Genomic DNA, 57,671 nt, shown 5'->3' with positions numbered 1-57,671 from the left:
AAAGGGGAAAACACTGTAATGTGGCTGCGTACTAGTTGCGAAATTGCGTTCGAAATTAGCGTCCCAACCCCGTTTATTCTGATGCTGCGACCACGAAACGGCACGAATCAATGGGTAGCGCGGGAATCGTATATGCTGAAACCAACCGTTCCGGTCACTGAATATACCGACGATTATGGAAATCTTTGCCAGCGTTTAATTGCGTCACCCGGGCAATTTTGGATAAATACCAGTGCCGATATTCATACGACCGATCGAGCGGAAACCTGTCCGGGTGCTCCTTTTCACGAAGTCCAAAACTTGCCGAATGAAGTGCTGACTTATTTACTACCAACCCGATATTGTGAATCAGACCGATTCATAACGCTTGCACAGGAAATTGTTGACGGCGTCAGGCCAGGTTATGATCAGGTTGCCAAAGTAAGCCAATGGGTTCGAGATAATATCCGCTTCAACCCGGATTCGCCCTACTTTCAAATGTCCGCGGTAGAGGTCAATCAAGCCCGTGAAGGTGTTTGCCGTGAACTGGCTCACCTCAGCATTGCCTTGTGCCGAGCTTTATGTATTCCGGCCCGTATGGCGGTAGGTTATCTTCACGGCCTGCACCCCATGGATTTTCATGCATGGTTTGAAGCGTATATCGGCGGACGTTGGTATACATTTGACCCCACTCAACCCTCTCTTCAGGGCGGCAGAATAATTGTCGCGTACGGACACGATGCCGCCGACGTCGCTATCTTCACGCAATTTGGCATCACCCTCATACCCATGCATATGTCAGTGGGCGTAGAACGACTCGACTGCCCGCCGGAGTAAGCCTATGCATCGATTGCGCATACGACACGTCACTGAATATATCTTTTCTAGTGTCGTCACCCTTAAACAACATCAATTATTGCTGCGGCCACGTGAAGGCCATGACGTACGCATCGAATCTTCACGCCTGGACATCAGCCCTGCTTACAACATTAAATGGTACCGCGACGTATTCGATAACTCACTCGCCATTGTCAAGTTTCTAGAAGCCACCAATCGACTGAGAATCGCTAGCGACGTAGTCATACAACATTACGAAGATTCACCCGTAAATTTTTCCGTCGAAGAATACGCGCTGAATTACCCATTCATTTATAAGGAAAGCGAACGCATCGATCTGGCAGCGTTTCAGAAGCCTTTGTTCATGCAGGATCAGGCGGCGGTAATGAGTTGGTTAGGGAGGATTGGACTGCGGACCAGAAGCATGGAAACCTTAAGTCTACAATCGAAACTCAACCAGGCCATTCACACCCAGTTTCGTTACCAAATGCGCGAAGAAGCCGGCGTACAAAGTCCGGAACAAACGCTGCAGCTTGGTAGCGGATCGTGTCGCGACTATGCGACGTTGTTTATTGAAGCCTGCCGCCACCTTGGGCTGGCTAGTCGTTTCGTCAGCGGCTATCTACATGCGCCTGCGACGGAAGTCGGCAATGCCTCCACTCACGCATGGGCGGAAGTGTATCTTCCCGGTATGGGCTGGCAAGGTTTTGACCCGACGATCGGCGAAATCACTGGGAATCGACATATCGCCGTAGCGGTTGCTCGTAATCCCGAAACCATCCCTCCGGTGTCCGGTCATTTCGTAGGCCCCGAAGCGACCATGCCATCCATGCTGGTTAATGTACAAGTTAACCTACTGGATTGATTTCACAGGTAAAGGCGGCAGCCATGCGCAATGATTATTTCGTATTGATCCGGCTGAGCTTGTCAAAACGCATGTAATCGATTGTTATTCGTTCTCACTGCACGATATGGTCTCACCTCGCGAAGAAAAACTGTAACCTTTGGTTCCGACGCTCCCCACCATCACGGCCTCCATTATGGGTGGATGAGTTTGTTTCGCCCCGGTCCAGCGCACGATAAAATTTGCCCCCACGCCGCCGCGCATATCATGCTGATCAATGACATACGAAACTGTGGACATGGCTTCCAATGCAAACAATTCACCAGCAAGAACATCCGTCAGCGCACCGTTAGTATCGTAATACTCGACCCGGGTAACATGGATTTTACTGCGACTGTCGACGTTTCGAATACTAAGTGTGATACCAAGCGATGCCGTTTGATTTTTCGTCAAATAGATATGCGAATATGCAGGAACGTAAACCGAACATGAGCGTTCTTGCTTATTTGTACTCGGACTGACGCTAACAAACGAGTTTCCGGGGGCCGGCCCTTGATTGCGCACAGGTTCTTCGTCGGCTTGCGATTGGCAAGCAGCCATAGTAAAGACGCCGGCAAGAAGGTCTCGGAAATATCTCGATTTTCGGTATTTGCACATATTACCCTTTTAGATGATTTTTTATATCGGCTAAAGTTATCATAAAAATAGAAACAAATAGTTTTATACGAAGCAGACAGCTATGCGTCGCAATAATGATAGGCATCTACCTCCATCCGGCGCAATCCACCGAGGCTGTCAAATCCGACTTATAAATGGGCGTTTGGCCAAATATCGTGATTTTCCGATATTCAACGGTTATTCTTGCCTCGGTTTAACGATTGGATGACGTAAATTTATGATCGAATTGATATGGATAGGCACTGCTTACTTAATGGGGATGGTCGTCAGCAAATTATTGCTCCCCCCATTGGTGGGTTATCTGATGGCGGGATACGCGTTGCATACACTAGGCGTCACGCCATTAACCGCCCTGCCCGACTTCGCGGATATCGGCATCGAATTTTTGTTGTTTAGCGTAGGTCTCAAAATAAAACCCAGCACCCTGATCCGGAGCGAAGTTTTGAGCGTTGGCGGCGGCCACTTGTTGGTGGTTACCGGCGTTTCCGCATTGGTGTTTTTTTGGCTGGATGAACAAATAACCGGCGGGCTGGTTCTAGGCATCAGTTTGGCTTTCTCGAGCACGGTGTTGGCCATTAAGGTATTGGAAGACAACGGCGAATTGTCGTCTTTTCATGGACGAGACGTGATTAGCATTTTGATCCTGCAAGATCTGATTGCGATCGCGTTGTTGGCATTCACTGACGGACATCAGCCTACTCCCTGGGCGTTCGGCTTGCTGTTGATCCCACTGTTGCGCCCCCTCGCCCATCGATTGCTGAAAACGACCCGTAGCGCCGAGCTGCAAATGTTGCTGGGTGTCACAATGGCCCTAGCCGGCGGCGAATTGGCCGAACATATGGATATTTCCGCCGACATCGGCGCCTTATTAACCGGTATTATGCTGGGCGGCCACGACAAGTCGGAGGAGATCGGCTACCGGCTTTGGAGCTTAAAAGAATTGTTCCTGGTGGCGTTTTTCCTGGAAATCGGATTAACCGGTTTGCCTGGGCGCGAGCAAGTAGTAACCGCCTTAACATTGTTAACATCACTCCCCTTGCAGGGCGGCGTGTTTTTTGTTCTTTTTATCCTGGCCGGTTTGCGCGCCCGCACCGCCTTTGTATCTTCGCTCGCATTAACGACTTACAGTGAATTTGCCTTGATTACCACCGATGCCGTGGTCGATTCCGGTCTTTTGAGCCGAGAATGGAAATCGGTGATCAGTTTGGCGGTCGCCGGTTCGCTGGCGATCGCCGCACCATTGAACCGCTATTCGCATACCCTGTTCGCTTGGCTGGAGCCGATATTAACCCGCTTCGAGAATAAGAACCGCTTAATTCACCTCGACCGGCTGCCTATTTCGTTCGGCGCGGCCGAATGGCTAATCGTTGGCATGGGGCGCACCGGTGCTTCCGCCTATGCCGCCCTTCATAGTGAGAATGAACTAGTGCTTGGACTGGATGCGGATCCTATCGTAGTAGAATCGCAATTAGCGCTGAATCGCCGCGTTATCTATGGCGACTCCGAGGATTCCGAACTGTGGAACGGATTGCAGCTTGATAAGGTTAACGGGATCATTCTTACCATGCCGGATTTCGGATCGAGATGTTCGGCAATTACACAACTTAGGAATCTTGGCTTCGAAGGAAGTATCGGCACATTATGTTACGACAACGACGAATATGATGAACTAATGCGTTTGGGCGCCAATTCCGTGATTCATCCTTTGGTTGAAACGGGGAATCTGATTGCACGGCAAATGCTGAAAAATCCCGCTTAAGAATGGATTTCCTTATTTTTTCGAAACCAATCGTGTTGAAGCTGTCTTCGTTCGGGAAATATCGTCTGTCAACCTTTTTCTCAGGTCTTTGCGTGCCTTCAACACCAGGCAAATCGAAACACTCGGTAAAGTTGACAAACATGAACATCCTCGTATAATAGCACGGATTACCGCGATGCAAGCGGAATAGCCGAGGTGGTGAAATTGGTAGACGCGCTAGCTTCAGGTGCTAGTGGGGGTAACCCCGTGGAGGTTCAAGTCCTCTCCTCGGCACCATCATACATGTTTCTTTATTTTCAATAAGTTAGAAGCAAATTTGATGATCAATGTAGTACACTTTTTCTTCCCTAATCCAAATAAAACTCCTTCGACCGACAGCAAACTTCAGGCTGCTCAGTAATTCTTTTTATTCGATACCATTACTAATGGTGGTGTTGTACACGCATGGTGCACAATACACGTTAATCACTTAAGTTTTGTCTCCAAACAGTTCTTTTGGTGGATATACCGCATCAACCCTATCCTTAACAATTCGTTGGGAGTTGCGCTTGTAAAACTTACAACAAATGCAACTAATGAACTCCACTCCGCAGAGTGGCTTCGATGATCAATGCCTGGTGAAAGGATTACATTTACTAAAACGATACCAAAGACAGCTCCACATAAAAAGTCCGTACATTGGTAAGTTTTTTCCCTTCCTGCCTCCAGAGCTGCCCTTCGTATTCGAAACGCTCTCGTCGTTTTTTCTGTAATTCTTCAGTGTGCATTTCTGGCTCAATCTGTTAAAGAATTTTCAGTTTATCATTATCTTCCATCTTGTTAAAAAACCGATGATGAAAAGATGTTTTCAGACGCCAAGTTTCTCACCCCCTGTGAACCACCTGTAGAAAAGTCAGGTGGAGCCGATGTTCCGATCCCCTTGCTGGAGCGGAACGAGGTGACGCGGACGAATCGGGGGCGCTGAAGGCATTAGTTGCCAGCTAATTTTTCGCGCTGAAATCGGATGGGACCCCATTTCAGATTTACCGAAAAATGTTGACGCTCCTGAATGATCGCCGGAGCCGAAGGTATATGGCCAAGTTTCAACAGCCTGTTAGCGCACTATTTTTTCCCAATCCTGTTGTTACTGCTATGAAGGTATAATCCGGCATTTTATCTTTCCAGGTCAAATCGGCCTTCCGATCCCATATGATGCAAACCGCCAAAATATTGTTTTGTGTTCTCTGCGTCGTTGTCGCTCATGGCACTATCGCATGGTTAAGTAATCGACCGCAGAATGTAGGCCCTGACGTACCCGCCGGAAAACTGCGCAGTTTATCGTTTGCGCCATATTACGAAGGTTTTAGTCCGATCACGCAAACCTTTCCATTACCGGAACACATCGATGCCGATCTCGCTTTGTTGGCGGATAAGACTTACAACGTCCGCACCTATTCGGCACGCGGCGGCATGGGACCGACTCCTGACTACGCCCGTAAACACGGTGTCGATGTCATGCTGGGGGCTTGGCTGGGTGACGGCGCGTCCGAAAATCAGCTAGAAATCGATGCATTGATCAAAACGGCGAACGATCATCCGGATCAGGTAACAAGAATCATCGTTGGAAACGAAGTAATGCTGCGCAAAGATATGGATATCGACAGTTTGCTGGGATATATCCGCAAGGTCAAACGGACCGTCAAACAACCGGTATCGTATGCAGACGTCTGGTCCAGCTATATGCAATATCCCCAGTTGTTCAATGAAGTCGATTTCATCACCATCCACATTCTGCCCTACTGGGAAGACGAACCGGTGTCTATCGACGACGCGGCGGAACATGTGGAAAAAATCGTTCAGCGGATCGAAGCAAAAGCGCGAGAAATGGGCGTGGTTAAACCTATCGTTATCGGCGAATCCGGCTGGCCCGCGATTGGACGGCAACGCGGACGAGCGGTTCCAAGCGTCGTCAACGAAGCCCGCTTCATCCGCAGTCTGATTCAAGTTGCAAACCGGCACGGCTTCGACTACAACATCGTGGAAGCCTTTAATCAATCCTGGAAAAGTCATCATGAAGGCGTAGTCGGCGCCAACTGGGGTTTGTTCGACATCAACCGCGACCCCGTCTTTCCGTTGACCGGTCCCGTTAGCGAAAACCCAAACTGGACCCTACACTTCGGCTACGCGACGGCCTTATGGCTGTTGGTCATAACGGCTTATTTCAAGTCATTACGCCCGATATCGCTGCCGGGTTTATTAGTGTTTTTGACGGTTGCTCAACTATTCTGTGTCAGCTTGGTCTATCTGGCGCAGTTCCTTTGGCAGACAAGTTACAGCGACTGGCAAAGGACATACGCAATATTGTTAATACTCATGAATAGCCTATTAGCCGCTTTGCTCATCCATCGTCTTCATGCGATTTCGGCCGACGAAGAGACGCCGCCTTGGGTCATGAGCGGACTTAGATACGGCTATCTATTTTTTGCGGTTTTAGCAATATACAAAACTTATTGCTTGGCGTTCGATGGGCGCTATTTAAGTTTCCCGACCGAACAATTCACGATACCGGTCATCGGGATTTTGGGTTTGAGCGCTTGCGTTTGGATCAACCGACGCAGAATTTCGCCTCGACATCGGTATCTCGAATGCTTGATCGGCCAAAGCCGATTTACCGGTTTCGATCGCCCGATCGCCTATCTGATGAGTTTTGGAATCATCGCGTTAATAGCCGGCGAAACCTATGGCTTCCTATCCGCCTATGATTTCATTCAGGCTCATCCTAAGCTGAGCGAAGGATTGCCGATTGCTTTGGGATACACCTTACAAAACTTTCAATTGGTCACGTGGTTGCTTTGCGTTCTGATTTTGTCCTTTCCGTTCTGGCCCAAGCATGGTCGTGAACCGAGATAGCGGCGATTGACGTGTTCAATGAGCGCTTGACCGTCAAATAGGCAAGGCCTGAAGCATCAATATGATTTCGCACGGTGGCCGAAGCAGGTTAAGCTCGCCTAATCTCGGCGTCGATGGCTTGATCGGCCGCTGTCCATGCTGCACAATTGACTATCGCAACTCGCGCAGTTCGGTAAACTACAATAACAAGCGATATAAACTCGGAGGCCCCGATGACCGCGAATGTCGAAATAAACGAATCAGTGCGCCATTACTACAGTCAAGTTTTGCAATCCAGCAATGACTTGAAAACCAGCGCCTGCTGCAGCGTAGATGCCATGCCCGGCTATTTAAAGCCTCTGCTGGCGGAACTGCATCCGGAAGTACTGGAGCGTTTTTATGGCTGCGGTTCACCGCTACCACCGGCTTTGGCCGGCAGAACCGTGCTGGATTTAGGCTGCGGCACCGGCCGGGATTGTTATCTGCTGTCGAGGTTGGTTGGCCCCCGAGGCCGCGTAATCGGTATAGACATGACGCCCGAGCAACTGGAAATCGCCGTGCGTCATCGTGAATGGCACGCCGGACGGTTTGGTTATGCCAATATCGATTTTTTGCACGGCCATATCGAAAATCTAGCGGCAGTGGGCATCGCCGACGACAGCATCGATGTGGTGGTGTCCAACTGCGTGATCAATTTGTCGCCGGAAAAACCACGCGTGTTGGCGGAAATTTTTCGGGTGTTGAAACCGGGCGGCGAGCTGTACTTTTCCGACGTGTTTGCCGACCGCCGTATACCGCCGGAACTGCGCCAAGACCCGGTATTACTGGGCGAGTGCCTAGGCGGCGCCCTGTATTGGGAGGACTTTAGGCGGATTCTGCAGAATCTCGGTTGTCCTGACGTGCGCGCAGTAAAACAGAATGCGATTAGTCTGGATGACCCCGAAGTATTCGGCAAAATCGGCATGGTCAAGTTTAATTCGGTCACCGTCAGGGCTTTCAAAATGCCGCTGGAAGATCGCTGCGAAGATTACGGTCAGGTAGCGGTATATCTGGGCAGCATCGAACATCACCCTCATAGCTTCGAATTAGACGATCACCATCATTTTGAGACAGGCAGACCGCTGAGAGTATGCGGCAATACCGCCGACATGTTGACCGAAAGTCGTTACAGCGATCATTTCCAGGTATTGGGCGATAAATCCAGACATTTCGGCTTGTTCAATTGCGCAAGCACGCCTAATAGCGAAACCGACAAAACCGACGGCGCGTGCTGCTGAATGCCAAGGTCGGAATTGCAATTATTCGACGCGAGGCGAATTGCGGGAACTACTAGAGCTGGAAGCTGCCGAAATTAAGCTTTAAACCGTACGCGGTCTATTCGTTCTAATTGCCAATCGCAAACCTCATGTTGGAATTTATCAAGCAACGTCGAATATACAAAGGCTGGCCGAAACCAAACCGTTTCGACAACAATCTTGTGGTGATCGGGGCCGGTGCCGGCGGCTTGGTATCGGCCTACGTCGCAGCAAGCGTAAAGGCTAAAGTTACTCTGATCGAAAAACATCGCATGGGCGGCGATTGTCTGTACAGCGGTTGCGTGCCATCCAAAGCACTCATCCGTTCGGCCAAGTTTCTGTCACACATAAAACGCGCGCCGGAATTCGGCTTCGATAAGGCTGAAGCCGAGTTCGACTTCGCCGCGATCATGCAGCGAGTGCAGCAAATCATTAGGTCGGTCGAACCGCATGATTCGGTCGAGCGTTACCGCGAATTGGGCGTCGAAGTGATTCTAGGCACGGCGAAAATCGTATCGCCATGGGCCGTGGAAGTAAGCACCCCTACCGGCCTAAAGACCATCACAACGCGCGCTATTGTGATTGCCGCCGGTGCGCGGCCGTTCGTACCGCCGATACCCGGTCTGGATCTCATCGAATACCTGACTTCCGATACGGTTTGGAATCTGCGCCGGTTGCCAAACCGTCTATTGGTATTGGGCGGCGGTCCGATCGGATGCGAATTGGCCCAAGCCTTCGCTAGGCTTGGCAGTCGGGTTACCTTAGTGGAAATGGCACCGCGTATCCTGTTGCGTGAAGATCCGGAGATATCGGAATTGGTGCATGCCCGTTTCACCCTAGAAGGCATCGACGTGCGTGTCGATCACATGGCAAAGCAATTCGTCGTGGAAGAAACCGAAAACGTCCTTCTAGCCGAATCAGGGGGCGAAACCGTCAAGATCGCCTTCGACCAAGTCCTGGTCGCCATCGGCCGCGTCGCAAATGTGCAAGGTTACGGCATTGAAGACCTCAACATTCGCTTATCTCCGCGTAATACCATTGATACCAACGCTTTTCAACAAACCAATTATCCCAATATCTTTGCAGTCGGCGACGTGGCGGGCCCGTACCAATTTACTCACACGGCGGCCCACCAAGCTTGGTATGCCGCGGTAAACGCATTGTTCGGCCAGTTCAAGCAATTTCGGACCGATTATTCGGTGATTCCCTGGGCGACGTTTACCGATCCAGAGGTCGCTCGGGTCGGACTAAACGAGCAAGACGCCCAAGCTCAAGGCATCGCCTACGAGGTTTCGACATACGGGATAGACGACTTGGATCGAGCAATCGCCGACGGCGAAGCGCACGGATTCGTCAAAGTGCTGACTCGGCCGGGTAAAGACAAGATACTCGGCGTGACGATCGCCGGAGAACGTGCCGGCGACCTAATCGCAGAGTTCGTTCTGGCAATGAAGCACGGCATCGGTCTGAATAAGATTTTGCAAACCATTCATATTTATCCGACTTTCGCCGAAGCGAATAAATACGCTGCCGGCGTTTGGAAACGCAATCACGCCCCCCAAAACCTACTAACATGGCTAAAGCGTTACCACGATTGGCGTAGAGGCTAGTCTAGCGAACGCCGCTTTTGTTCAGTTTAAAAGCCCGTTTCTAAGCGATTATCCGAGTTAGGCTGATTAGGTTTTATTCGACGAAATCGTAAACCTTATATTTTTCTACCAAAGGCCGCAGCACATTGATTGCGACCTGCTGATATTCAGGATTTTTTAGAAAGGCGGTGAAGTATTCCGGGCTCTCAAATACGGCTGCAACGGCTATATCGTAAGACTCGTCCAAAGCCGAGCTGGCACGGCCGCGTTTGATGAGGGCCGGAGTGCCGATATCGTAAGCCAAGACGCCGGGTAAATGCGCAAGCGGCCTACTCGCTTCGATATATTGCCGTCTGATGGTCTCATCCCCTGCTTGTTTCAACCAAACCACGACCAGATGATGCAAGCGATGCGTTTCGATCTCCCTATGCGGTGTTCCGGCCGAAGTGCAGGCAAATAGGCTTGCGATCGATAAAACCACCGGCAACCGCTTCATCAGCTTACCGATCAATTACACATCCTCGGCTTTCCATTTGATATTACAGCCGATACTTGGAATTTGCTCGGGATTGATTGCTTGTTTGGCGAGCAAACAGTCCAATGCATTACGCAGATCTTCTCCGGTTACCGGGATATCGTTCTTTGGCGTGGCGCCATCTAAACGTCCGCGATAGACACAGGCCAAATCGGCATCGAACAGGTAGATATCGGGCGTGCAGGCCGCTCGGTAAGCCCTGGCCACAGCCTGAGATTCGTCATACAGATAAGCCGCAAAGGGGGTTCCCCACTCCGCCATCATCGCCTTCATCTTGTCGGGCGCATCCTGTGGATAATTTTCGATGTCGTTCGAGCTGATTGCGATCGTGGAAATCCCCAAGGTCGCGTATTGTTGGGCAATCGCAATCAGCTGCTGTTTTACATGCATTACGTAGGGACAATGATTGCAAATAAACATCACGATAGTGCCCTGTGCGCCTTTCAAATCCTGCAGCGTGTATTGTTCACCGGTCACGGTGTCGGGCAATTTGAAATCAGGGGCGATTGTGCCTAAAGGCAGCATATTGGACGGGGTGGCAGCCATGGCATCTCCTTAAAAATTCGGTCAAAACACAATTATAAAACAGTGCTGCTGCTGGTTTTAGCTAAAAAATCGCTTTACTATGCTTTCATTTTCAACTTTCAAAGTTGGTTAATCAAATGCTTGGGCTTGTTACGACAAATCGGCCGGTAGATAAATTTCCCCATTTGGAACATTACGTCTTATCCGAAAAATTAGGGGAAAGCATGCAGGCCCATGTTTATAAAGGCTTTCACAAACATGTGCCTGAATACCCCTTAGTCATTAAATGCCTCAAGTTATTATCAAGCTGGGAAAACCAATCTCGACATTTAAGACATAAAATAGAACGCTTGAAAGTTCTGCACGATCCAAGAGTTTGCACACCACTGGCACTGGAAAGCAGTGAAGAAATTCATTTTATCGTCCAACCTTGGTTTAGCGGAATTCCCCTCAATCAATGGCTAGGACAGCAGGACAGCGTAGAACTGAGCGACTTTCTGACGATAGCATGCGCACTGGCCGATACCTTACAAACCATACATGATTCCGGTATTACACACGGCGGAATCAAACCCCATAATATTTTGGTTCAATCGGGTACATTAACGATACGCTTGACCGATTTCATCACGCCCCTGGATATTCGCGACGTCAGTCATTTTATTTATGATCCGGAATTCGTTCGCCACACGCTCGCATACACTTCGCCGGAACAGACAGGACGTATCAATTACCGGGTCGATTTTTCTACGGATTTGTATTCGCTAGGCATCATTTTTTACGAGCTGTTGACCGGACGGCTGCCTTACTTTTCTATCGACCCTTTGGAGCTGATCCATTCTCATCTGGCCGAAGAGAGTCCACCGGCAAGCGATCTTAATCCCGGCATTCCGCTCACGCTAGCCAAGATAGTCGCGAAGCTGATAATGAAGCAACCGGAAAAACGTTACCAAAGTGCTTCCGGTCTATTAGCGGACTTAATGCGATGCCGGGAAGAGTACGGCAAATCCGCCACCATCTCAGCGTTTAAAATTTGTCAGCACGATCGAAGCCGCAGAGTCGTCTTTATCTCCAAGCTGGTCGACCGCAAGCATGAAAGCGCGTTGATACAGTCGCAATACCGAGAAGTGATGCTCGGACAGTTTCGCGCCTTGTTTATTTCCGGCTTGTCGGGGATAGGCAAAACGCGACTCATTCAGGAATTACAAAAACCCTTGGTGAAAGATCGAGGCTATTTTAGCTCCGGTAAATTCGACCAATATCAAAAAAATATCCCTTATAGCTCGTTGATTCAAGCGCTACGCAATCTGATACGAACTTTTCTTACCGAAAGCGACGAGCAGGTCGCTGGTTGGCGCGGCAAAATTCTCGATGCAGTGGGCGACAACGGCGGCGTAATCGTAGAGGTCGTGCCGGAATTGGAATTCGTCATAGGCAAACAACCGGAACCCGCATCATTGCCTCCGGTGGAAGCGCGCAATCGCTTCAATAACCTGTTCGATCGTTTTATAGCTTGTCTAGCCGGCGAAACCAACCCTTTGGTCATTTTCATTGACGACTTGCAATGGTGCGACATTGCAACTTTCGAATTCTTGCAGAATCTATTCGCCAATCACCGTGAACACCCTTACCTATTCTTCATAGGCGCATACCGACATAACGAAGTCGATACATCTCACCCTTTGACCAAATTGATCCGTAAGCTTCAAGAAGACGATGGTCCGTTAGTCGAGGCTCGTTTGGACGCGCTGAGCGATGCCGACTGTCATGAAATGGTCGCATATATTTTGGATTCACCGTTGCATACCACTACAAATCTGGCCAAGTTCATCGCCCGCTTAGCGGAGGGTAATCCCTTATATGTCAGCGAAAGCTTGGCATGGCTGTATAACGAAGGCTTACTGAATACCGATGCCGAACATCATTGGCTATGGGATATGAATCGTATCCGCGATGCCAAAATGCCGCCGAACGTGGTCGATCTATTCAGTGCCAAAGTCAGAAAGCTTCCGGCGAAAATCTCGCATATTCTTAATCACTGCGCCTGCATGGGCAACCGCTTTACGGCCGATGAACTCGCTCTGGTCCTAGACCTGCGCATCGAACAGCTGTTCGAAGACTTAAAACCCGTGCTTAGTCTAAGTTTGCTGTTAGAAAATAAATCCGATCTTCAATTCGTCCACGACAGAGTACAGGAAGCGGTACTACGCCAGGTCGATGCCCAAAGCAGGCCCTCCATACACTGGCGTATCGGCAACCGGCTTTTGGCGGCTATTCCCGCAGACGCCAAGCTGGAAAATTTGAATAACTTATTTACCATTGCCGCCCATCTGAATGAAGGCCGCCCCGACCATCCGGATACCGAAACCGCTTACTGGTTGGCCGATATTAATTTCCATGCCGGCAACAAAGCTTTGGAAGCGCTAGCCGGCGAAGCTGCAAACGATTTTTTTCTGAAGGCGCACAAGTATTTACCGGATGACTGTTGGGAAACGCATTATCAACTAAGCTACCGTATTTATCAGCGCTTGGCGAAGACTAGCCTGATGTGCGGCCGCTACGAATATTCGGAACGCTTGATAAACGGTTTGATCGAACATGCGGTAAGCGATCTGGATAAAGCCGAAGCGCTCGCCGAACAAACCACTTCCTTATCGTCGTTTGGCAATTTTAACAAGGCGATCGAAACCGCGAATCGCGGCCTCGCCTACTTCGGCAAATCCATTCCGGACGACCCCGAACAAGCCCGGTTGCGCACGGAAAACCTGATGGAGAAAATCGGGCAGCTAGGCGATGTTTGGAGCGCCATTTTACATATGCCGTTTACCCGGGAGCGCAAAAGTAAAACCGAACTGGCGTTTTACAGCGAATTGATCCCCGACTTGTACATGTGCGGCCTGGTGCCGCAATTGTATCTATCGGCCGCCCAGTCTACCTTGCATTGTTTGGAAGGCGGCATGGACGAATCGGTCATTTATTCATTTTCGATTATGGGTCTTAATTTAGGCGAACAAGGCCAATTTGAATCGGCATTTCGTTATCAGGATCTGGCGCACGATTTATGTGCCAAGTACCCCAACACCTTCGGTGCGACGCGCGGCATGAACGGCATCGTTTGGTGCAATATGCACAGCCGCAGTCATCCGGCGGATATCGTCGAATACGCGCATAAAGCCATACAATGCGGAAAAAACTGCGGCGATCTCTATAATGCCGGACTGTCTTACGGTCCGATGATGTGGAATTTAGTGATTCAAGGCAAGAATCTGCGTTGGATCGAAGAGACTGCTGAAGAATGCTTGCAATTTTCGCGTAAAAATCAGTTGTCATTTTCCGTTGGCCTGGCCGAAGCGGTTTTATTCGGCTGGGTCCAACTGATGAAACCTAACCAAACAAGCAAAGAGCCGGGTCCAACCCTTGAAGAATGGACGAAAAATAATTACGTTGCGGCACTTGGCAGTTATTTCACTCTGCAAGGTTTTGCTCAATATTACCTTGGCAAACACGATGATGCGGCTCAATCGTTGCGACGGGTTGAAGCCTACCTGCACGGCATGACAGATAACGTGCTTAAACGCATGTGGTATGTGTTTCGGATACTCAATCAGTTGCGCGTGTCAAAAACACAAGTTTGGTCTGAGATAGAAAGAGAAATCGTTCCGTTACTGGATAAATTGAAAACGTGGGCCGCGTTAGGTCCTCTATTGACGCCTTATTTGGCATTTATCGAGGCCGAGATTGCTTTATTCCAGCAAAACTACCGAGAAGCGCGCAATCTTTATCTGGATGCGGTTGCGTTAGCGCACAGTCAAAACTATGGCTTACTAACCGGACATTTATACCAGTCGTTGGCGGAATTGATGGCGGCGCACCGCCTAGGCGATGCGGAACCATATTTTGCCGAAGCGCGGCGCCATTACCGTCTGTCTCGGGCCGATATTAAAAACAATCTGCTTCAGTCCAAACATCCCTATATCGCCCAAGAAACGCCAGTCCGAACCAAACGAGAAGACGATACACACAAGACTTTACCCAGCTTAGACATCAATTATCTGATGAAATCCGCTTTAGCGCTCTCCGCGGAAATTGATCTGCCTAATCTGATGCAAAAAATCATGGCCGTTGTCTTGGAAAGCTCCGGTGCGCAGCATGGTTATTTGTTGATCAAAGACGGCGACGGCATGCTGATCGCCGCCGAAAATCATGTCGGTAAAAAGCACAGGTTAGCTTCGCGGCCGCGCGCTTTAACGCAAGAACCGGGCATTTGCCGGGCGATAATCAATTACGTTCAACACACTCAGGAAAAAGTCGTACTGAACGACGCAATTAACGAAGGCGACTTTCAAAACGCGCCGGAAGTACAGGCCTTGAATATTCGTTCCGTCCTGTGTCTTCCTATCATTAAACAAACGGAGCTAATCGGATTGCTTTATCTGGAAAATCGGTTGTCGGAAGGCGTATTCACTTCCGAAAAAATCAATATGACGGAGCTATTAACGGCTCAGGCCGCGATTTCCTTGGAAAACGCCAAGCTTTTAGAAAAAACCCGAGTGGCTTATCTGCAATTACAGCAGAACCAAGAACACATGTTGCAAATGGAAAAGTTATCCGCATTGGGGACCTTGGTCGGCGGAGTCGCTCACGAAATCAACAATCCGTTAATGGGGGTGATGAATTTCGTGGAATTTATTGCCGATCGTACCGACGATGCCAAGGCCAAAGATATTTTGTATCAGGCTATGCAACAGTTACAACGCATAAAGAAAATCGTTTCAAACATGTTGATTTTCATGCGTAGCAAATCGGTTCAAGTTGGTGCATGTTCGGTGACGGAAGTGTTATCTCAGACCTTGCTGTTATTGGAAGGAGAACTACGCAAATCCGATATCCGCGTCCATAGGGAGTTGCCCGACGATTTGCCAAGTATTGCTTGCACAACGGAAAGCTTTCAACAGATTCTGGTTAACCTGCTAATCAATGCACGCGACGCGTTGAGCGAGACGGAAAATCCCCAGATACACATCAAGGCTTCGGTTTCAACCGAATCGGTCGAGCTCGTAATAGCAGATAACGGACCCGGAATGAGCAACGAAATCCAAAATCGAATATTTGACCCTTTTTTCACCACTAAAGCGCCCGGCAAGGGTACGGGCCTCGGTTTGTCAGTGACTCAACGCCTCATTCAAGACTGTGGCGGCGCGATTGCTTTGAAAAGCCAACCAGGTGACGGCTGTCGGATCTATTTAACATTTCCACGGAACCAGTAGCCAATCAATCGAATTCTCCGCATAATGAAAGGTTGCGAGCGTTTATCAAATAATAAAGAAGACAAATAGTCATGCTGAATAATATTCTGGTGATCGATGATGATCCCGCGGTTAGAGGGGCGTTTAAGTTAATCCTTGAAGACGAAGGATATATCGTCAACGAGGCCGAAAGTGGCGCCCAAGGTATCGAGATGGCCAAGAAGGAACGGCCCGACTTGATCTTTTTGGATCTTAGGATGCCGGGAATCGACGGGGTAGAAACCTTAAGACAGCTAAAAGAAATCGACGAAACCTTAAATGTTTATATTGTTACAGCCTTCGCCACCGAATTCATGGATCAACTAAAGGCCGCCCATGATGAAGGATTACAGTTCGAGTTGGCGAGTAAGCCATTGTCCGCATCTCAAATCCGCAACATTGCCCAAATCGTACATGTATCGAAAATGCAGGAGGCGCACCGAACTTCCCATCATAAGCTGGTATTGACTCTATATGTGGTATCGTTGAATCAAGAAACACAGCGTTTGGTCGAACAACTTAGCGCGGTTTTAACCGGAATTTACGAACCGGGGCGTTGGGTGTTCGATGTCGTCGAAGTATTGGGTATGCCGGAAAAAGCCTTGGAAAGAGAAATATTTGCCACGCCGATGCTGGTTAGAGACATTCCGAAACCCGTATTGAAACTACTCGGCGATTTGTCGCGTATGTCGTCGGTCATGGCGGCGATAACGACCCAATCACAAGGTGCCGGTGTCCAAACTATCATCATTTAAGGGACCCTGGTTACAGCATGTTGGAAACTCTGAATAGACTAAAGCTGATACTCAACGCGATCACTGACGGAATATTGGTCGTAGACCAAGAAGGTATCGTTTTATACGCAAATCCGGCTGCTGAACAACTATTGGAACTCCAACCTATCGTAGGCCAATCATTGGCAATCCCGATTGCTACCGGCACAAGCCAACCGCAGGACATTAACATACTTCGGCGCAATAGCGGTATTGGATGGGCCGAAATGCGCACGGTCTCCATAGTTTGGGAAGATGTACCGGCTTACGTCATCGGATTGCACGATATCACGGATCGAAAACAGACCGAGCTTGCCTTGCAACAAAGCGAGGCGATGTTTCAGACCTTAGCCCGATTGGCGCCCGTGGGTATATTCAAGTCCGCTCCGAACGGCGATTACGAATACGTCAATCAGCGCTGGCGAGATATCAGCGGTGTGCATACCGGTAAGATTGCGGGTGACAATTGGCAGCAGACCGTTTTCATTGACGACAAAGAGCGGGTTTTACACGAATGGCATCACACGATTAAAACCCAGACCCCCTTTAGCTGTCAGTTTCGCTTCCAACATCAAAACGGACCGATACGCTGGGTCATAGGCCGAGCAATGCCTGAATATAATCACGACCGTCAACTATTGGGCTATGTAGGCACCATCACAGACATTACCGGAATAAAACGCCACGAAGAACATTTGCGTCAAGCCGCCGCCGTTTTCGAAACGACCCGCGAGGGCGTGATCATTACCGATGCTGAATGCAAGATTCAACGAGTAAACAGGGCTTTCTGCGAAATTACCGGCTACGGTTCATTCGAGATACTAGGGCAAACCCCTTCCCTGCTTAGATCGGGACGTCATCCGACTGAATTCTATAGCACCATGTGGAGCGATATCGCTCAATCCGGTCATTGGCAAGGGGAGATTTGGAACCGGCGTAAAAACGGTGAAATCTATCCCGAGTTACTAAGCATCAGCAGCGTAAAGAACCAACGTGGCGAGCTCACTAATTATGTCGGGGTATTTGCCGATATCACCAAGCTAAAGGCATCAGAAAAAGAACTCGAATTTCTGGCTCATCATGACCCTTTGACCAAATTACCCAACCGGATGATGTTCATGTCCCGGCTGCAACACGCGATTGATAGCGCAATCCGAAAACAAGCTACCTCGACTTCCCTTGCAGTATTGATGCTGGATTTAGACCGTTTCAAAGATGTCAACGACAGTTTCGGTCATGTTGCGGGCGACGAATTGCTGCAATTAGTCTCGGAACGCCTACGTTCGCGTTTGAGGGCATCCGATACCATTTGCCGACAGGGCGGCGACGAATTCGTCATTCTGCTCGAAGAGCTGAATCATGCTGAAGATGCCGCTCGAATCGGCGAAAGCATCATAAAAGCGCTGAACGGTGCCTGGCAGCTTTCCAGCGGTCATGAGGTACGAATTGGTGTCAGTATAGGTATTGCGCTATTCCCCGAGCACGGACGCGCAGGCGCGGAACTGGTACAACATGCCGACACCGCATTGTATCTAGCCAAAGGTGAAGGTCGAAATTGCTTCAAATACTTTTCCGACGAACTCACCTTGGCCGCGCGCGAACGCATTAAAACCGAATTCCGCCTCCGACAAGCGATTGACAAAGGCGAATTAAAAGTGTTTTTTCAACCCCAATTTCACGTAAATGATGACAAACTAGTCGGTGCTGAAGCTTTGATTCGCTGGCAGACCGGTGACGGAGAGCTCATACCGCCGATGCGATTTATTCCAATCGCGGAAGAAACCGGCTTAATCGCGTTAATCGGTCAATGGGTACTCGAAGAAACCTGCCGCCAAGGCAAATATTGGCAGGACCAAGGTTATCCGCCTTTACGGCTTGCGGTCAATCTGTCGCCCAAACAGTTTCTGCATCACGATATATCCGATATGGTGGCTAAAACATTGGAAAAAACCGGATTTCCTGCCAACTGTCTGGAGTTAGAACTGACAGAAAGTACCTTAATGAAAAGGGAAAAGGAAGGTATCGATATATTGAGCCGACTGCACAGTTTAGGCGTTAAATTGGCTATCGATGATTTCGGCACCGGTTATTCATCCCTCGCCTATTTAAAAGCGTTTCCGTTGGACGTATTAAAAATTGATAAAAGTTTTATTGATGAAATTCCTATACATCGTGACGATAGGGAAATAACCGCAACGATTATCGCAATTGCCAAGCATTTACGCATGCGGGTTATTGCCGAAGGCGTCGAAACGTTCGAACAAATGGAATTTTTAAAAGCGCACGAATGCGATTTCTATCAAGGCTATTACCGCAGTAAACCAATACCTGCCAAAGAATTTGAGCATTTCTTGAGTCAACAATTGGATCAGACTCGACATTGATTATTAAAGAACTAAGCAATAGTCAAACAGCATTCCTTTGGCCCACTGCCGAGAAAAACGTATAATGCACCAATTTCAATCAACGAGGACTAAAAAATGGCTGACTTAATTGCGCCTTCCATTCTCTCCGCTGATTTCGCGCGTCTGGGCGAAGAAGTAGACAATGTTTTAAAAGCCGGTGCAGACATCGTGCATTTTGATGTAATGGACAACCATTTTGTACCTAATCTTACCATTGGTCCTCTGGTTTGCGAGGCTTTGCGTAAGCATGGCGTTACCGCTCCGATCGATGTGCATTTGATGATAGAACCGGTAGACCGTATTATCCCCGACTTTGCCAAAGCCGGCGCCACATATATTACTTTCCACCCGGAAGCGTCCAGGCATATTGATCGCTCCTTGCAAATGATTCGCGATCATGGCTGTAAATCGGGTCTGGTATTCAATCCGGCTACACCTTTGCACCATCTGGATCATGTGATGGATAAAATCGACATGATCTTGTTGATGTCGGTTAACCCCGGATTCGGCGGTCAATCCTTCATTCCGTCCGCGTTGGATAAATTGCGTCTAGTCAGAAAACGTATCGATGAAAGCGGTTATGACATTCGTTTGGAAATCGACGGCGGCGTGAAAGTGGACAACATCCGCGAAATCAAGGCGGCCGGTGCCGACACTTTCGTAGCCGGTTCTGCGATTTTCGGTAAACCTGACTACAAAGCAGTTATCGACGAAATGCGCGCCGAGATGGCCAAGGCCTAACATCCCCGCATCTTTCACCGCTTCGGCCATTCAACCGGAGCGGCTGTTCTTTTCCACTATGCTTTCCAAGCCGCCTAAGGACCGCAAAGGCTTGTTAGGACGCTGTTTCAGTTTAGCCTCGCAACCGAATCAAAACGGCAATATTTTCGCAATCGCCGCAAAATTTAAATGCTGATGTTTTCAATGCAAGGTTTCATTTTTGATCCAATACTCCTATATGGGAGGAATGCCTTTTTCAATCCCGATCTCGTGTCGGCATCTTTTGCCGATGACACGCCCCTAGCTAAGCTAATTCGCGAGTTTGTTGAGCGCTGGTAGCGTTCAAGCAAATATTAACGGATAATATCCATGCGACATTCCAATCGCCTCGGCCACCGCAATTGGTTTCATTAGTATAATCACCGACAACGCCATTCTAGTTTGAATCAACAAACAACGCCCCATCGGAGTTTGATGCCACCGCGTACACCGGCAGAGTTATCAACAGCACTTGTTTCGTTCTAATTAAATGATCGTAATTCAATACTTTGAACTACCCATAACGAACGGCTAAACTTTTCCTATGTGGGTCAACATAAAAAATCTATTATCATTAAAATCCCTAATCGTATTGGGTTTTGCTATTGCGGTTCTGCCGTTATTCGGCGGCGTAATTTATGCCACAAATGGACTACGCGAAACAACTGAACTGGGTAGGACCATTAACTCTCAAGTTTTTGAGCAGACCAAGACAGTACGGCTGGTATTGCAGAAAGCTTCAGACATTGAACGCAAAGCCAGATTGTTCGTTTTATTGTCTGACCCCGCCGTGCGCCAACCCTACGAACGCGAATCCTACGAGGCGGCAAGAGTTTCGTTTCAACAAACGCTCAATGACTTGCTTGAATTGCACGTGGACAACAAAGTTGCATTGCTGGCTAACGAACTATTGGAAAAGGAGAACTTGATATACCAGCAAATCATTAGTTCAAAGTCCGGAGATTCTCTCAGAGTGCCGCTAGACGAAGCTTTTCAGGATTTTCGCGAATCGTCCGCGGCGTTATCACGCGAATTCGAGAGCTATGTCGAAGATACCTTTAACGATATACACCAATTATCTGAGTCTCTGGAAAAGGAGCTGCTAATCAAGGGCGCACTTTTATTGTTTTTCTCCTGTGCATTTGTGCTGGTGTTGTTGGCTGTCTTGTCTCGTGCGATGGAACAATTAAATTTATCGGTCCGGCGCTTAGGAACAAACAAATTGGAAGATCCGATAAAAGTCTTCGGCCCTACTGATCTACATTATCTTGGCGAACGCTTGGAATGGTTGCGAAAGCATATATTGGCTTTAGAAACGTCCAAACAACATTTGATGAAAAATATCGCCAGGGAAATCGCATTGCCGCTACAGGGAATACGTAGCGGAGCCGAACGGCTGGCACAATCGAAAGAACACGTAATGTTGAACCCAAGATATAACGTCGTTGATCAACTTGAAAACAACATCGTTAAATTGAAAATCGTTTCCGAACAGCTGTTGCGTTATAGTCAAGCCCGTTCCGACCAAGATTCGAAACCGAAATCACAAATCGAAGTAAAGACTTTGTTGGAATCGGTTTTAAATAAGCTTGAGCCGAATATTCAAGCTAAAGCGATCAAGACAAAATACATGATCAAACCGGTTCTTATCAGTGGCATATATGAACAAATACAAGAAATCATTGAACAGTTATTGGCCAATGCTATCCAATACTCTCCGACCAAAGGCGAAATTCGCGTAATATTGCGCGATGTTAATAATTTCATGGAGTTAGAAATCGAAGACGACGGTCCGGGTATTGCTCCCGAAGAACGCGCTCAGGTATTTGAACCTTTTTATCGCGGTAAATCGGCTGAAAATCATAAAGTCGGCAGCCACTTAGGCTTAGGGCTAACCACCGTGCAAGAATTCGTGAACAATCACCATGGAACGGTAGAAATTATCGACTCCAGCCTAGATTATCTCGGTACCCGGATACGAGTATTAATACCATTGAATTAACGATTAATTTCGAATTACTTACTATGCATATTCACTCCGCAATGCGCTTGACATATATGGCCTTTTTCGCATTATTTGTTTCCGGCTGTACGTTTATCGGCCCCGGCTCTCAAGATGGCAACGTACGTCAGCCTCTCCCGGCCGATGCCAAATCCGGTGTGAACGCCCTATTGGCTTTTGGTGCAAGCATGGCAAGTATGTCCAGTGCTTCGCAAGCAGACCTATGTAAATCGCTGTTAGACACGCAAAAAACGTCGCCATCCGACGGTGTTCAGCTCCATTTGATGGTGGGTCGCTTGTTATCGAATTCGTGCGGGGATATTCCTCAATTAATCGACGACATAAATGCGATAAAACGTAAATTCAACTCCGACGAAAATTTGCAACGCTTTATATCGTTAAATACGCAAGTACTTGCCAATATGCAGGCGCAAGCGGTCAAACTAGACAACGCGAAACACGACCAACAAAAAGTGAAGTCCATGCTGGACGCGAAAGGAGAAAAGAAAAAGGAAACTCGTATATTACGAGAAAAGCTGGAAGCCATTCGCTCCATGGAAAAACAGTTGGATGAAAGTAGTAATAACAACTGACGGCGATGTTTCGGTTCCGTTTAGCGCTAGTCATTTTTGTATCGTTTAGTTTTGTATTGTTTTTAGGCGCAGTCATGTACTGGGGCTCCAACGAAGTTGCCCGCCATTTTCAGAACAGTCAATCCGCTTACGATGCATTTGATCGATATGAACATCTATCGCAAGAAGCCTATCGCTATTTCAAACAACAGCTGGACCAGTCGATTACCAAAGGTTCAGCGGACGCTCAACCTGAAGCGGATGTTTCCCGTCAACGCTTGATGGAGGCCATAGAGGCATTAAAAGCGCAGGTGGTCAAAACCCCCAGGCAGGAGCTAGAGAATCAGGACAAAGCATCCGAATTAGGACGCGTCGCCAATTTGACAGCGTTTCTAGATACTAGCGAGTATCGATTCAACGAAGTCGAGCGCCTACGCGAACAAGGTAAACAAGAAAACGCGCTTAAGGCTTTATCGAAATTCTCAAGTGAAGAAATCGACAGCAGGTTTCAACCGCTGGTTGATGCGGCCATTTCCGTAGAGCGCCAAAAAGCCGCGAAAGCCAAACGCGAACTGGAAACACTGGTCATTCAATCGCGCTGGATTGCCATACTAGCCTCGATGATTGCTGCGTTTTTCAGCCTAGCTTCCGGGATATTGTTACTGCGACGAGTCAGAAGACCTATTGAATCTTTAATGATAGGTACAAATGAAATTGCCTCCGGCAACTTAAATTACCGAATTACGCTCAACAGCCATGATGAATTTTCTTATCTGGCTAGCCACTTCAATAAAATGGCTTACGAATTGGAGCTACAACAAGAAAAATTGAGGGAAGGCCGTGCCGAACTCGAAAATCGCGTCGCGGAGCGTACACTTGAGTTGAATCAGTTGAACGAGGAATTGAAGCGCATGGACACAGAGCGGCGTAATTTTATCGCCGATATCAGTCACGAGCTACGCACTCCGATTACCGTTATCCAAGGTGAAGCCGAAGTCACGCTGCGCGGAATAGATCGATCTCCCGAAGAGTATAAAGACGTCTTACTACGCATCATTGATTTGTCGATGCAACTGGGGAAATACGTAAACGACCTATTATTTCTTGCCCGTGTAGAAACTGCCAACTTACAATTCGATTGGGACTCGGTAAACCTGACTGAGTTGGTCGCCGGAAGCGTCGAAGATTTCAAAGTAATGGCCGAAGAAAATGAAATTACCGTTTCATATGACGCTCCGACACAAGCAATTTGGGTTGAAGGCGACAAGCAACGTCTACGCCAAGTCTTGTTTATATTGGGCGACAATGCTTGTCGCTATTCAAAACCGGGTGGACATATCAGTATTGCCTTATGGGCTAATGAAAAAGCAATCCACTTCAGCTTGACCGACCAAGGCATCGGAATACCGTCGAACGACTTAGATCAGATTTTCGAACGTCATTTTCGTAGCGTTAACGCACGCGGTACACGAAACGACGGCTCCGGTCTAGGCTTACCCCTTGCGCGATTAATCCTAAAAGCACATGGAGGCGGTATTGCTGTTAGCAGTATTGAGAATACAGGCTCCACATTTATTGTCACCCTACCGCACATTTGTGCAGATGAGGATAATCATTATGATTGCACGCAACCTTAACGCTGGTGCGCCTATCGAACACGGGCTAGTGCGTGTTTTGTTGGTAGAGGACGACAGACGCATCGCCGATTTCGTCGAGCGAGGGCTCAAAGCCGAAAGCTATGGAGTGGAAGTTGCCCGTTCCGGTCGCGATGCCATCGCAATCGGGAGCGAGGGTCAGTTTCAAGCCATCATTTTGGACCTTGGGTTACCCGATATGAACGGTCGTGAGGTATGCGAACGTTTGCGAGACAAGGGGGTAGACACCCCAATTTTGATGTTGACGGCCCGAGATACCGTGCAAGACAAAGTCACTGGATTGCGTTCCGGAGCCGATGACTATATGACCAAACCATTTGCCTTCGAAGAACTACTGGCACGCATCGAAGTGTTGATGCGACGCCGAACCGGAGAAGTCAAATTAGACTCGACGGAATTGCAAATGGCTGATTTGATGTTGAACGTAGCCACGCATGAAGTCAAACGCGGCGGTGCTATTATCGACCTGACCCCAAAAGAATTCGCCTTATTGGAGTGCTTTATGCGGATGCCGGGTAAAGTGCTGAGTCGTACCCGTATTTTAGAGCAGGTGTGGGGTTATAGTTCGGATCCATTAACAAATGTGGTGGACGTCTATATTCGACAATTGCGACGCAAAATTGACGACAACTTCGAACTGAAATTATTGAAAACCGTACGCGGCTACGGCTACAAAATGGATGCGACGTAAATCGCTTATTTCGACATCTCCCATAACGCAGCGCATCCTTAGTTTAGAAAATATTCCAGCAGCGGATTTCTGAACAATATGATTAAGGCCACTACCAGACAATAAATGGCCAAAGATTCAATCATGGCCAAACCAATGAACAAGGTACGCGTGATGGTTTTTTCCGCTTCCGGCTGACGAGCTAACGCTTCGAGCGCGCTTGCTATCGCACGCCCCATCGCTATTGCAGGCAGCATCGTTCCAAGCGCAATCACTAAACCACCCACGCCGGTGGAGATCATGCTAAATAAGTGTAAATCATTCATTGCTTGTTCGAGAATCAAGGGAAGATTTCCGCGAACCTGGCTCTAAAGCACCTGCGATATAAATCAGCGCCAACATACCGAAAATGTAAGCCTGTACCACGGCTTCAATAACGTGCAACATCAAAATCGGAACCGGAATCAGAAACCCCGCAATCAATAATACCAGGAGCGCGGCCATTTCTAAGCTCATCATATTACCGAATAACCGAATGGCTAACGCCAAGGTCCGGGTAAATTCACTAATGATATGAAAAGGAAGCAGAATGATACTGGGTTGCGCATAGCGCTTTAAATGTTCACGCACACTGTGATCTCGAATGCCAAACCAATGGGTCGAAGCAAACACCAAAGCCGCCAATGCGGCGGTAGCCGACAAGTCCCGTGTCGGCGCATGCAAGCCGGGAATCAAGCCGACCAAGTTAGCAACCAGCACAAATAACCACAATGAGGCGACAAAAGGAAAAACTTTGCGCGCGGAAGCCGGCGGCAGCAATTCCGTAACGGCTCCTTCAATCACAACAATGACGGCTTCCGCCGCATTGTATAACGGTGACGATTGTCCATTGATACGCAAAAGAAAAGCTAAGACAGCAAAACCCAGCATAACACCCCAGGTTGTTACGACGGTATTGCTAATGGCGAATGGACCAATATCAAAAACACCAGTCACCGCAGGCTCCGAGCGATCCACGTTTACGCCTTATTTAGATAAATGACTTAGAACAACCGGCTTAGGATATCGTCCAAAATAACTTCCCGATATGGCAATAGTCACTGGGGACGTACCGAGTGATGATGTCGGCGCCGCCCCCCCCATGGAAGGGTTCACGGCGTTCCTCATTCGGTATGCCCCAGGGTTCGCACCGGCAAAACAGGAAGTTGTTTTTGGCCAAATCCTTAGGCCACGGACTATTCTGCCGCCAGATACTGTCCCCGGATAATAGGCATTTCATAGCTAACTCCTTCAGGGAAAAAAGCATCAGGACTTGTTGCGATTTCGCGGGCGGCCAAAAACTGCGCATAATAATTACGCGAAGCAAATCCGAATGCGGGACCGTCATATTCGTCCACTATACGCATGAAATCCTTTCCCATACGATTCTGCGCCCTTCTCATTCCGCCGATACCATGATTATACGAAGTCAGTGCCGAAGGCCAATCGCCCAACTTATTAATAGCGTAACTTAAATACCGGGCGGCACCACTGGCCGAAACGAAAGGATCCAATCGCTGATCGACTTTATTATGATCGGGCATAAAGGTTTGCGCCGCGGCTTTGGTAAACTGCCACATGCCGACAGCCCCCGCCGACGAGCGCGCAGCCGGCTGAAACGACGATTCTACATGCGGCAAATACGCTAACTCTTCCGGTAACCCTGCATCTCGGAATATCTTTCTAAATTGCAGATTGTAGCGGCCGCTAATTTCCAGACCGCGCTTAAAGCGTTCCTTGGTACCGCGTTGCGCCCGCACGCGTTCGCTTGCACCCGGTAAAATGCTGTTTAACGGCCGGCCACTGGCTTCTATGTTGGCTACCAATTGTTTATCACTGGCATTTAACGGCGCTTTATACCGTAATTTAGCCTCCAATGTTGCCAGCCTGGCCTTCCAAAACTCCCGCCGGTCGTTCATGATTTGCTTCTGTTCGGTCGTTAGGCCTTCAGCAACATACCCCGGTAATCGGAATACCTCGTAAACCACATCCAAATAGCGGTCATCATGGTAAGCCACTTCCGAACGCTGCCATACCGCATATGTCTTACGCCAAAAATCCACGGCCGGTTCCAGTGCGGCCGGCTTTGGAAAAACGCCTCCATAGGTCACGGGCGAATAACGTTTTTTAACTTCGAAAGGCTGTTTTAAAACACTCGCCCGATAATTAACGGCCTTGTCGTGTTTTGCAACCGAATTTGTGCTGCTGCAGGCGTTGAGTAACAACAAAAACGCAGGAATAAGGGAAATTCTTAAGATCAGTCGATTCATTGCTCTTTGCCGGTTGGTTCAATGTCGATCGTCTAGGACACCGCTAGTTAAACAACCAGTTCACGGCGCTCCATGCTTGTTAAGCCAATAATAGTACTCAATTATAGTTCAAGTGCGGAAGATATGCGAAACAGATCACATTTTTTCCCGCAAAAAACGCAAGACGTTATAAGCACCGATAATGATGCCCAACAGAATGAAACTAACGGTCCATCGGATCGAAAAGCCTGTAACTTGCATATCCAACCAGCGCCCCAGGTAAGCGCCGGCAATAATCGGTACGACAAAAAGCAAACCCAATGTCCCACCGTACAACATCATACCCACCCAACTTGCCGGCTGCCGGCTTTTGTCGTCTAGTCGTCGAACATCACGCCGAGTATGTTTTAAGAGTTTATCGCGAAAACTCACGCCATTTCCCCTGCCCCGCGTCCGCTTAATTGACTCAGCCGTTTTACTAACGAATGCTCAATTTCAGACAGCGTAGCGCGGGCACTATGCACTTCGGAATCCAATTTCGTCATTTCCGCATCTAATTGCTGGCAAATCACTGCTCTATCATCGCCGAGAAAGTAGCGTACCGTCGTAACCGTCAGATGATTATCGGCGAACCGCAATACACCGCCCGGTAACGCCACATAATGACAGCGTCCGCTTTTGTCGAAAAAACGCGCCAAACCGAAACGTAGCAAACTCACTGTACGTTCATGCCTAGCCAATATACCGAAACTCCCCGAATCATCTGAACCGATAAATTGAATAACCTCATCAAATTCGTCAGTTCCTCGACTATCTAGTAAGGTCAATCCAAAACCCATCATGCGGACATGGCACCTTTCATGTAACAATCCGCTTCACTGAGATGGTCGTATTTACCTCCCATAAATGCCTCGCAATCAGAAATGGCACTCTCCAATGGCACATGGACCCCAGGTATACCGGTATGATCGGCTACCGTATTGAACGGCTGAGTCAGATAACGTTGCAAACGCCTCGCGCGCTCTACGATTAGCCGGTCATCCTGCGAAAGCTCCTCGATTCCAAGCATGGCAATAATATCCTCTAACTCGCGATAGCGCGACAAATGCTCTCGCACTGCACGTGCGACCCGATAATGCCTTTCACCAACAATATGATGATCCATCATCCGACTGGTCGAACGTAAAGGGTCGATTGCGGGATAAATACCCTTTGCAGCCTGCTGGCGTGACAAAATGACCACGCTATCCAGATGACCCAGGATAGTCGCTACCGCCGGGTCGGACATATCGTCCGCCGGCACGTACACGGCCTGAACCGAAGTAATCGAGCCTGACTGCGTCGATACGATACGCTCTTCTAATGACGCCACTTCGGTTAACAGCGTCGGTTGATAGCCAACCGTTGCCGGCATACGGCCCAGTAGTCCGGAAATTTCGCTGCCCGCCTGTACGAAGCGAAAAATATTGTCCATCAAAAACAACACTTCGGTATCGAGGCTGTCGCGTAAATATTCCGCATAAGCTAATGCGGTATAGCCGACATGAAACCGCACTCCCGGCGATTCGTCCATCTGACCGAAAACCAGTAGCGCCCGTTGCAATACGCCGGCATCCGTCATTTCATGCCAAAGCTCGTGACCTTCGCGCATCCTCTCGCCGACACCGGCATAGACTGAGACACCCTGCATGGTATTACTAACCGCATGCATGAATTCCATCATCAGCACGGTTTTGCCTACTCCGGCGCCGCCGAACAAGCCGGTTTTTCCCCCTCGTACGAAGGGACAAAGCAAATCGATGACCTTGATGCCTGTTTCTAAAATCTGAGTAGATGGCAAGGTTTCGGCCAACAACGGTGGCAATGAAAGGATATTACGAAAGGTCTTGGCCGGCAGCGCTTCGCCACCGTCTAGCGGTTCGCCAAAGACATTCAGCATCCGCCCTAGACAACTAGGATCCACCGGAACGTGCAAGGCATCGCCTCGATCGTATACCGGCACGCCCCGGTATAAACCGGAAACCGAATGTAAGGCAATCGCCCTGATCAGAGTGGGTTCAAGATGTTGAAAAACGACTAATACGTATTCCCCGCCGCCGTTGCCGACATCCAACGCTTGTCCGATAGGAGGTAAATAATTACACCGCACATCCACCACCGGACCTTGAGCCGCTTCTACCCACCCCACAAGATTTTCCGTCTCGGGCATCGCGTATTACAACTCCTTTCCAACAAGACTTGGTTTACGCTCACTCTACCCAATCGGCTGCCGTATTACCAGCACGATTGAAATCTGGAATCGATTTGCGGAGACCGATCTTAGAAAGATGCGGTGCGGCATAGTGTTGTCATTAGAATTGATAGCGTATATTAAATTGCACGTTATGGGTAAAAGTATTGTTTCCGGTTTTGTTATCGATGAATTGTCCCAAATAGCCCAAATCCGCGCCCAATTGCTTAGTTAACTGATAACTGAGTCCGCCAAATGCTCTGTTTTCGCTAAAACCGGTACGGCCAAAAGTATTTTCGTTGAGATAACAGAGTACTTCATCGCCGGCATAGACGCGCAAATCGTTATCGATAAATTTTAGCGGATAACTGGCTTGGAACAATTGCCGCGCCCTGACACCCACATTCCCAGTGTCTTCTCGTATGCGTTGTTCGAGCCTAGTCCGGCTAGTGAACTTTAAATCGTCAAATGATGAATTCCATAAGAAATCCTGATAAGGTCGGTTTTCCTGAAAGGCCTGCTTATCCAAAGGGTGTAACCAATCGTGCATGTACCCCAACCAGACACTCGCATTTTTGTTAATTGAATAACCTGCCTGCCCGAATAACAAATTCTCGCTTAATCGCATGCCGTTCGAGCTATCGTCTCTAGTCCTCGCCTGCTCAAGAATAAGCCAGTGAAAATCCTTTAATTTCGGCGACATTTTTTCAAAGTCGCCGGACAAGGTAATCGAATTCCAGGTTCCTGCCATGTTATTGGTCCCTGCTGCGCAAACTGACGCATGAGCCATCGCAATAAATGACATATATTTAAAACTACTAAGTAACCTTTTGCCCATTTCTTCCCTCATTTTTATAAATCTGGTCAGTGTGTTTCAACCACATCGCGTGGAGAGCTTTTTTCGGTACCGGCTAAAAAGTACCTATCGAACGCTTTTCCGATATTTCCGCGCCTGCTTAGTCGCGTTTTGTTCGATGGAAAGACCGGTTTAAATAATAAAAATGCGAAAAGTATGCCATGCCCCTAATACCGCTATACACAGCGCGTCGGTTGCGGATGTAAAACGTTGACGGCGCTTATCCACCACCAACTTTGGTTGATATGAGCAAGCAAAGCCCGGGAGCAGGCGAGAATTTAAGCCTGCTCGGCAATAATGGAATATGATCCGCTGATGGCAGTGACTCAAGTCCGTGGCATAATTTCTGCTGAAGGACCGAGAACCAAAACAAAATCGGCTCAACCGTATTAAAAAATCGTTCTAACAATCTTTATCAAAAAATAAGAATGAGGAAACCATGCGTAAATTTATAGCACCACTTGTTGTCTCCGGTTTATTGATGACCGGAAATCCGATCCAAGCCGAAACCGACACGTCTATCAACATTCCGGAAAATGTCCATTCCAATATCTTAAAAAGGCATCCGAGTGCGCATGAAATGCGAGCGTCCGAAGAAACTCATTTTGGGCAACAACTGTTGGAAGTCACGTTCAAAGACGAAAACGAACAGCAGATCATAGAATTGTTTACTGCGAAAGGCCACGTCTTTACTAACGAATTAAAGGTGGAAGGCCTTAGCGGGGTATCGTCAGCAGCTATCGCCACACTCGAACGGGAATTTCCCAGCCACACATTGCAAAAAACCGAATTAGTCGTCAATCCCAACGGTGTCGGAGAAGAATATGAAATTTATCTACGCGCAAATGGTTACGATTGGAAGGTGTGCATCAATGAAAGAGGCGAACTAAAAGAAAAACGGCAATTGATTCCTTAACCGCCAGACCGAATGATTGTGAGTTTTCAGGGGAATAACCAATGAACGCGCAGGAAAAACAACAACTGAATCAATTATTAAATCAATTAATCGAAGTTAGGCTCGCCGAGAAGGACAGCGAAGCGGATAATTTAATTATAGAAGCGGTTTCCCGGCAACCCGATGCTGCTTATCTGCTGATACAAAGATGTTTAATACAAGATCAGGCACTTAACGCCGCGCAAATTCAAATTGCTGAGCTGCAGCGCCAATTGCAGCAAAAACACGCTGCATCTTCAAACGTCGGTTTTCTTGACGAAAACCCTTGGTCGTCAACATCAAGCGACGCAAAAGAGGTTCCAGGCGCCGCGAGTTATCGGATGCCGTCAAAGTCGGTACCGGACAATCCGGCGCATACTCATATTGGTCAAGACCCCGTCTCCGGATTTGGCCCCGGCTTTTTAGGCAATGTCGCCAGCACCGCTGCCGGTGTGGCGGCGGGTTCGTTTTTGTTTCAAGGTATCGGAAATCTGTTGGGCCACCACCCTACATACCCGTCCATTTGGGGCCAACAATCCACCAGCGAACATATGGCCGAACAAACCACCATCAACAATTATTACGGCGATTCCAATCAGCCGGGCAATAATGAAGATAACCATGCTTACTTAGCCAGTTACGACGACGCCAATCTCATTGACGATAGCGATTTAGACTCCGATTGGATTTGACCGACCGCTCCTGCTATTTGGCCGATAATCCCACCGCCGGACAAACGAATATCGCTGTCAAATAGCAGGACACCGCATTCGACTCTTAAAAAGAAGCAAGGGTTAGGGCTATCTTTTGTGCTTACAGGCAGGCAGCGCGCGGCCTAATAACCATCCGCATAGCCTGTTTATCAAGCTCAATGCCCAAAAAGTTACAAATTTCTTCCAAATGCCGCTCCGGCTCGTAAACTAAGTCGTCATAGCGCAGTTGAAGCAAAGGCACGCAATTTATGTCGCAAACTTTCTTGGCGATTTGATCTTGTTTCGACAAAGCCAAGCCAACTTTATGGTCCGTCAAACCGGTATCTTGATAGCCCAGCTTTTGCAACATGGTTTTCTGAGAACGAATGACCTCGTCTAATGAACGCTGCATCATAATGACCCGGTAAGCGCAATTCCTGGGTAAATAAGGCAGCAAAGGCGTTACGACTTTGACCACCCTGCCCTCGGCGTCTGTCAGCCAATCATTTCGCAAATGCAACTGCTTGACTTTTTCCAATTCGTAATAACCCCAAGGGTTATGTTCATCGGCGGCACGTTCGCCGTCGCTGTAAGTCTGCATTCCGCCGAAAGTTAACATCTGCATCATCATCGAGGTGCCCGAACGCGGCAATCCCGATACGATGGTCACGAAAGGCTTTCTTTCGGAATGCGGCTCAGGTTCGAATCCTGCATGCGTCAAACTCAAACCGAGCCACGGCTTGCGCGGTGCGACTGTGTTTTCCATATCCGGCAGACCGGGCAACTGGGCAGCAATGTATTGGTCGCTAAAGTTCGCAATACACGGAATCGTTCTAAGTTTTCGACATGCCCGTCGCTGTTTGCGTATCATTAATGCCGTCAAGCGATGCTCGGCGCTACGAGCTTGATCATTCAACGCGCGATGATAAATCAGCGCCAATCGGGTATGCGCCTCGGCAAAGTTGGGGTTTTGCGCGATAGCCCGTTTCAACGATGCAATCGCAGCCTGCGTTTGATGCAAACGATGTTGGGAGATGCCTAAAAAGTAGTGCGCCGCCGGATTGAAATATTTCAATGCTATCGATTGCTTTGCGGCCGCTAGCGCTTCGCGGTTTTGGTTTTGGGCCAGAAAAGTTCTGGACAGCCCGAGCAAGGCTTGCGGATTTTCCGGCTCTAAGTCCAATGCCTTTCTTAAACTGGCTTCGGCCTGCGAAAACCGCCTTAATTTCATCCATGTATTGCCAAGCTGGACATGGAATCCCGGCACTTTAGTCTCGGATTCATTGGCATCGCTTAGATAGGACAAGGCCTTTTCGTAGTCGCCTTTGGCCAGCGCAACAGAACTGGCCAGATAATCCAAGGTGCGTTCATTTCCGCGGGCAATGGCGCGCAGATCGCGAATGATAAATTGTTCTTCCTTGCTGAAGAGATTTTCGGATAACTCGGGTATTGCCGTTTGGCCCGCCTGAGCGATTTCGTCTTTGAATGTGCGTAGCTCCTCGCGGCGCCGGCCGGCCATTTCGGCGATTTTTTTCAACCTATCGCGCGCCAGAAGCGAAGCCTTACGCCAACGCACATTCAAATCATTCAGTAAAACCTCCATGTCATCGACCAATTCCAAGGCTTGAAAACACAAAATCAGCTGAATGCCGAAACGAAATTCCAGAGGATAACGCCGGTAAAGATCGGCTAAAATCGAAGCCGCTTCGCCGTGCAAGCCCGCATCCATATAAGACCTCGCCAGATTATAGTCCAGCTCACGCTGCGTTTTGGCGACTGCAGTTTCACGGTCATTGCCGGGTTGCTCGATATAACCCAATGCCACCAACCGATCGAAAACTTCTTTGGACTCGGCTGGGTCCGGCATGCGAGATTTAGGGTGTTGGCCGGCATCGCCCGGGACGGCATCCCAACTGGGTATCGTCTCAACATTACGAGGCGGGTCGAAGACATCCAGCGGGCGCCCGTCCATGTCTTCACCGACCGGCAGCCCCAGCGCTGTTAGCAAGGTCGGCGTCACGTCCAACAAGCAAGCACTATGCAGGAACACGTCTTTTTTTATCCCAGGCCCCGACATTACGAACACCCCGAAATCCCGATGTTCAACCGCGGGACCGGCCGGTTCAGTGGGAAGTTCATGCGGTCGTAGGTGATCCGCATGGAAACCGTGATCGGAAACCAACATCACGATGGCGTCTTTTCCGGCTCGGTCCAATAAATGACCTAACATCATGTCATGGTAGACATAACCAGCCGCCACGACGTTCTGATAATGGCGATAAACCTCATCGGACACAAAGGCTTGCTGCGGCGGATGGTATTTCATGAAGCCGTGTCCGAAATGATCGATACCGTCGAAATAAACCGCGGCGAAATCCCAGGGTTCATTGTCCATCAACCAAGTTGCGGCAGACTGAATACTGGTACATTCCGCGACGGTTTTGGCAATGCCGGCTATGCGGCCATCCCGGCGCTGGTCAATCTCGCCGCCATGGGGAACAAACGGCAACAGATGTTCGGCGGTCAGTTCTGATGGATGCAAACGCAGTTTCGCCAACATTTGTTCGAGTCGAGGCGGATATACCGTGTTACTCAGCAAAGGCCATTCCGTTTGCCGTAGCTTCGGCGCGCATTGGTAGTGATTGGACACCATCACACCATTAATCGGCTCGGCGGGATGGCTCGGCCACCATCCCACCACGATACAGCGTTTGCCGTTTTGGTTAAGTATGTTCCAAATGGCCTTGGTAGTCCGGGATAAATTGGATACCGGCTGCACGCCGGTACGGTCTGGCGTCGGTTCGGAAAAGCCCAAGATACCGTGTTTGAATGGGCGCTTACCGGTTGCGATGGAAGTCCAAAGCATAGGTGAAAGTACAGGAGACAAGGTCGCTAAGTTGGCCATCACGCCGTCATCAGCCAATCTTTTTAAGTTCGGCATCAAACCCGAATCCATTAGCGGATGGATCATTTTCCAGTCAGCCGCATCCCAGCCTACCAAAAGCGTCTTATGTTGACTATGCATAGACATTCATTTTCCTTGAAAACGCCGGTGCTCGACGACCCTTTGAGGAGTGTGATTAAACACCGAAAGTCCGATGGACCAAATTCCCTATCGGCAACGACAATATCTCAAATTCGCTGAATCAGGCTCGCTCAATCGCCGGCATTTCCAATTTGAAGCCGTGTTCGCTCGCGAAGCTTACGCACCCCCGACGCACCGGCCGCTAACAAACCCAAAGCCATTAAGCCCGAACTCGCGGGCAAAGGCACAGTCCCAACCTGAATACTTTCGCCGGGCGCGTCGCTGAATGCGGCGGCAAGATAAACCACATCGCCTTCAAAACCGCCAAAGTCGACCTGAAACCAACCCAGCTTACCCGAATCCGTCAAAAAACCGAAAAATTCGGTTCCCGTTTTCATAGTAGAAAACGAAAACCCGGTATTCGAATTGAAAAACTGGGGCGTTAAGGTCTGAGATCGATTTACTTCAGCGAATCCGGCAATGCCATAACCGGCAAAAATCGTTTTTCCATAAAAGTCGTTATATTGACCGACACTGATACTGACTGAATCAATTTGGCCCAAGACAATACCCTGAGCGCCCAATGATCCGAATTCGACGGTATCGGGGGTGGGCTCTAAACTAAGCACGCCCGCCGTTGCGTGACCGCACAACGACAAACCCGCCAACGCCGCACCGTAACAACCAATCGAGGTTAAATTAAGCTTGTCCGTTTCTTTGTTCATGCAGCATACTCCAACATATTCTGGACTGATTGGTATCAAATCGCTTCCAACCGAATCCTACCAGCCGCCTCTGAAATGAACGGAAACACAACCAGCACCATTCACGCGAAAATCGTTCGAAAACGTAACTCATTATCATGATAATAGGCCAACTCTCGTGCTTGACAAGTTGTACCGAAAAAAAAGGGGCCATCCGGCCCCTTGTTACTTTCGGCTAGTTGTTAAACGTAGACCCGGGCGTACCTGGCAATCTAGGCATTTCTTGTTTCGGGAATTCGCCGGTCAAGGCATTCAAGAAGGCTACGATATCCGCGGTATCTTCATCGGACAAATCTTGGTCTAATTGCAATTTCGCCATGATTTTGACGGCTTTGTCCAAGGTGGGTACGGCACCGTTATGGAAATAAGGCGCCGTCAGAGCAACGTTACGCAAGGTCGGCACTTTGAATAAGTGCTTGTCTTTGTCCTCTTTAGTCACTTCGGCACGACCCAAATCTTTGCTGAAGTGGTATTGCGCTTCGAAATAGCCGTTGCTATGCATCGGGAATTTTTGGAATGTGCCTGGGCCATTAAAGGCAGGACCGCTGTGACATCCGGTACAGCCTAATTCGACAGCTTTGTTCATGCCGCGAATCTGTTGTTCGGTCATGGCGTCTTTATCGCCTTTGACATATTTGTCGTAAGCACTATTGGGGGTGATCAGCGTTCTTTCGTAAGCGGCAATGGCTTTGGTGGCATTTTCTTTGGTGATCGACTCATGATCGCTGCCGAAGGCCAAATCAAAACTCTTACGATAACCTTTAATCGTTTTCAGACGGGCAACCACATCATCCCAGCTTTTCATGCCCATTTCGATCGGGTTGGTCACAGGACCGGCGGCTTGTTCTTCCAAGCTCGCGGCACGGCCGTCCCAAAATTGAACCTCATTGAATGCTGCATTCCATACGGTCGGAGCGCTGCGTCCGCCGGTTTGTCCATTCACACCCATGGAATTCGGGCGATTGTCTTCGCCGCCCAGCATAGTGTTGTGACATGACGCACATGCCACGGTACCGGTCGAAGACAAACGCGGATCGTGATACAACATTTTACCCAATGCCACCTTTTCAGGGGTTGTTGGATTATCAGCCGGAGCTGGGGCTGTGGTCGGCAGAGCGTCTGCCGCCATAACGGAAAGAGAACCGGTCAATGCAATCGCAGAAACCAACATTCGCAGTTTAAACATATCATCCTCCAGAGTTGTTATTTTTAGTAACGAGCCCAAATTGTAAGGTAAAGCAAGCGACAAGGTAAATCTTATTGCAACGGGAACGTTTTAATCACACCAACATCCAATTATCGCCTGCTTCTGAAGGCAATCAGAATAAATCACACTTTTTTCAATTGCTTAGATGATTTTTGAATAAAGAAAGGAATTAGGCCATTCGTATTTGGCATAGGAGCCAGATCCGTCGACTCAATCTAGGGGGACTTATGAAAAAGTTAGCAATATTAATCGGCAGCATGATGCTATTGACTGCGAGTGCTGTATTCGCCGAACCGCACGCGGATGAAGCCATAAAACATGCGGAAGAAGCCGTGGAACAAGGTAAAGCCGGCAAATCGGCTGCATTGGTCGAACACGCCGAGGCGGCGCTGGAGCACGCTAAAAAAGCGGAAGATGCCGCGCCCAATAGCGATGCAAAGCATCATATGCATGAGGCGGTCGAGTCATTGAAATTAGCCATTGAGCATGGCAAATTGGAGCATTCCGACAAAGCGACCCATTCGGTCGAAGACGCCATCACCCATATGGAAGCCGGCAACAAATAATCGGCTTATCTTTCAGGCCGCGCATGCCGATGCCGAGCACCCGCGCAGCACGGCCTGTCTATTTTTTACATTATCTTAGCGTGCCCACGCGAACCCGTTCACGGCTAATCCAAGCGTAGCAAGCAATATAGGCATAGCAGGCTAGCGGAACCGTCAACGCCGGCTGAACGCCGAAACTATCGGCTAACATGCCCTGCAATACCGGTATAACGGCACCGCCTACAATGGCCATGCATAAAATTCCCGAGCCTTGGCCCGTGTGCTTGCCTAATCCTGTTAATGCCAACGCAAATATCGTCGGAAACATAATGGAATTGCAAAGGCCGACTGCGATTAAGCACCACATCGCAAGAGTGCCGCTACCCAAAACCGCCGCTAGCACGAATAAGCATGCCGACATTGCGTGACAAGTCAGCACTATTGCCGGCTTGAATTTGCGCAAGACTAACGCGCCGGCAAAACGGCCCAGCATCGCGCCACCCCAATAAAACGATACATACTTGCCAGCCTGCTGTTCCGGCAGATTAGCGATATCGGCTTCGCCAAGGAAATTGACCATAAAACTGCCGATCGCGACTTCACCGCCAACGTACAAGAAAATCGCTATTGCGCCTAAGACCAACTGAGGGTGTTGCCAGGGGCTATCGCGTTCCGAAACTGCAACGGTACGCCGAAAAGCCGATTGGGTTTCGATTTTCGGTAAATTTAACAGCGCAAACACTAGCGCCATCAAGAACAATGCCGCTGCCAGCAATAAATACGGATATTGCACCGTAGCGGCTTGCGCTGCCCGATAGGCCAACAACTGTTCGGCATTTAACGTTTTTATTTCTTCGCCGCTTTTGACTGCGACCGATAAAATCATTAGCGAACCCCAAAAAGGTGCCAACGCGGTACCAAGCGAATTAAAAGCCTGGGTCATCGTCAGACGGCTGGACGCACTTTCCGGCGCGCCCAGCACCGTGACATAAGGATTGGCCGCCACTTGCAACAAGGTTATTCCGGACGCCAGCACAAAAAGCGCCGTCAAAAACAATGGATACGCCTGCAAACCGGCGGCCGGATAAAACAGCAAACAGCCCGTGCCGGCAATGGTCAGACCGGTCACGATACCGCCTTTATAACCGATGTTTTCCACCAAGATTCCGCTGGGCACCGACATGACGAAATACGCAGTAAAAAAGCAAAACTGTATCAGCATCGCTTCGGTGTAATTCAACGCGAATACGGCTTTCAAATGCGGAATCAAAATATCGTTCAAACAGGTGATAAATCCCCAGATGAAAAACAATGAGGTCAATATCGCTAACGAGCCGCGGTAAGTTGATTCATTAACCTGTGGTGTTTTCATTATTCGGAAGTCCGTGCGCGTACCCTAAACCGTTAAAGTGGCCGGCGCTCGCAATCTTAGCCGTCTGCCGGTTGCTTGCTTCAATTATTCAGCACGGTGAACGCCGCGCTTTCTGTGCCGACATTCACCTTGAATTCTCCCGGTTCGACGCTACGCTTCATATTCGGGCCTATAAAGGATAAATCCTGCGGAGTCAGACTGAAATGCACGGTCTGCTGCTCGCCGGGTTGCAGTTCGATCTTTTTAAAGCCTTTCAACTGCTTGACCGGCCGCGTCACCGAAGCGATTACATCATTCAAATATAGGAGTACCGTTTCTTTGCCGGCCCGGCGGCCGGTATTTTTGACATTGACGCTGACTTCCACCGCCTCACCATCAGCAAAACTTGTCTTATTCAATTTCAAACCATTGGTTTCGAAACGGGTGTAACTCAGGCCATGGCCGAAGGGATACAGCGGCCGATATTGATTACTCTCAAAGTCTGCCATCGGCTTGTGGTCGTAGGGAGTGATGTCGTTAGGCGCTCTCGGGTAGGAAATCGGCAGCTTTCCACTCGGATTGACATCGCCGAACAATATGTCGGCCATTGCGGATCCGCCCTCCATGCCGGGCAGAAAGCCTAAGACAACCGCTTGAGCCTTATCGGCGATCTCCGTGATGATGCGCGGCCTGCCGCCGAAGGTCACCAAGATCACCGGTTTTCCGGTCGTAAAAATCGCCCTGGCCAGCTGCAATTGCACCGGATCGAGTTCCAGCGTATCGATATTGCCCACGGTCTCCGTATAGGTGTTTTCTCCAAGCGCCAGCACTACGACGTCATGGTTGCGTGCTTCAGTGACCGCTTTTTCAATGTTAATCTCGTCGCTAAAGCGTTCGCCGCCGACATAAGTGACTTTGCCACTGGTTTTCTGTTGAATCGCCCGCAGCAAGGTCAGCTTGTCCTTCGGATACCATTGCTCGGCGTCGCCCTGCCAAGTGATGGTCCAACCGCCGTTCATGACACTGAGTAAATTCGCGGTAGGCCCGGTTATCAATAGGCGGCTGTCTTTACTCAACGGCAAAATCCCATTGGCGTTTTTTGCCAACACAATCGATTCTTCCGCCGCTTGGCGATTGATTGCCTCCGCTTCTTCGGTCGCAAAATGACCGGCTACCGCCAACGCCGGCTCGTCGCGATCAAACAAACCGGCCTGATATTTGACTCGCAATATGCGAGACACCGCCTGGTCTATACGCGCCATCGGCACATCACCGGTTTTGGCCAAATCAATCAGCAAATCGTAAAACGAGAAATCGAACGGCACCATGCTCATGTCGACCCCCGCCATCACGGCGATCTTGACCGCTTCTCGCGGTGTCGCCGCCATTTTGTCGCGAGTATATAGCCGAATGATGTCCTGCCAATCGGAAACGGTGAAACCTTTAAAACCCATTTCGCCGCGCAAGATTTCGGTCAAATAATGGTGATTGGCGTGACCTGGGATACCGTCGACTTCGGCGGAATTAATCATCACGGTTGGAGAACCCGCCGCGACCCCGGCTTCGAAGCCGGGCAGGAAATATTCGCGCAATGCCCGCTCGCCTATCCAGGCCGGGGTTCGGTCTTTGCCGTTCAAGGGATAACTGTAGCCGACATAATGCTTCAAACAGGTCGGCGCCTTATCGGCCGCGGCCATGTCTTCGCCTTGATGACCCTTGATATAAGCGCTGCCCATCGCGCTTGCCAAATAAACATCTTCGCCGAAGGTTTCCCACAGACGGGGCCACAAAGGCTGGCGGCCGATATCCATGACCGGCGAGAAATTCCAATCCAATCCCGATGCCTTGATCTCACGTGCCGCGATCTCGCCTTCTTTAAACGACAGCTCGGTATTGAATGTCGCCGCCATGCTGATGGCTTGCGGAAACAGCACCGCCCCTTGCGTATAGCTTGCGCCGTGAATGGCATCGATACCGTAGATTACCGGAATCCGTAGACGCGATTTAGCGGCCGTTTCGCGCACGGCTTGCGTCAATCGCCGCCATTTCTCGATAGCTTGAGCCCTGTTGTTCGGCGTAGTCGGTGTATTCAGGATCGAACCCACGTGGTGATTCAGAATAGCATCCTCCAATTTCGATCGATCGACCGGATCTTCCGCATCCTGACCGTTTTCGACCGAAACGACGCTAAAGTCTATCTGCGTCATCTGGCCGACTTTCTCTTCCAAAGTCATTTGCGCCAGCAAATCCTGAACTTTTTTATCGACAGACTCATTCGTTAGTTGCGCGCTCACCTCAGGCTCCATGATGAAAAATAGAGAACAAGCGAAAAGAATAGTATGGTGTTTTAACAAGTGATAGTTCCGAGTGAAAATATAGGTTGGGCAACAGGCCGTCAATGCTCTAGGTTTCCATCAATACCCTGGCCAATAAACTGTCTTTCTCAAGCGCCTTCGGCGCTTCTGCGGGACATTGTTCTATCATCGCCGCTATTTGTTGTTTCAATTCGTTGTTTCGCTGCTGTTCCGTTTGGATGATTTGTTTGATTTCGGCCTCGATCGTCGCCAAGGCTCTCAGCATGCCTTTTTGCAAGCCGGCATAAGCGGCTTTTTCCATCGAAGGTTGTAGTTTTTTATGCATAAAAAATGGGATCAGCCAACTCAGGCCGATCAACAACACGCTGTGTACGGCGAAGTCGGTTCCCAAATAAGCCGTGGCGTCGGCCGCGCTATGATAATAACCGGCGTAGACTTGATAGCCAACGACGGCCATCGCCGCGATCGGCAACACGGTTTCGCAAACAGCGGTTAACTTAACCAGGAACCGCTGCATCGCATTTCCCGGTTTCAACAGGGCTTCGCGCCCGGCCAGCTGGCTTTGCTTGGTCACCGCTTTTTCGGCATGGTCGCCTACCGGTTTCAGCGCGGCTTTGAGCGGTTTGCTCGGAATATTGCACTGAGCCGCATGCAAAACCAATTCGTCAAGTAAATCCTGCAGGCGATTTTGCGCCCAACCGTCCCATAATTTGATGTCGCATTGCTGTCCTAAACTGCCGGCCCAAGCTTGCGAAAACTGTTTTATCGGCCAAGCCAAACCCCGCTGCAATTCGGTTTCCGCCCGTTGCCAGAGCGCTTCCAAGGCCTGTTGAAAATCTGCATAATCCTGCTTGTCGAAACACGTCCGCAAGCCCTGCAGCACCTGCAATAGCTGCTGGTTTCGCATTTTTTCACTATGCTGCTCCAGTTCGGCCAGCTTCTGCCGGCCGGACAATTGCTTGAGCTGGGCCAGTAGCGCACCGAATTCGTCGCCATCGGATTCGGTGCAACTGGTGCGAAATATCAGAGGATCGGCAAATCCGGCTTTACTCAATTGATGCTTGAAATCGTCGAACTGAACGGCTAGCCCCTTATCCCACTGGTTCATCACAAACAACCAAGCGTGCTTGGCGCCTTCGGCCAATAACAATTGCCAGGCCTTGTTGTCCCGGTAACGCTCCGGGCTGACCACGTATAACAGCACGTCGATATGCGGCAGCCACTCCAATACCAAGCGCTTGTTTTCGAGTTCTACGCTATCGAAATCGGGCATATCGATCCAGACAATATGACTGTTGGCCTGATTACTGTGCTGACTGATGTTGATGCGTTCCAGCGGCGCTCCGGCAGGCAGTTGATTAATGCTTAGGGCATGATGGTGATACAGGGTCACTTCCCGCGACGTCGGGCGTTCGACGCCGGCACGCGCAATCGCCTGCCCTGCCAGTCGATTCAAAAGCGAACTTTTCCCGACACCGGTCCCTCCCATGAAAGCGACAATTAAGGGACGCAGTTGTCCTGTCTGTGTTTCCTGATTAAACAATTGTCCGGGCGAACGCGGATCCAAATTCAGTAAATCTTCGACCTGCTCAGCGTTTAAGCGCCCCTCGGCCACGACGCGGTCTGCCCATGTTTGTGCTTTCGACAACAAATCAGAGTATGCGTAATCCATGTTTCTTCACTTTCAATGTTTGTTCGGCTTCGTGACACTGCGCTTCGGAAATGTTAAACCGCTTCGGCGAATGGCTTTTAAGGGGGATTTCGTACAAGCGCTCGCGCAGACAGGCTTCAAACAAACTGGTTTTTACGACATGTAACTGGTGTTGTTTCAACTCCGCTTCGACTTTGTGCATATAGCTGCCAATGGCGCTTTCGGTCAGCAATGACGTTACGCTTAGCATCACGGGTGTAATGACAAAATCCTGCACACCGATTCCTCCGACCTGAATTGCCAAGAGCATCGCGCCGGCATCGGTCGAGATTCGCGTGGCCCTTAAGCTATTCAGAATGATGGGTTGGTCTTGTAATTTGTAATAGAGCCGATGTGCCGCTGCATCGACATCTTGTTGAAAACCGTTGCAATAAGCGGCAACGGCTTGTTGATACTCGTCCAACAATTCGGTTCGGTATTGTCTGAGTAGTCTGCTCGTCTCTCTCCACCAGTCCTCGTGAATCGAAACCGCTTCGGTTTTTTCCAGAAGTTTATCGGCCAGTTGGATCAAGACATGCTCGCCCAGCTTATTCAGCACCGACACTTCCTGACTTGGATTGTTTTGCTGATTGCCCCGTCCCAACGCCATTAATCGGCGTATCGGCCAAGTCATGGCTCTGCGGGTGTTGCTCAAGACTTTGGCGATACCGGGAATTTCCAACAACGCCAGCAGCTTAATCAACGCGGCTTGAAACGTATGGTAATGATGCGGATGGTCGAGATAATCCCTGCGATAAAGCTTTTGGGCATCCGCCAGACATTGATCCACCAAACCGTGCCAATGGTGCTGCGCTTGGTGCTCGGCAACCACGGGTTCCACCCAGGAAGCCCAGTAACGGCCAAGAAACTGCTGCTGCTTCAACAGCTGTTTTCTAGGCGCAACCTGCTTTGATAGCTTACGAATGGCCGCTCCGGCGTTTTCCGGCCAGATTGGCAAGGCCGGCTGCTTGCGAAACAACATGGTCAACACAGCAGGCATTGCATCGTGCCGGCTTTTCAGCCACTTTTCCCGCAATGAGTCCACTACCAGCTGTTCGCTGCCTTCGGCGAGTTTATTCAGACATATCAAGGTCGGCTGCCCAAAACATTCGATGAATTTCATGACTTCCCATACCGATTGGTCCGCGTACTTCTCTTTGCTGACCACCAAGATAATGATATCGGCCAGCGCGATCGTCCTAATCAGGCCTTCGCGGTAGTCGGCGGCGTCGATGGAATCGAAATCGGGCGTATCCCATACCATACAGTTCGGCAATAATTCGGATTGCTTATCACTGCCGGAAAGCGCATAACAGTCATATCGGCCACGGCTCAATGAACTCGGTTCCAATTGCTGAAATCGGCCGAAATAATGCTGCAAGCCGTCGCTCGCCTCAGGGGGCAAGCCGTGCATAAACCCTTGCGGATGCACGGTGTACCCCGCTAACGGGCTAACGCCCGCCAAACTGTCGTTTAACAATAAATTGACCACCGAGCTCTTCCCAACTTGAGTCGGTCCAATCACGGCAATTTGCAACGGAAAGTGCGGTTTATCGTTGATTAACCGGCCTTTACGCAAAAACGCTTCGGCGAAAAGCAATTGTTCAATACACTGCTGATAATCCGGGTACTGCGGATGCTTATCATCCAGATGTGCTACTACCGACTGGTATCGCTGTTTGAGAAGTTGGATAAATTCCAGCATGATAAAAGGGCTTAGGTTTATAATTGCCGAGTAAATTGCTTTGTTTTAAGACCCGGATCTCGCATTATAAATATAAATGACGGGTTTGTTTATTTAGCCATTGGGGGACGTTTTATGAAGAAAGTGATAACCGTATTGGTTTTTCTGTTCTGCGCATTATTAATGGGTTGTAATAAAAGCCATCAAATCAACGGCAGCAGCCTGAAAACGGTCAACAGATCGGTCAATGCCATTAAAGATAAACTGCCGCTGGATCAACGCATCGAGTTTGAAGTGTCATATTGGTCGTTACGGGACGAGGTCAAGAACAATAAAGACTTCTTAAATGAAATCGACGGCATGACGCCGGAAAAATTGATCGCGAAAGGCAAGGAAATATTCCAAAAACGGAAAGCGATCGGTTATAAGGAGTACGCTCAATACGATAGCTGGGATCAAATGATCGCTCAATACACACAGGAGCGTATCGATCAAAACCGTAAGAAAATGCCCGACCCGCGCGATAAGAGCAATCCTCATCGCGTCGACTACAAAATGCATTCGATGTAAGTTAGCGGCGAACCGGGGCCGGCAGTTGTTTTTGTTCGACCAAAACAGAAACAAATTGACTGGCCTCGCTGATCGTCCTTTCCATCACCTCGATGAGCTTGGATATATCCAGGCCCACCTCGACAAACTCCTGTCTCAATGCCGCGATCGCGTGCGCATTCAGGTTGTGCTTCAAAAATAACACCTGATCTTGAAAGGCCGCCAAAACCGGTTGCATGCGGGATTCGGCTATCTGCATGGCTTTTATCAGGCGCCCGTACTGCTGACGGGACTTTTTTAGCTGCTGCTGGCTACGCGCCCGCAAGGAGCGGCTGCTGTACAAAGTCAATTCGGATTCCCATTCGGCAAACAGGGCCTCGCTGACTTGCTCTATCGCTTTAATTCGTTGCGTCACTTGATCCGCTTTATTGCGACACAGCTCATAGCGTTTTTTGAGTTGATGGTATCGTAACTCCAGCGGGCTGTCGTCGTGTCTGGCGATGTATTTAAATTTATCCAGCGCATCGACGAACTGGTCGCGGCTGTCTCTTAGACTATGACAAGCCTGATCGACTTGGGCCACGACGATGTCGCGCTTATGATGGCCCAAAAGCGATTCCCGGCTTTGATAGTACGCATTGCGCAAAGGCTTGTTCAGTAGCGATTTGATGAAAGTGATCATTTATTGGCAAAAAAGGTCTTTGTTTACGACTCTTGTTTTAAACGCGGCTTTTTCGGTAAAGCTTAAGAAGCCGGCATCGATAACGCCTTGCCGCTGTAATTCGGATAAAGAAGCCTGTTCGGCCACGGCGCAGGATTTGACCAATAGCAATTCGTGCGCATTAACCCGAGCAGCCAGCCAAGCCGCCAAACTGTCGGACGTGACATCCCAACCGGCCACGATTCCCGCGGCGTCCAATTCATCCGGATTCGGCGACCAGATCACCGCTTTAGCAGAAATGGGCAAATCGGAAATGCTGTGCAGCAGCGCGAATTCCGGTTTGAGGCTTTTAAACACCAGCGCCATCTGCTGCATGGCAAGTATAGCCATGCGATGCGCGGCCCTATCGTCGAATCCCCAATCGCTTTGCGCAGCTCTTACTTGATCGGCAAACACGCCGCCGCCGGGTACGATCAACACATTGCCGGCCCGGCGTTCGGCGGCATCCAAGCAGGCCGACAAGACCTGGGCTTTCAATAAACTCCCGCCTAATTTTATAACCGAAACCACTATCTGAATTGCTCCAGCAATTGCAACAACGCCGCCGCCTTGTCGAAACATTCCTGATATTCGGCATCCACATTCGAGTCGTTGACGATGCCGCCGCCAACCCAAAAACGAATGCTATCCCGATTATGCACCAAGGTGCGTATTGCGATATTCGTATCCATGTTGCCGTCGAAGCCGATATAACCGATCGCGCCGCAATAAACACCGCGCCGGTGCGGCTCCAATTCCTCTATGATCTCCATGGAACGAACTTTGGGCGCGCCGGTAATCGATCCGCCGGGAAAGCAGCTGCGCAACAAATCCAGTGCATGCCGCCCGTCCGCTAATTTTCCGACCACGGTACTCACCAGGTGATGCACGGTAGCGTAGCTTTCCACGGCAAACAATCTCGGTACCTTGACCGAACCGGCCATACATTCCTTGCTAATGTCGTTACGCAATAAATCCACGATCATCACGTTTTCGGCGCGGTCTTTCATGCTATTCGACAAATCGGCAATTTGCTGTTGATCCTCTACAGCCAAGGCCTTCCGAGGCCGGGTGCCTTTGATCGGTTTGGTTTCGACGACACCGGCCGTCACCTTCAAAAAGCGCTCGGGCGAAGAACTCAACACCTGTACGTCGGGGAAATTCAAATAAGCGCTAAAAGGCGCGGCATTGATTTTTCGCAGCACCTGGTAAGCGTACCAGGGATTACCTTTACAAGCGCTGATAAAGCGCTGGGTCAGATTGACTTGATAACAATCGCCTTCTTTCAAATAATGTTTAATTTTTGCGAAGGCTCGTCCGTAATCCAGCCGGCTCATATTCGATTGGGGCGCAGTCAGCACTCTAAAATCGCTCACCTCGTGCTTGCAAGGTAAATGGCTGAATTGCTCGATTAGCTCGTTTACCTGTTGGTCGGTTAAATCGCGACCGACCAGCCAGCTTTGGCGTTTTTGGTGGTCGACCACAACCGCCCAATGATAAATCCCAACCGCCATATCGGGAATCCGTTCGGAAGATTCGGCAATGACCGGCAACCGTTCTATGCGCCGCGCCAGATCGTAGGCAAAATAGCCAACAGCACCGCCGTTGAACGGCAGATTGTCCACAACCGGTAACGCCGGTCCTAAATGCTGTTTAATCAGTTCGAAGGGATCGGCGTCACTAACGGTTCGTTTGCCGTCACGTGTCACAACGGTGGTTTTACCCCATGTTTCCAGTGTACAGACCGGTTCATAAACCATGATATCGAAACGGCCTTGTTGGCTTACCGGAAAGGCGCTATCCAGAAAAGCCGCCCATGGTCTGTCGATACAAGCCGCAAATATGATCGCGCTATCTTCGAAATACGGGATGGATTGTTTTATCAGATTTGGCATCAAAGGTTTGCTTCAGCAACGTTAGGTTGCGAAAGATGCATAGCAAGCCGGCGATTCTATAACAGGCTGCGATATTAACCAAACTCGCCGGCCAGATGCGCCACCGACACGGCGGGGGCGCAATCCGCAGCGTTCAGATCGCCGATTCGAGACGATTGCTTAAACAAACGGCTAAAATCCACATAATCAAGTCGGAGCTCCCCGGCCAGCTCCTTGACTAAAAATCGTCCGGTACCGGCACCGACCAAGCATAAGCTATAGGGCTGCGCGCTTCGTTGTATTTGCTTCAAGCAAGCAAGATAAATCATCTGTTTTTGTTGGCATTTCAATTCTTGGGCAAATGCTTGCCACACCGGCCAATCGCTTTCATTAAAATCGTAACCGGTCATCCGGGACAAACGCCGGGCACTGGCACGCGGGGTTTTCTCGCCGCCGTCGGCGGTTTCGCTTTGATCGTGAGCTTCGGATAAATCCCCGGTCAAGCGGTAAACGTCCGCCATCGTCGCGAAATATTCAGTCATCAGCCCCATTTCTTTTCCGTTGAATGTGGCACGTTGAGTTACAGCCATTACTGCCGTACGGACAATGCCAGTGTAAAGCAGCTCGCCGGAGATCAGTCGTTCATAATCGTTATGGCCTTCAGCTTTCAACTCATGGTCTTCTATAAGGAGAATGTCGGTCGTAGTGCTACCGATGTCTACAAATAAAGCGCTTACCTGCCTTTTCGCGGCAAATTGAGCACTGGCTATCCAATTAGCCGAGGCGATGTCCATCGTATCAGCCCGCGTCACATCATCGGCGTTTTTAAAGCCTTTTAAGCCCGCGAAAACGACGATTTCCGCCGGACTCAATTTCGATTTCAAGGTGCGGATGATGGCTTCCACGCCCTGCTCGCGGCTATCGAAACAATCAACCAATTCGCCGGTCATCGTTACCGCATGGCGAGCCTGATTGATGGGCATTTCTTTTAAAACCGCGCCTATCGCCTCCTGTAGATGAAATAGTCCCTTCCAAAGCGGACAAGGCTGCTGTGCGACCAGCAAAACCTGCCCCGTATCATCAAGCAGCGCGGCCTTGACATGCGCCCCCCCTATATCCCAACCAATGACGTGTTTTCGCATAAAAAATTAATGAATGACGACTCTAATTGTTTGCTGATCGGTAAATATTAACTCCGGCTCGCCTTTCAACAAACACAAAACTTGTTCGGCGACATTTATTCCGGTCGCTCGCCCGATACCGACATAGGACGTGGTCAGGCGCGGGTTGATTTCCAATATCAGCGGACCTCGGTCAACGCTTTCGATCAAGTCGATACCGACATAGCCCCATAAACCCGGAATGGCTTGCGCAATTTGCTGAATTAAACGCTGATAATAGGCGCGATACCGAGTGGAAATATTTACCAGACAGTTTCGCAAGCGGAATTGCCGGTTCTCGACGGTTACATCTTGTCGATTGCAGCTTAACAACCAAGCCTGGCCTTGTTTAAACAGGCAAGACAGACTGATTGCTTGTCCATCGACAAAAGGTTGAAACAGATAAGCAGCCGGGCCGCCTACGGGCAATTTCAAAGCGGATAAGCCGTCTTGAATTAAGCTCCCTTCGCATCCAACCCCGTCAACCGGTTTGATCACGCTCCGGGCAAACGGCCGAACCTTAAACTCCGAAAAAAGCAGCGTTTCAACGACCGGTAAGGCAAAGGCCTTCAGTTTGCAATAGGTATCCCATTTATTACCGCACAGCGCGATCGTATCGGGTTCTGACGCTAATAAAATCTTGTTGTTCGCCTTAACTTGCCGGGCTATAACGGCGAGTGTCCCTCCGGTTTCCGGTGCAATCGGCCATACCATATCCACTTCGCCCGTCAATTCCTGTAAAACGCTGTGTATATTGTCGTTTTTTGCAACCGGCAGGACTTGAACGTTGGGGGGTAGGGAAAAATCTTTGCATCGCGCATCCAACGGAAGCACCAATTTCACTTCGTGCAAGGACGTTAGCTCTTCCAACAACGCTTGTAACATCATTCGGCCTTCGGCGGCCAGCTTGCTCGGCAATTCTTGTCCGGCTAGACCGCCGCCGGTAATATATTCGAAAATCAAAACCTTCAATTGCCTGTTTCCCTATGCAAATTATTCCTGTGATCGATTTGAAAGACGGCTTGGTCGTGCATGCCGTACGCGGCGATAGAGCCAATTATCAAGCGGTCCATCATCATTCCATATTAACCGATAGCAGCGATATCAATGCGGTGTTGGCCGGTTTTTTGGCTCTTCACCCGTTTAAACGCTTCTATATTGCCGATTTAAACGCCATTAACGGGTTGGGTAATCATTATCCGTTAATTCAATCCTTGGCCCGAGCCCATCCGAGTATCGAGTTTTGGCTAGATAACGGCAATCAGTTGTCTTGCATAGACAAGGACCGGACAAATATGACGTGGGTGATTGGTACTGAGTCGCAACAAGCGCCGCCTTGCGCGAGCAACCGTGACTTTATTTTGTCACTCGATTTCAAAAATGAGCAACCGGCGGGATTAGCGGATTGGTTTAATCATACGCAGTTTTGGCCGAAAGACATCATCGTTATGACGTTAAGCCGGGTCGGCGGCAATGACGGTCCGGATTTTGGAAAACTAAACGAGCTACAGCAATCGCATCCTCACAAGCGGTTTATTGCAGCGGGTGGAATACGCGATCACGACGATTTGCTAAAGTTGAAACGCATCAATATCAACGCCGCGCTTTCGGCGACGGCACTGCATACCGGCGCAATTTCCGAACAAGAAATCCAAAATCTCGAGGCAAAAAACACCCCGGCAAGCCGGGGTGTTTTGACCATTTGACTAGTCAGCGACAGATTATTCGTTGTTAACAGCGAATGGATGTTTCGCTTCTTTTTTACCGGCAACCACTTCTTTAGCGGTTGGAGAGCCTGCAACGGCGCGAGCGATCGCTTCTTTAGTTGCTTGGTAGTTGAATGTTTCGATTTTTGCATCGTCTTCAGCCAACCAATGGATGAAAACGCCGACAGAAATGAACAAATCATCTGCTTCGTCTGCCGGGATGGTACCGTCTTCGACAGAATCGGCAACAGCCATGGCAACGGCACGTTGAGCAGGTCCAAACATTTGAACAGCTTGTTTAGAACCTTTGATAGTTACTTTGTTGAACAGAATGGTAGCAGGTTTAACCATCAGGTTTGGCGCAACAACAGCCAACAGAGTGGAGAAACCGTCTTTGTTGTTTGTCAAAGCATTTGCAAATGCAGTTTCAGCCGCTGAACCACGTGGGCCCATAATTAGGTCGATGTGAGCAATTTCGTTACCGTCACCAACCAATGATTCGCCAACACGCATGTTTGTAATTTTTGCCATTTTAAATTTATCCTCTAAAGATAAGATTGAACCAAATGTTAAGATACGTTAAGTCCTTATATTGTAGCTTCCGGCCTGATCCGTCCAAAACTTTTTAGTCATCGCATTGACTAAAAAGTTGTTCCAGAAGCACCACCAGCACTGTAGCGACAGTGATGTCAGCACTAGTACCCGGGTTGATTTTTTTTGCCTTGAAAGCCCGATCGATGCGATACAACATCGGTAAAACCTTTTCCGGCTCGCCAGCAGCCTCTATCGCTTCGCAAAGCAAAGCCATTTCCGCCGCTATCCACTCTGAATACCGCTTTCCATACTTCCGCTCGACATGACTATCCGGATAACGAGCGAGCATGTGAGCAAAAGCCGACAAAGCCGCCCATCCGTTATCGCCAGACAAAACGAAAGCACGATTATACTCTAAAACTGTAAATTCAAAAACATCTTTAAAGCAGTTTGTATATTGCAAGGCGATTCGATCTTTATCAGCCGCAAGCGCCATGGCCTGGGTCAAAGTTACAGTCGGCTTCTCGCGTACGTCTTGGCTTTCGGACTCGCCCAAGCCTCCAGGCGCAGCCAATACGATGGCTTTAAACACCCAGTCCGCATCTTCTTCGGATGTGTTTTGCAAGACATCGGCCAACGAATGCCTCAGACCAGCCCTTGAGTTAAGCTGGACCGCTTGAATTAACGGAGCGCACAATAAAATAATCCCTAAATTGGTATTGCAGGCAACCGCTTCCTGCGTCGCTTTCACGGCGTAATAAATTTTTTCACCCAAGGTATAGTCAGGATCGCTAATCGATTCAGCGCTCACCTTCGCGCTGGTACGAAAATCTTCCACCGTCATGTCGTACGCATCGCTATACACGCTGACATTACCCGGCTTAAACGCCTGCAATTCCGTTTCGCAAGCCTTCAGATACGCATCGATTATTAATGATCTGGCTATCATGCCGTCACCTTGTTCATATGGCGTTCGATCAAATCCTGGGCCAGACATGCTGCAATATCGAGACCGCAAACGCTTTGCAAGCCCTTCCAGGCCGGCACACTATTGACTTCGATAACATGCAGATTTCCGTTCCGATCCCTGATAAGATCGACTCCCGCATAATCCATGTTCAATGCTTCGACGGCCCGCACCGCCAGATGGGCGACTTCGGAAGTTAACTCTATCGGCTCGCACGTGGCTCCGCGCGCAACATTGTTCAACCAGGAAATCCCGCGCCGACGCATTGCTGCGATGGCCTTGCCATTGATCACAAATACTCGCTTATCCGAATAGCCTTCACCGTTGCATTCAACAAAACGCTGTAAGTAATAAATACCGTGACTACCGGTCAACCAAAGTAGATCCGTGGATTTTTCGATACGACGAATGCCCTCTCCTTGCGAGCCGAACAGCGGCTTGCTGATCAAATAGTGGCCCGCTTCCAATTCCCGTTCGGCAATGGATAAGGCTTCGTCTCTATCGCGCAACACCCAAGTCATTGGAGTCGGCAAGCCAGCGTTTCGTAGCAAAACACTGGTCATGGCCTTGTCGACGCTACGCTCTATGGCGTGAGCGTCGTTATAGACCGGCACACCAAGCATCTTCAAGGTATGCAGCACATCCAGATAAAACACGACTTCTTCCAAAGAACCGCCGGGTACGCCGCGTACAAATACAGCATTCGGCAAATTCTGTTCAAAACCGGGTATCAAAACCGGCAAGCCGTCGGAAATCCGGATTCGGCATTCGGTCAAGGACGCATAATCCGCGGAACAAGCATAGTCGGCGAAAGCCCGACACAGTTGTTTTCCGTGCCAACCGGGATCATCAGTAATAATTGCAATTCGGCGCAAAGGAATCGTATATGGCAAAGATTGAAAACGAAAAAAAGCCGGACCCAAACCGGCCCGGCCTTTTTATGCTGATTAAAGCGAAAAATTACAGGCCGAAAGACTGATCCAGCAAGACATTGTCCAATTGACCGGCACGGAAGCTTTTGCCGGACTCGACCGCCGTCACGATCACGCTCGCCGGGCTAAACAACATCGCGTCGATTTTGAAGAAATCATATTCATAAAATTTGAATACTTCGGCGAAAGGTTTGCCGTAATCCTTAGACGTAGAACTCGGCAGCTCTTTAGCCAGTTTTTCCGCCGCTTCGTCACTGCCTTTGACGAATAAATGCACCTGTCCCGCGAACAGAATTGCATCGTTGGTGCGGCCCATGGCTTTAACGAAGTTGGGGTGCGGAGGACAAATCGGCGCGGAACCCGAGCCGTCGACAATGTTCTCCAAGGGAAAATGCAAGGCATGCGCCTTATGCATCGCCACTTCCAATACCCGCCCAACCACTTGCACGCCGCCGGCCAAACTGCTGGTCGGCGTGACGATGATGGTCAAATCGGCGGGCGACACACCGCAAGCCGCCGCCACCTTTTCAACGATCTCGACCGGCGGCACCGCGTCGTTTTCTATCACCAATACGGTTTTTTCAAAGCTGTCGCGATATTCCAGTTCCTTATACAACTCCTCGACCGGCTCGACCACGCCATCTTTCAGTTTGGTCGCCATCGCCCGTGCCGGTCCGGAACCCAAGGCATAATATTTTTCGTGCGACAAACTCCAACCGGCATACTGACTGCCCAAACAAGATAGCACCGGATTAGTCGAATGCACGCTAATGGTCAATGGCCAATTATTGGTGTAGCAACTATGCGACAGAGTTGCCGTACCCATCCCGCCCATGCAAATCTCGGTGATGATGCGGCCAGCTTCCAGACAACCCGGTACGTCGATACCGGCATCGATGATGGTGCATCCGTTTTCCAGTTCGTCGACCCTCAATCTCAACTTGTCCGCATTTTCCAATAAATGATTGACCAAAGGTTGAGTAAGCTTATTAACGCTTGCCTGATATTGCATGATGTTAAGGACCTGTTTTGAAAAGTTTTTCGATAAAATTCCGTTGATGCCGCAGACGTTCTTCGACTTGACCGGCATCTTTTCCGGCCGCAATGATACTGCATATGGGCTTACCCTTGCCAATTAATGAACCGGGCGGCGGCCTGTCCACCACCCATTCCGCCCACCTTATGCGAGGCGGAATCACGATAGGATTGTGCGCGAATAGGATTTGATAGCCTTTAGGCTGAGACATGGCACACTCGCCCAACACCCCAAAACATGCCTGAACGTGTAAGGAAAGAATCGAGTCGCCGTACAACTGAGCGCTAGCCGGCACGCGCGGATTGATTTCCAGTAAGAAACATTGATCGTCGATCAACATAAAATCGAGACTACCTAGTCCTCTTAACGGATAGCACTCGACTAACTTTGTCAGCCATTCGGTTATAACTTGCTTATTTTTTACCGAAAGCTTTGCGCGATTAATGATTCCGCCAAAAACAAAGGGATGCCTATCGTCAACGTTAGCCGTCCACTGCCGATTCGCGCCAAGCAGCTTAACCCGGCCCTCACCGGCCAAAAATAGCACGGACATCGAACGTCCCGGCATACGGCGTTGCCAATACCATTCGCCTTCGTCAAAGGGTTTGTGTGGGTCGTAATGCGATATTTCCATACCGCCCTCGCCGCGTACCGGTTTAACCAGCCAATCGCCACGCTCTCCAGGCGGCGAAAAAACCGTTTCCGGGTAGGCAATAGCCAATGACGTCAACCGGGCGAAAAAGGCGGGGGCATCATGAAACTGCTTAAACACATCGGCCGAATTACCCAGCAGCATCCAATGCCTTTCCAAATACGCGAGTGTTTCCAGATGTCGTTCCAACCCGCTGCCGTACACCACATGAACCAAACCGTGCCTTCCTCTCAGCCTCTCGGCAACCGGCCGTACGTTACATAGCGCCAGCGACGCCACTTTAATCGCCTCCAGCGCCAACTGCTGTGTGTCTTCGTCCCCGAAGCAATCGATAGCGACGGCCTCGAAGCCCGCGTCGAAAGCAAGCTGAACCAACATCCTCGCCGACTGCGCGACAACCAATAATTTGCTAGGCATGCTTGTTTCATCCATGAGGAGAAGAAGAAAAAATAATTAGAATGTCCGAGTAAAAAAACTGGATTTTAAAAAATATTATGGCATAATGCCCGCTTCTTGGAGAGCTGGCTGAGCGGTCGAAAGCGGCGGTCTTGAAAACCGTTGACGGCTTATACCCGTCCTGGGGTTCGAATCCCTAGCTCTCCGCCATAATTTACAGTTAAGGCCTTGATAAATAACAATTTATCAAGGCCTTAATTTTTTCTACCCTACTTCCTACTTTACTTCTGATTCCAATAAACGTCACTGATTTCTTGTCAGTGGAGATCAATGGCCGATCTTTATCTGAAAGTTACCTTTCGACAGCTCGCACCGTCTGAGCAAAGCCGAGATTTTACCTAGGCCGGCGGGGTTTCATAACGCCTCCGTGGTAGCTGGTCCATCATGCTTGAGCATGCCGATCAAATCCGCAAAATTGCAATTGGATTTCTTCGACACCGCTTTCAGTGGGTAACGCCGGAGGCTTTGGCCTGCCGTGCATGTTGTTCAGCACATCCCAAGGACTCATTTTTTGATACAGTACATCATCAAAATTGATGTCGAGCAAACGCTATGAGAACCGCTATAGCCATTGACGACGCTTCGTATCAAAAAGCCCTGGAAATGGCCGATCCGGACATGGATAAAACCGAAATTTTCCGGGAAGCGATGAAAACTTTCGTGCGGATTCGGACTGCCAAACGCTTGCTTGCCTTGGGCGGAACAATGCCGGAGATGGCCGATATTCCACGAGAACGCGGCCAAACCGACCTGTCCGCATGATATTGGTCGATACCTCGGTTTGGGTTGACCATTTCAAAAATCGTAACCAAGGCTTGGTTCGCTTGCTTGTTTCCGATTCGGCGTTGATTCACCCGCTGATCATTGCCGAATTAGCCTGCGGCACGCCGCCCGCGTCGAGAATCCGAACCCTGAACAGCCGCGTAGGTTGGGTTAGGCGTTAGCCGTAACCCAACACGTTGGCTTTCGACGGTCGGGTTACGCTCTAATCGAGCGCACCCACTCTGAGGACTTGCTGTTGCTGGCCTCGGTTTTGATCACGCCCGGCGCCAAGCTGCGGACGCTGGACAAGCGCTTGGCGAGATTGTCCGAGCGCTTTGGTGTGGCTTATCAAACATCGCCGACAGTGAAATGAAATTTCAGATTCGTATGGTGAGCAGCTTTGCCCACCATGCGGCCATTAATTCCGCGTGGGCACGAAATTTCTACCCATGCTACGCGACTTTGAACATTCGTCCGATTACGTTTCACTAATCGGACCTACGGCCCTGCGTCCCGGCTCAAGCCCCCGCTTCGATACCATCGCAAAAGTCTGCCGGGCACTGGGCGTTAAATTGCACGCCGAACCGGTTTGACGGTGGACATTACATGCTCACTCTACTCGGCTATTTTTTGACGGGTTGAAAAATCATTTATTGTATATACAATAATCGATCATGGACATCAGCTTCGATCCCGACAAAGACATCAGCAACCAAGCAAAGCACGGCGTTTCATTGGCCGATGTGCACAGGATCGAATGGGACATGCTGTGGGCTAAACCCGATACCCGCCGCCAATACGGCGAAGCCAGAATGATTGGGTACGCCCCCATCGAAGATCGCGTCTATTGCGTGGTTTATACGGACCGCGGCGACAGCCGCCGCATCATCAGCTTACGCAAAGCCAACAACAGAGAGATCAAACGTTATGCAAGTGAAATCTAAATCGGGCCGCCTGTTCCGATTGAATAACGACCGGGAAGAAGCGGCCGTCAACGCAGGCATCCAAGCCGATCCCGATACCTATGAACCGGACGATGCCGAATTTACCGAATTTAAGCCAAGCAGAGGTCGGCCCGTAGCCGAGAGCCGCAAAGTACCGATCAGCATCCGCTTATCGCCGGAAGTCGTCGATGCTTTCAAGGCCACAGGTCGCGGCTGGCAATCCCGGCTAGACGACGCCTTGAAAGAATGGCTGAAAGACCACGCGGCTTAAGCGTTCGGGCGCTCGCCGTCTGACGGAACCCGAATTAACAGCAATTAACCAAACCGGATTTCAGGCCGATTTTATCCAGGCTTTCGAACACGCTGCGGACGATGTCGAGCTGGAGGTAGAAGGATTCCAGCCCGCGTAGGTGCGATTAGCCTTGCGTGTTGCGGCTGGGCAATGCCGCTTAATCTAGCGGGTGGAATTCCCGCCTCGGTAACTGCTAGCCGGCCGAGTATCGAGCCTTGCAGGCAGTATGGTAACAGGCTGCTTGATGCGTAGGTACGAAAACTGGCGAGGAACAATGGTAACGGATAATGCCGACCGTGAAGGTGTTGAGTCTCGAAAACTATAGTTGGAAAGGGCTGAGGGTTTACGCTACCCCGCAAGCAACAAAGTCACTGGCGCCAAGGCGAGTCAGTGGTTTCCACCCGGGATCTTAGGCCGTTTCGAGCCCGATATTGAGATTAAGCGGTAACCCAGGAGATCCATACGTTGGCGTTGGCGCGAGCGAATGCACTTCCCG

49 protein-coding genes, 2 tRNA genes and 1 pseudogene are annotated in these 57,671 nt (G+C 49.6%); 25 read left to right on the top strand and 27 right to left on the bottom strand.

The features are described from left to right. Positions 1-132: 132 nt before the first annotated feature. Together ACW73I_RS04655 and ACW73I_RS04650 are read left to right on the top strand one after the other, a co-directional pair. Positions 133-816, top strand: coding sequence for a transglutaminase-like domain-containing protein (locus ACW73I_RS04655; protein WP_458028072.1), 684 nt, complete (start codon positions 133-135; stop codon positions 814-816). Between the two features lie 4 nt (positions 817-820). Continuing rightward, a complete protein-coding gene (locus ACW73I_RS04650; protein ID WP_458028071.1) occupies positions 821-1,681 on the top strand; it encodes a transglutaminase family protein in 861 nt (286 codons plus the stop codon). Between the two features lie 84 nt (positions 1,682-1,765). Here the strand turns inward: ACW73I_RS04650 and ACW73I_RS04645 are convergent, their stop codons facing one another. After that, positions 1,766-2,260, bottom strand: a complete 495-nt coding sequence (locus ACW73I_RS04645) for a DUF3124 domain-containing protein (protein ID WP_458028070.1) — start codon at positions 2,258-2,260, stop codon at positions 1,766-1,768. Between the two features lie 295 nt (positions 2,261-2,555). Between ACW73I_RS04645 and ACW73I_RS04640 the strand changes: the two genes are divergently transcribed. The 5 genes and pseudogenes from ACW73I_RS04640 to ACW73I_RS04620 all read left to right on the top strand — a co-directional run. Further along, positions 2,556-4,097 carry a cation:proton antiporter domain-containing protein gene (locus ACW73I_RS04640; RefSeq protein ID WP_458028069.1) on the top strand — a complete coding sequence of 514 codons (1,542 nt, stop codon included), beginning with the start codon at positions 2,556-2,558 and terminating at the stop codon, positions 4,095-4,097. Between the two features lie 189 nt (positions 4,098-4,286). Further along, positions 4,287-4,373: transfer RNA gene (locus ACW73I_RS04635), tRNA-Leu, on the top strand. A gap of 912 nt (positions 4,374-5,285) precedes the next feature. Continuing rightward, positions 5,286-6,986 (top strand): glycoside hydrolase family 17 protein, encoded by a 1,701-nt coding sequence (locus tag ACW73I_RS04630; protein WP_458028068.1) that lies wholly within the window; start codon positions 5,286-5,288, stop codon positions 6,984-6,986. A 212-nt stretch (positions 6,987-7,198) separates the two neighbouring features. Continuing rightward, positions 7,199-8,242 carry a methyltransferase domain-containing protein gene (locus ACW73I_RS04625; RefSeq protein WP_458028067.1) on the top strand — a complete coding sequence of 348 codons (1,044 nt, stop codon included), beginning with the start codon at positions 7,199-7,201 and terminating at the stop codon, positions 8,240-8,242. 116 nt (positions 8,243-8,358) lie between these two features. Continuing rightward, positions 8,359-9,870, top strand: a pseudogene (locus tag ACW73I_RS04620) (dihydrolipoyl dehydrogenase family protein); the annotation flags it as partial. Between the two features lie 73 nt (positions 9,871-9,943). On the opposite strand, the gene ACW73I_RS04615 reads toward ACW73I_RS04620, so the two are convergent. Continuing rightward, on the bottom strand, positions 9,944-10,345 hold the full coding sequence (locus ACW73I_RS04615; RefSeq protein WP_458028066.1) for a Dabb family protein: 402 nt from the start codon (positions 10,343-10,345) through the stop codon (positions 9,944-9,946). A gap of 15 nt (positions 10,346-10,360) precedes the next feature. Then, positions 10,361-10,930 (bottom strand): thioredoxin family protein, encoded by a 570-nt coding sequence (locus ACW73I_RS04610; RefSeq protein WP_458028065.1) that lies wholly within the window; start codon positions 10,928-10,930, stop codon positions 10,361-10,363. Positions 10,931-11,046: 116 nt separating this feature from the next. Between ACW73I_RS04610 and ACW73I_RS04605 the strand changes: the two genes are divergently transcribed. From ACW73I_RS04605 to ACW73I_RS04570, 8 genes are all read left to right on the top strand, one after another. Next, positions 11,047-16,176: a trifunctional serine/threonine-protein kinase/ATP-binding protein/sensor histidine kinase gene (locus tag ACW73I_RS04605; RefSeq protein WP_458028064.1), complete on the top strand. Its 5,130-nt coding sequence runs from the start codon at positions 11,047-11,049 to the stop codon at positions 16,174-16,176. A gap of 71 nt (positions 16,177-16,247) precedes the next feature. Continuing rightward, positions 16,248-16,949: a response regulator gene (locus ACW73I_RS04600; protein ID WP_458028063.1), complete on the top strand. Its 702-nt coding sequence runs from the start codon at positions 16,248-16,250 to the stop codon at positions 16,947-16,949. Between the two features lie 17 nt (positions 16,950-16,966). Then, entirely contained in the window at positions 16,967-19,351 is a 2,385-nt protein-coding gene (locus ACW73I_RS04595) for a sensor domain-containing protein (RefSeq protein ID WP_458028062.1), read from the top strand. A 96-nt stretch (positions 19,352-19,447) separates the two neighbouring features. After that, positions 19,448-20,113, top strand: a complete 666-nt coding sequence (rpe, locus tag ACW73I_RS04590; RefSeq protein ID WP_458028061.1) for a ribulose-phosphate 3-epimerase — start codon at positions 19,448-19,450, stop codon at positions 20,111-20,113. A 562-nt stretch (positions 20,114-20,675) separates the two neighbouring features. Continuing rightward, positions 20,676-22,133, top strand: a complete 1,458-nt coding sequence (locus ACW73I_RS04585; RefSeq protein WP_458028060.1) for a sensor histidine kinase — start codon at positions 20,676-20,678, stop codon at positions 22,131-22,133. Positions 22,134-22,156: 23 nt separating this feature from the next. After that, the gene (locus ACW73I_RS04580) at positions 22,157-22,726 is read left to right on the top strand and encodes a hypothetical protein (RefSeq protein WP_458028059.1); all 570 of its coding nucleotides are present in this window, start codon (positions 22,157-22,159) and stop codon (positions 22,724-22,726) included. A gap of 5 nt (positions 22,727-22,731) precedes the next feature. Next, a complete protein-coding gene (locus ACW73I_RS04575; RefSeq protein ID WP_458028058.1) occupies positions 22,732-24,342 on the top strand; it encodes an ATP-binding protein in 1,611 nt (536 codons plus the stop codon). Beyond that, on the top strand, positions 24,323-25,051 hold the full coding sequence (locus tag ACW73I_RS04570; protein WP_458028057.1) for a response regulator transcription factor: 729 nt from the start codon (positions 24,323-24,325) through the stop codon (positions 25,049-25,051). Before ACW73I_RS04575 ends, ACW73I_RS04570 begins: the two co-directional genes overlap by 20 nt. A gap of 38 nt (positions 25,052-25,089) precedes the next feature. On the opposite strand, the gene atpE is transcribed toward ACW73I_RS04570, so the two are convergent. From atpE to ACW73I_RS04535, 7 genes are all read right to left on the bottom strand, one after another. Next, a complete protein-coding gene (gene atpE, locus ACW73I_RS04565; RefSeq protein WP_458028056.1) occupies positions 25,090-25,356 on the bottom strand; it encodes an ATP synthase F0 subunit C in 267 nt (88 codons plus the stop codon). Further along, positions 25,349-26,026: a F0F1 ATP synthase subunit A gene (locus ACW73I_RS04560; protein WP_458028055.1), complete on the bottom strand. Its 678-nt coding sequence runs from the start codon at positions 26,024-26,026 to the stop codon at positions 25,349-25,351. The genes atpE and ACW73I_RS04560 overlap by 8 nt, the downstream gene beginning before the upstream one ends. Before the next feature lie 239 nt (positions 26,027-26,265). Beyond that, on the bottom strand, positions 26,266-27,339 hold the full coding sequence (locus tag ACW73I_RS04555; RefSeq protein WP_458028054.1) for a lytic transglycosylase domain-containing protein: 1,074 nt from the start codon (positions 27,337-27,339) through the stop codon (positions 26,266-26,268). A gap of 135 nt (positions 27,340-27,474) precedes the next feature. After that, positions 27,475-27,750, bottom strand: coding sequence for an AtpZ/AtpI family protein (locus ACW73I_RS04550; RefSeq protein WP_458028053.1), 276 nt, complete (start codon positions 27,748-27,750; stop codon positions 27,475-27,477). Then, positions 27,747-28,160 (bottom strand): F0F1 ATP synthase subunit epsilon, encoded by a 414-nt coding sequence (locus ACW73I_RS04545; protein WP_458028052.1) that lies wholly within the window; start codon positions 28,158-28,160, stop codon positions 27,747-27,749. The genes ACW73I_RS04550 and ACW73I_RS04545 overlap by 4 nt, the downstream gene beginning before the upstream one ends. Continuing rightward, positions 28,157-29,527 (bottom strand): F0F1 ATP synthase subunit beta, encoded by a 1,371-nt coding sequence (gene atpD, locus ACW73I_RS04540; RefSeq protein WP_458028051.1) that lies wholly within the window; start codon positions 29,525-29,527, stop codon positions 28,157-28,159. Before atpD ends, ACW73I_RS04545 begins: the two co-directional genes overlap by 4 nt. A 142-nt stretch (positions 29,528-29,669) precedes the next feature. Then, positions 29,670-30,299 carry a DUF2490 domain-containing protein gene (locus ACW73I_RS04535; protein WP_458028050.1) on the bottom strand — a complete coding sequence of 210 codons (630 nt, stop codon included), beginning with the start codon at positions 30,297-30,299 and terminating at the stop codon, positions 29,670-29,672. 544 nt (positions 30,300-30,843) lie between these two features. Between ACW73I_RS04535 and ACW73I_RS04530 the strand changes: the two genes are divergently transcribed. Further along, on the top strand, positions 30,844-31,320 hold the full coding sequence (locus tag ACW73I_RS04530) for a hypothetical protein (protein WP_458028049.1): 477 nt from the start codon (positions 30,844-30,846) through the stop codon (positions 31,318-31,320). Positions 31,321-31,361: 41 nt separating this feature from the next. Next, positions 31,362-32,030: a DUF2076 domain-containing protein gene (locus tag ACW73I_RS04525; protein ID WP_458028048.1), complete on the top strand. Its 669-nt coding sequence runs from the start codon at positions 31,362-31,364 to the stop codon at positions 32,028-32,030. 121 nt (positions 32,031-32,151) lie between these two features. On the opposite strand, the gene ACW73I_RS04520 is transcribed toward ACW73I_RS04525, so the two are convergent. From ACW73I_RS04520 to ACW73I_RS04510, 3 genes are all read right to left on the bottom strand, one after another. Then, positions 32,152-35,061, bottom strand: a complete 2,910-nt coding sequence (locus ACW73I_RS04520; RefSeq protein ID WP_458028047.1) for an alkaline phosphatase family protein — start codon at positions 35,059-35,061, stop codon at positions 32,152-32,154. 125 nt (positions 35,062-35,186) lie between these two features. Further along, the gene (locus ACW73I_RS04515; RefSeq protein ID WP_458028046.1) at positions 35,187-35,780 is read right to left on the bottom strand and encodes a hypothetical protein; all 594 of its coding nucleotides are present in this window, start codon (positions 35,778-35,780) and stop codon (positions 35,187-35,189) included. A 214-nt stretch (positions 35,781-35,994) separates the two neighbouring features. Next, the gene (locus tag ACW73I_RS04510; protein WP_458028045.1) at positions 35,995-37,005 is read right to left on the bottom strand and encodes a cytochrome-c peroxidase; all 1,011 of its coding nucleotides are present in this window, start codon (positions 37,003-37,005) and stop codon (positions 35,995-35,997) included. Between the two features lie 248 nt (positions 37,006-37,253). On the opposite strand from ACW73I_RS04510, the gene smbP reads away from it, so the two are divergent. Beyond that, the gene (gene smbP, locus ACW73I_RS04505) at positions 37,254-37,592 is read left to right on the top strand and encodes a small metal-binding protein SmbP (RefSeq protein ID WP_458028044.1); all 339 of its coding nucleotides are present in this window, start codon (positions 37,254-37,256) and stop codon (positions 37,590-37,592) included. Positions 37,593-37,662: 70 nt separating this feature from the next. Here smbP and fucP read toward each other — a convergent pair whose 3' ends face one another. The 4 genes from fucP to ACW73I_RS04485 all read right to left on the bottom strand — a co-directional run bounded on the left by fucP (position 37,663) and on the right by ACW73I_RS04485 (position 44,632). Further along, a complete protein-coding gene (gene fucP, locus ACW73I_RS04500; protein WP_458028043.1) occupies positions 37,663-38,943 on the bottom strand; it encodes an L-fucose:H+ symporter permease in 1,281 nt (426 codons plus the stop codon). 80 nt (positions 38,944-39,023) lie between these two features. Next, positions 39,024-41,216, bottom strand: coding sequence for a glycoside hydrolase family 3 N-terminal domain-containing protein (locus tag ACW73I_RS04495; RefSeq protein WP_458028042.1), 2,193 nt, complete (start codon positions 41,214-41,216; stop codon positions 39,024-39,026). Positions 41,217-41,325: 109 nt separating this feature from the next. Next, complete coding sequence (locus ACW73I_RS04490; protein WP_458028041.1) at positions 41,326-42,909, bottom strand: GTPase; 1,584 nt, start codon at positions 42,907-42,909, stop codon at positions 41,326-41,328. Next, a complete protein-coding gene (locus ACW73I_RS04485; protein WP_458028040.1) occupies positions 42,890-44,632 on the bottom strand; it encodes a GTPase domain-containing protein in 1,743 nt (580 codons plus the stop codon). The genes ACW73I_RS04490 and ACW73I_RS04485 overlap by 20 nt, the downstream gene beginning before the upstream one ends. A gap of 114 nt (positions 44,633-44,746) precedes the next feature. Between ACW73I_RS04485 and ACW73I_RS04480 the strand changes: the two genes are divergently transcribed. Beyond that, the gene (locus ACW73I_RS04480; RefSeq protein ID WP_458028039.1) at positions 44,747-45,181 is read left to right on the top strand and encodes a DUF6694 family lipoprotein; all 435 of its coding nucleotides are present in this window, start codon (positions 44,747-44,749) and stop codon (positions 45,179-45,181) included. A 1-nt stretch (position 45,182) separates the two neighbouring features. Here ACW73I_RS04480 and ACW73I_RS04475 read toward each other — a convergent pair whose 3' ends face one another. The 5 genes from ACW73I_RS04475 to ACW73I_RS04455 all read right to left on the bottom strand — a co-directional run bounded on the left by ACW73I_RS04475 (position 45,183) and on the right by ACW73I_RS04455 (position 49,866). Continuing rightward, positions 45,183-45,842 (bottom strand): DUF2959 domain-containing protein, encoded by a 660-nt coding sequence (locus ACW73I_RS04475; RefSeq protein ID WP_458028038.1) that lies wholly within the window; start codon positions 45,840-45,842, stop codon positions 45,183-45,185. Beyond that, positions 45,843-46,442, bottom strand: coding sequence for an amino acid kinase family protein (locus ACW73I_RS04470; RefSeq protein ID WP_458028037.1), 600 nt, complete (start codon positions 46,440-46,442; stop codon positions 45,843-45,845). It abuts the gene before it with no gap. Then, positions 46,391-47,755, bottom strand: a complete 1,365-nt coding sequence (gene pabB, locus ACW73I_RS04465) for an aminodeoxychorismate synthase component I (protein ID WP_458028036.1) — start codon at positions 47,753-47,755, stop codon at positions 46,391-46,393. Before pabB ends, ACW73I_RS04470 begins: the two co-directional genes overlap by 52 nt. Before the next feature lie 74 nt (positions 47,756-47,829). After that, positions 47,830-48,876 (bottom strand): hydantoinase/oxoprolinase family protein, encoded by a 1,047-nt coding sequence (locus ACW73I_RS04460; RefSeq protein ID WP_458028035.1) that lies wholly within the window; start codon positions 48,874-48,876, stop codon positions 47,830-47,832. 6 nt (positions 48,877-48,882) lie between these two features. Further along, positions 48,883-49,866 (bottom strand): ATP-grasp domain-containing protein, encoded by a 984-nt coding sequence (locus ACW73I_RS04455; RefSeq protein WP_458028034.1) that lies wholly within the window; start codon positions 49,864-49,866, stop codon positions 48,883-48,885. Between the two features lie 14 nt (positions 49,867-49,880). Between ACW73I_RS04455 and ACW73I_RS04450 the strand changes: the two genes are divergently transcribed. Further along, complete coding sequence (locus ACW73I_RS04450) at positions 49,881-50,600, top strand: HisA/HisF-related TIM barrel protein (RefSeq protein ID WP_458028033.1); 720 nt, start codon at positions 49,881-49,883, stop codon at positions 50,598-50,600. A 15-nt stretch (positions 50,601-50,615) separates the two neighbouring features. On the opposite strand, the gene fae is transcribed toward ACW73I_RS04450, so the two are convergent. The 5 genes from fae to ACW73I_RS04425 all read right to left on the bottom strand — a co-directional run bounded on the left by fae (position 50,616) and on the right by ACW73I_RS04425 (position 55,138). Then, entirely contained in the window at positions 50,616-51,131 is a 516-nt protein-coding gene (gene fae / locus ACW73I_RS04445) for a formaldehyde-activating enzyme (RefSeq protein ID WP_458028032.1), read from the bottom strand. A gap of 94 nt (positions 51,132-51,225) precedes the next feature. Then, positions 51,226-52,083 carry a triphosphoribosyl-dephospho-CoA synthase gene (locus ACW73I_RS04440; protein ID WP_458028031.1) on the bottom strand — a complete coding sequence of 286 codons (858 nt, stop codon included), beginning with the start codon at positions 52,081-52,083 and terminating at the stop codon, positions 51,226-51,228. After that, positions 52,080-52,976: an ATP-grasp domain-containing protein gene (locus ACW73I_RS04435; RefSeq protein WP_458028030.1), complete on the bottom strand. Its 897-nt coding sequence runs from the start codon at positions 52,974-52,976 to the stop codon at positions 52,080-52,082. The genes ACW73I_RS04440 and ACW73I_RS04435 overlap by 4 nt, the downstream gene beginning before the upstream one ends. Positions 52,977-53,061: 85 nt before the next feature. Next, positions 53,062-54,045: a methenyltetrahydromethanopterin cyclohydrolase gene (mch, locus tag ACW73I_RS04430; protein ID WP_458028029.1), complete on the bottom strand. Its 984-nt coding sequence runs from the start codon at positions 54,043-54,045 to the stop codon at positions 53,062-53,064. Between the two features lie 4 nt (positions 54,046-54,049). Further along, positions 54,050-55,138 carry an ATP-grasp domain-containing protein gene (locus ACW73I_RS04425; protein WP_458028028.1) on the bottom strand — a complete coding sequence of 363 codons (1,089 nt, stop codon included), beginning with the start codon at positions 55,136-55,138 and terminating at the stop codon, positions 54,050-54,052. Between the two features lie 98 nt (positions 55,139-55,236). Between ACW73I_RS04425 and ACW73I_RS04420 the strand changes: the two genes are divergently transcribed. The 5 genes from ACW73I_RS04420 (at position 55,237) to ACW73I_RS04400 (ending at position 57,154) form a co-directional block, all read left to right on the top strand. Further along, positions 55,237-55,327, top strand: a tRNA-Ser gene (locus ACW73I_RS04420). A gap of 402 nt (positions 55,328-55,729) precedes the next feature. Further along, positions 55,730-55,939, top strand: coding sequence for a type II toxin-antitoxin system VapB family antitoxin (locus ACW73I_RS04415; protein ID WP_458028027.1), 210 nt, complete (start codon positions 55,730-55,732; stop codon positions 55,937-55,939). Positions 55,940-56,388: 449 nt separating this feature from the next. Then, a complete protein-coding gene (locus ACW73I_RS04410; RefSeq protein ID WP_458028026.1) occupies positions 56,389-56,532 on the top strand; it encodes a hypothetical protein in 144 nt (47 codons plus the stop codon). An 81-nt stretch (positions 56,533-56,613) separates the two neighbouring features. Continuing rightward, positions 56,614-56,883, top strand: a complete 270-nt coding sequence (locus ACW73I_RS04405; RefSeq protein WP_458028025.1) for a BrnT family toxin — start codon at positions 56,614-56,616, stop codon at positions 56,881-56,883. Beyond that, positions 56,867-57,154: a BrnA antitoxin family protein gene (locus ACW73I_RS04400; RefSeq protein WP_458028024.1), complete on the top strand. Its 288-nt coding sequence runs from the start codon at positions 56,867-56,869 to the stop codon at positions 57,152-57,154. The genes ACW73I_RS04405 and ACW73I_RS04400 overlap by 17 nt, the downstream gene beginning before the upstream one ends. Positions 57,155-57,671 lie beyond the last annotated feature (517 nt).

This window comes from Methylomonas sp. MgM2 (genome assembly GCF_054172045.1).
The sequence above is the reverse complement of the archived record's forward strand: the minus strand, read 5'-3'. Positions and strand labels throughout refer to the sequence as shown.

Coding starts and splice junctions, on each gene's coding strand:
- ACW73I_RS04650 (WP_458028071.1), top strand. CDS start 821: ATGCATCGATTGCGCATACGACACGTCACTGAATATATCTTTTCTAGT.
- fucP (WP_458028043.1), bottom strand. CDS start 38,943: ATGAAAACACCACAGGTTAATGAATCAACTTACCGCGGCTCGTTAGCG.
- ACW73I_RS04525 (WP_458028048.1), top strand. CDS start 31,362: ATGAACGCGCAGGAAAAACAACAACTGAATCAATTATTAAATCAATTA.
- ACW73I_RS04570 (WP_458028057.1), top strand. CDS start 24,323: ATGATTGCACGCAACCTTAACGCTGGTGCGCCTATCGAACACGGGCTA.
- ACW73I_RS04470 (WP_458028037.1), bottom strand. CDS start 46,442: ATGTTTCGACAAGGCGGCGGCGTTGTTGCAATTGCTGGAGCAATTCAG.
- ACW73I_RS04410 (WP_458028026.1), top strand. CDS start 56,389: ATGCTACGCGACTTTGAACATTCGTCCGATTACGTTTCACTAATCGGA.
- fae (WP_458028032.1), bottom strand. CDS start 51,131: ATGGCAAAAATTACAAACATGCGTGTTGGCGAATCATTGGTTGGTGAC.
- ACW73I_RS04575 (WP_458028058.1), top strand. CDS start 22,732: ATGTTTCGGTTCCGTTTAGCGCTAGTCATTTTTGTATCGTTTAGTTTT.
- ACW73I_RS04415 (WP_458028027.1), top strand. CDS start 55,730: ATGAGAACCGCTATAGCCATTGACGACGCTTCGTATCAAAAAGCCCTG.
- ACW73I_RS04510 (WP_458028045.1), bottom strand. CDS start 37,005: ATGTTTAAACTGCGAATGTTGGTTTCTGCGATTGCATTGACCGGTTCT.
- ACW73I_RS04555 (WP_458028054.1), bottom strand. CDS start 27,339: ATGAATCGACTGATCTTAAGAATTTCCCTTATTCCTGCGTTTTTGTTG.
- atpD (WP_458028051.1), bottom strand. CDS start 29,527: ATGCCCGAGACGGAAAATCTTGTGGGGTGGGTAGAAGCGGCTCAAGGT.
- ACW73I_RS04460 (WP_458028035.1), bottom strand. CDS start 48,876: ATGCGAAAACACGTCATTGGTTGGGATATAGGGGGGGCGCATGTCAAG.
- pabB (WP_458028036.1), bottom strand. CDS start 47,755: ATGCCAAATCTGATAAAACAATCCATCCCGTATTTCGAAGATAGCGCG.
- ACW73I_RS04535 (WP_458028050.1), bottom strand. CDS start 30,299: ATGGCAGGAACCTGGAATTCGATTACCTTGTCCGGCGACTTTGAAAAA.
- ACW73I_RS04480 (WP_458028039.1), top strand. CDS start 44,747: ATGAAGAAAGTGATAACCGTATTGGTTTTTCTGTTCTGCGCATTATTA.
- ACW73I_RS04440 (WP_458028031.1), bottom strand. CDS start 52,083: ATGATAGCCAGATCATTAATAATCGATGCGTATCTGAAGGCTTGCGAA.
- ACW73I_RS04600 (WP_458028063.1), top strand. CDS start 16,248: ATGCTGAATAATATTCTGGTGATCGATGATGATCCCGCGGTTAGAGGG.
- ACW73I_RS04400 (WP_458028024.1), top strand. CDS start 56,867: ATGCAAGTGAAATCTAAATCGGGCCGCCTGTTCCGATTGAATAACGAC.
- ACW73I_RS04425 (WP_458028028.1), bottom strand. CDS start 55,138: ATGCCTAGCAAATTATTGGTTGTCGCGCAGTCGGCGAGGATGTTGGTT.
- smbP (WP_458028044.1), top strand. CDS start 37,254: ATGAAAAAGTTAGCAATATTAATCGGCAGCATGATGCTATTGACTGCG.
- ACW73I_RS04615 (WP_458028066.1), bottom strand. CDS start 10,345: ATGAAGCGGTTGCCGGTGGTTTTATCGATCGCAAGCCTATTTGCCTGC.
- ACW73I_RS04610 (WP_458028065.1), bottom strand. CDS start 10,930: ATGGCTGCCACCCCGTCCAATATGCTGCCTTTAGGCACAATCGCCCCT.
- ACW73I_RS04630 (WP_458028068.1), top strand. CDS start 5,286: ATGATGCAAACCGCCAAAATATTGTTTTGTGTTCTCTGCGTCGTTGTC.
- ACW73I_RS04585 (WP_458028060.1), top strand. CDS start 20,676: ATGTGGGTCAACATAAAAAATCTATTATCATTAAAATCCCTAATCGTA.
- ACW73I_RS04640 (WP_458028069.1), top strand. CDS start 2,556: ATGATCGAATTGATATGGATAGGCACTGCTTACTTAATGGGGATGGTC.
- atpE (WP_458028056.1), bottom strand. CDS start 25,356: ATGAATGATTTACACTTATTTAGCATGATCTCCACCGGCGTGGGTGGT.
- ACW73I_RS04520 (WP_458028047.1), bottom strand. CDS start 35,061: ATGTCTATGCATAGTCAACATAAGACGCTTTTGGTAGGCTGGGATGCG.
- ACW73I_RS04490 (WP_458028041.1), bottom strand. CDS start 42,909: ATGGATTACGCATACTCTGATTTGTTGTCGAAAGCACAAACATGGGCA.
- ACW73I_RS04485 (WP_458028040.1), bottom strand. CDS start 44,632: ATGCTGGAATTTATCCAACTTCTCAAACAGCGATACCAGTCGGTAGTA.
- ACW73I_RS04530 (WP_458028049.1), top strand. CDS start 30,844: ATGCGTAAATTTATAGCACCACTTGTTGTCTCCGGTTTATTGATGACC.
- ACW73I_RS04645 (WP_458028070.1), bottom strand. CDS start 2,260: ATGGCTGCTTGCCAATCGCAAGCCGACGAAGAACCTGTGCGCAATCAA.
- mch (WP_458028029.1), bottom strand. CDS start 54,045: ATGCAATATCAGGCAAGCGTTAATAAGCTTACTCAACCTTTGGTCAAT.
- rpe (WP_458028061.1), top strand. CDS start 19,448: ATGGCTGACTTAATTGCGCCTTCCATTCTCTCCGCTGATTTCGCGCGT.
- ACW73I_RS04625 (WP_458028067.1), top strand. CDS start 7,199: ATGACCGCGAATGTCGAAATAAACGAATCAGTGCGCCATTACTACAGT.
- ACW73I_RS04580 (WP_458028059.1), top strand. CDS start 22,157: ATGCATATTCACTCCGCAATGCGCTTGACATATATGGCCTTTTTCGCA.
- ACW73I_RS04515 (WP_458028046.1), bottom strand. CDS start 35,780: ATGAACAAAGAAACGGACAAGCTTAATTTAACCTCGATTGGTTGTTAC.
- ACW73I_RS04475 (WP_458028038.1), bottom strand. CDS start 45,842: ATGATCACTTTCATCAAATCGCTACTGAACAAGCCTTTGCGCAATGCG.
- ACW73I_RS04405 (WP_458028025.1), top strand. CDS start 56,614: ATGGACATCAGCTTCGATCCCGACAAAGACATCAGCAACCAAGCAAAG.
- ACW73I_RS04450 (WP_458028033.1), top strand. CDS start 49,881: ATGCAAATTATTCCTGTGATCGATTTGAAAGACGGCTTGGTCGTGCAT.
- ACW73I_RS04595 (WP_458028062.1), top strand. CDS start 16,967: ATGTTGGAAACTCTGAATAGACTAAAGCTGATACTCAACGCGATCACT.
- ACW73I_RS04655 (WP_458028072.1), top strand. CDS start 133: ATGCTGAAACCAACCGTTCCGGTCACTGAATATACCGACGATTATGGA.
- ACW73I_RS04545 (WP_458028052.1), bottom strand. CDS start 28,160: ATGATGGGTTTTGGATTGACCTTACTAGATAGTCGAGGAACTGACGAA.
- ACW73I_RS04605 (WP_458028064.1), top strand. CDS start 11,047: ATGCTTGGGCTTGTTACGACAAATCGGCCGGTAGATAAATTTCCCCAT.